33 protein-coding genes and 1 riboswitch (1 of these 34 running past the window's edge) are annotated in these 57671 nt (G+C 65.1%); of the genes, 20 read left to right on the forward strand and 13 right to left on the reverse strand.

Annotated features, from left to right (window positions below; translation table 11 throughout):
- The first annotated feature begins 83 nt into the window (after window positions 1–83).
- The 11 genes from KOL99_RS14230 (at window position 84) to KOL99_RS14280 (ending at window position 18277) form a co-directional block, all read left to right on the forward strand.
- Complete coding sequence (locus KOL99_RS14230) at window positions 84–3641, forward strand: fibronectin type III domain-containing protein (protein WP_216511146.1); 3558 nt, start codon at window positions 84–86, stop codon at window positions 3639–3641.
- A gap of 1 nt (window position 3642) precedes the next feature.
- Window positions 3643–4170 carry a hypothetical protein gene (locus KOL99_RS14235; RefSeq protein WP_216511147.1) on the forward strand — a complete coding sequence of 176 codons (528 nt, stop codon included), beginning with the start codon at window positions 3643–3645 and terminating at the stop codon, window positions 4168–4170.
- A 12-nt stretch (window positions 4171–4182) separates the two neighbouring features.
- Complete coding sequence (locus KOL99_RS14240; protein ID WP_216511148.1) at window positions 4183–4377, forward strand: hypothetical protein; 195 nt, start codon at window positions 4183–4185, stop codon at window positions 4375–4377.
- Between the two features lie 2 nt (window positions 4378–4379).
- A complete protein-coding gene (locus KOL99_RS14245) occupies window positions 4380–5378 on the forward strand; it encodes an archaeosortase/exosortase family protein (RefSeq protein ID WP_216511149.1) in 999 nt (332 codons plus the stop codon).
- A 359-nt stretch (window positions 5379–5737) separates the two neighbouring features.
- Window positions 5738–6151: a phosphate-starvation-inducible PsiE family protein gene (locus KOL99_RS14250; protein WP_216511150.1), complete on the forward strand. Its 414-nt coding sequence runs from the start codon at window positions 5738–5740 to the stop codon at window positions 6149–6151.
- A 207-nt stretch (window positions 6152–6358) separates the two neighbouring features.
- Window positions 6359–7189, forward strand: coding sequence for a hypothetical protein (locus KOL99_RS14255; RefSeq protein ID WP_216511151.1), 831 nt, complete (start codon window positions 6359–6361; stop codon window positions 7187–7189).
- Between the two features lie 307 nt (window positions 7190–7496).
- On the forward strand, window positions 7497–9572 hold the full coding sequence (locus KOL99_RS14260; protein ID WP_216511152.1) for a hybrid sensor histidine kinase/response regulator: 2076 nt from the start codon (window positions 7497–7499) through the stop codon (window positions 9570–9572).
- 419 nt (window positions 9573–9991) lie between these two features.
- The gene (locus tag KOL99_RS14265) at window positions 9992–12487 is read left to right on the forward strand and encodes an ATP-binding protein (protein ID WP_216511153.1); all 2496 of its coding nucleotides are present in this window, start codon (window positions 9992–9994) and stop codon (window positions 12485–12487) included.
- Window positions 12484–14679 carry a CHASE domain-containing protein gene (locus KOL99_RS14270; protein ID WP_216511154.1) on the forward strand — a complete coding sequence of 732 codons (2196 nt, stop codon included), beginning with the start codon at window positions 12484–12486 and terminating at the stop codon, window positions 14677–14679. The genes KOL99_RS14265 and KOL99_RS14270 overlap by 4 nt, the downstream gene beginning before the upstream one ends.
- A 36-nt stretch (window positions 14680–14715) precedes the next feature.
- Entirely contained in the window at window positions 14716–15981 is a 1266-nt protein-coding gene (locus tag KOL99_RS14275) for a sensor histidine kinase (protein ID WP_216511155.1), read from the forward strand.
- A gap of 16 nt (window positions 15982–15997) precedes the next feature.
- The gene (locus KOL99_RS14280; RefSeq protein ID WP_216511156.1) at window positions 15998–18277 is read left to right on the forward strand and encodes a response regulator; all 2280 of its coding nucleotides are present in this window, start codon (window positions 15998–16000) and stop codon (window positions 18275–18277) included.
- Window positions 18278–18380: 103 nt separating this feature from the next.
- Here KOL99_RS14280 and KOL99_RS14285 read toward each other — a convergent pair whose 3' ends face one another.
- On the reverse strand, window positions 18381–21248 hold the full coding sequence (locus tag KOL99_RS14285; RefSeq protein ID WP_216511157.1) for a hybrid sensor histidine kinase/response regulator: 2868 nt from the start codon (window positions 21246–21248) through the stop codon (window positions 18381–18383).
- A 176-nt stretch (window positions 21249–21424) separates the two neighbouring features.
- On the opposite strand from KOL99_RS14285, the gene KOL99_RS14290 reads away from it, so the two are divergent.
- Entirely contained in the window at window positions 21425–22921 is a 1497-nt protein-coding gene (locus KOL99_RS14290; RefSeq protein WP_216511158.1) for a hypothetical protein, read from the forward strand.
- Here the strand turns inward: KOL99_RS14290 and KOL99_RS14295 are convergent.
- From KOL99_RS14295 to KOL99_RS14350, 12 genes are all read right to left on the reverse strand, one after another.
- Window positions 22918–23508, reverse strand: coding sequence for a DUF4337 domain-containing protein (locus KOL99_RS14295; protein ID WP_216511159.1), 591 nt, complete (start codon window positions 23506–23508; stop codon window positions 22918–22920). The two genes, KOL99_RS14290 and KOL99_RS14295, sit on opposite strands and share 4 nt — an antisense overlap.
- 213 nt (window positions 23509–23721) lie before the next feature.
- On the reverse strand, window positions 23722–24381 hold the full coding sequence (locus KOL99_RS14300) for a hypothetical protein (RefSeq protein ID WP_216511160.1): 660 nt from the start codon (window positions 24379–24381) through the stop codon (window positions 23722–23724).
- A gap of 238 nt (window positions 24382–24619) precedes the next feature.
- A complete protein-coding gene (locus KOL99_RS14305; protein WP_216511161.1) occupies window positions 24620–25408 on the reverse strand; it encodes a PTS sugar transporter subunit IIA in 789 nt (262 codons plus the stop codon).
- Window positions 25408–28092, reverse strand: coding sequence for a magnesium-translocating P-type ATPase (gene mgtA, locus KOL99_RS14310; RefSeq protein ID WP_216511162.1), 2685 nt, complete (start codon window positions 28090–28092; stop codon window positions 25408–25410). Before mgtA ends, KOL99_RS14305 begins: the two co-directional genes overlap by 1 nt.
- A 462-nt stretch (window positions 28093–28554) precedes the next feature.
- Window positions 28555–28723, reverse strand: a riboswitch (M-box (ykoK) riboswitch).
- Window positions 28724–28919: 196 nt separating this feature from the next.
- Window positions 28920–29192: a hypothetical protein gene (locus tag KOL99_RS14315; protein WP_216511163.1), complete on the reverse strand. Its 273-nt coding sequence runs from the start codon at window positions 29190–29192 to the stop codon at window positions 28920–28922.
- Window positions 29193–29378: 186 nt separating this feature from the next.
- On the reverse strand, window positions 29379–31961 hold the full coding sequence (locus KOL99_RS14320) for a sigma 54-interacting transcriptional regulator (protein ID WP_216511164.1): 2583 nt from the start codon (window positions 31959–31961) through the stop codon (window positions 29379–29381).
- A gap of 203 nt (window positions 31962–32164) precedes the next feature.
- Complete coding sequence (locus KOL99_RS14325; RefSeq protein ID WP_216511165.1) at window positions 32165–33397, reverse strand: hypothetical protein; 1233 nt, start codon at window positions 33395–33397, stop codon at window positions 32165–32167.
- Entirely contained in the window at window positions 33394–34200 is an 807-nt protein-coding gene (locus tag KOL99_RS14330; protein WP_216511166.1) for an outer membrane lipoprotein-sorting protein, read from the reverse strand. Before KOL99_RS14330 ends, KOL99_RS14325 begins: the two co-directional genes overlap by 4 nt.
- Before the next feature lie 215 nt (window positions 34201–34415).
- Entirely contained in the window at window positions 34416–36968 is a 2553-nt protein-coding gene (locus KOL99_RS14335) for an ABC transporter permease (RefSeq protein ID WP_216511167.1), read from the reverse strand.
- Window positions 36965–37654: an ABC transporter ATP-binding protein gene (locus KOL99_RS14340; RefSeq protein ID WP_216511168.1), complete on the reverse strand. Its 690-nt coding sequence runs from the start codon at window positions 37652–37654 to the stop codon at window positions 36965–36967. The genes KOL99_RS14335 and KOL99_RS14340 overlap by 4 nt, the downstream gene beginning before the upstream one ends.
- Window positions 37655–37779: 125 nt before the next feature.
- Window positions 37780–39273, reverse strand: coding sequence for an ABC1 kinase family protein (locus KOL99_RS14345; RefSeq protein ID WP_216511169.1), 1494 nt, complete (start codon window positions 39271–39273; stop codon window positions 37780–37782).
- Entirely contained in the window at window positions 39263–39880 is a 618-nt protein-coding gene (locus tag KOL99_RS14350) for a TetR/AcrR family transcriptional regulator (RefSeq protein ID WP_216511170.1), read from the reverse strand. Before KOL99_RS14350 ends, KOL99_RS14345 begins: the two co-directional genes overlap by 11 nt.
- A 409-nt stretch (window positions 39881–40289) precedes the next feature.
- On the opposite strand from KOL99_RS14350, the gene KOL99_RS14355 reads away from it, so the two are divergent.
- From KOL99_RS14355 to KOL99_RS14390, 8 genes are all read left to right on the forward strand, one after another.
- Entirely contained in the window at window positions 40290–40673 is a 384-nt protein-coding gene (locus KOL99_RS14355) for a cytochrome c3 family protein (protein WP_236026252.1), read from the forward strand.
- A gap of 85 nt (window positions 40674–40758) precedes the next feature.
- Window positions 40759–44376, forward strand: a complete 3618-nt coding sequence (locus KOL99_RS14360; protein WP_216511172.1) for a translocation/assembly module TamB domain-containing protein — start codon at window positions 40759–40761, stop codon at window positions 44374–44376.
- A 76-nt stretch (window positions 44377–44452) separates the two neighbouring features.
- Complete coding sequence (locus KOL99_RS14365) at window positions 44453–45058, forward strand: DUF1318 domain-containing protein (protein WP_236026254.1); 606 nt, start codon at window positions 44453–44455, stop codon at window positions 45056–45058.
- Complete coding sequence (locus KOL99_RS14370; RefSeq protein ID WP_236026256.1) at window positions 45043–53307, forward strand: CHAT domain-containing protein; 8265 nt, start codon at window positions 45043–45045, stop codon at window positions 53305–53307. The genes KOL99_RS14365 and KOL99_RS14370 overlap by 16 nt, the downstream gene beginning before the upstream one ends.
- Window positions 53308–53358: 51 nt before the next feature.
- Window positions 53359–53868, forward strand: a complete 510-nt coding sequence (locus tag KOL99_RS14375; RefSeq protein WP_216511174.1) for an SH3 domain-containing protein — start codon at window positions 53359–53361, stop codon at window positions 53866–53868.
- A gap of 10 nt (window positions 53869–53878) precedes the next feature.
- Window positions 53879–54769: a M48 family metalloprotease gene (locus KOL99_RS14380; RefSeq protein ID WP_216511175.1), complete on the forward strand. Its 891-nt coding sequence runs from the start codon at window positions 53879–53881 to the stop codon at window positions 54767–54769.
- Between the two features lie 295 nt (window positions 54770–55064).
- Entirely contained in the window at window positions 55065–56060 is a 996-nt protein-coding gene (locus KOL99_RS14385) for an ABC transporter substrate-binding protein (RefSeq protein ID WP_328760454.1), read from the forward strand.
- Window positions 56044–57671 carry the 5' portion of a sensor histidine kinase gene (locus KOL99_RS14390; protein WP_216511177.1) on the forward strand. 310 nt of this gene lie beyond the right edge of the window, so the window shows 1628 of its 1938 coding nt (coding positions 1–1628); the start codon lies at window positions 56044–56046; its stop codon lies beyond the right edge, outside the window. The genes KOL99_RS14385 and KOL99_RS14390 overlap by 17 nt, the downstream gene beginning before the upstream one ends.

The raw sequence follows: 57671 nt of genomic DNA on the forward strand, positions 1-57671 counted from the left end.
CCAATACCACACAAAACATCACCATGCCGTTTGTTACTCTAAGTGGTAAGACTACTGACAACAACGGAGTGCCTGTATCTAACGTGAAAATAATTCAGGAGTGGGGCCATTACGTCAGTCAAAGCGTAGGTTATTATCTGACATGGAACGGCCAATTCGAGCCGGTTACCTCTGACGCACTGGGCAATTACAGCATAACTGTAGTGTCAACGTCTGCCGATTCCATGACAATTGTCCCACCAATAGGAAGCGGGTTTGCCCAAACGGTTGTCAACGGCCTAAACGTAACTAAGGACATCCTGCAGAGCATTATTCTCTCGATGCCGGACACCAGTGCCCCCATCATCCTCTCCGGTCCGACGGTCTCATCATACGGCGACACCACTGCCACCATCGAATGGCAAACCAATGAGCCTGCCAAAGGTGCATTGGTTTATGGCACCAGCAATCCTCCGACTGGTACATCTGTTCCGGAATCGGCATTTACAGCAACCCACTCTCAGTCGCTTACCGGCTTGAGTGCCAACACCACTTACTACGTCAAGATAACCGCCACCGATGCCGCCAACAACGGCCCGACCACAAGCTCGATCATAACTTTTACCACCAAGCCGACAGCGGACAAAACACCGCCAGAGATCCTGACGGGTCCGACTATGAGCAGTATCACCGATACATCGGCGGTGGTGGAATGGACTACCAACGAACCCTCCACCGGCTCGGTTGTATATGGCTTCTCGAGCGCACCCAACCTGACCGTACCCGATGCTACCCTTGCCACCAGTCATCGCGTTACACTAACGGGCCTTACGGCGGAGACGGTGTACTACGTAAAAGTTGCTGCGACCGATGCCTCCAATAACGGCCCCACATCCTCCTCGGTTATCTCGTTCTCGACTGTTGCAGCGCCAGACACCAAAGCTCCGGTGATCATCGAAGGCCCCATGGCCATTAATGTCAGTGATTCGGGCGCCACAATAGTCTGGAAGACCGATGAGCCTGCCACCACCGGTGTCTCCTGGAATGACGGCACCGTTTATGGTGTTCTGTCTGACAACAGCCTGACCACGAACCACTCCGTGACGATTACCGGACTTGCTGCTACGAAAACTTACAGCTATACCGTGTCATCCAAGGACGCCTTCAACAATGGGCCGACCCTGAGCACTGCCAAAACCTTCACCACATCGGCCACGCCCGATATGAAGCCGCCGGTCTTTATCCAGACGCCGATCGTAAAGAACACCACCCATGAATCGGCTGTGCTTTACTGGGAGACGGACGAGCCGTCAAGCTCCACCATACAGTACGGCACTACGGAATCATTCGGCACAGCAGACGCCAAGGCACAACTGCTTACCAAGCACAACCGCCCGCTGACCGGCCTGCTGCCCGGTACTACCTACTACTTCCGTGTACAGGCAACAGATGCCAGCGGCAATACCGCCACCAGTCAGACTTATACATTCACCACAGACATAAATCCGGATACCAAAGCACCGGTAATTACCCAGGCCGCATCGATAATCTACTCTACCGATACTGCCGCCACGGTCGCTTTTAAGACCGACAAACCTTGTGATACCGTTGTAAACTACGGCCCTAACGGCACCACAGGCAACCAGAAGTCCAACAGCGAAAAGGTCAATGACCACCAGGTTACCCTGTCCAATCTAACCCCCAACACATCCTACAGCGTGCAGGTCTCCTGCACCGACATGTCGGGCAACACGGTAGTGGCATCGGCGGGGACACCGTCCACCATGATGGCATTGAACTATGCCGCCTTCATCCTGAGTGATGCCGTCATCGGCGCTGCCGGGACCGGCTTCACCACGCCCTCGCTGCCTGATACCACGCCGCCTGTCATCACCGCCGTTCCCGCGGCTACAGCGATCACGTCCTCCATGGTGCGCATCGTCTGGTCCACCAACGAGATCGCCGACTCCCAGGTTTACTTTGGCGTGTCCGGCCAGAATCTGACCAACTTTGCTGGGGATATCGTCCAGGTGACCGGCCATTCGGTGGCTCTGACCAACCTGGCTCCTAATACCACCTATCAGTTCAAGGTGCAGACCACGGATCCGTCCAACAACACCACTGTCTCTTCGGTCTACAGCTTCACAACTGCCGCTTTGGCAGATACCACGCCTCCTGTTATCTCCGCCATTTCGGCAAGTGGCGTGAACTCCAGCCAGATCCATGTCGCCTGGACGACCAATGAACCCTCAACTACCGTGCTCAAGTACGGTACAACCCCTTTCACCCTCACGGCCCAGGTTTCGATCGCCGGAACAAGCACGGATCACTCCGTCACCCTCTATAACCTGATTCCCGGTACTACCTACTATGTGGCGCCGGTTTCTGCGGACGGCTCGGGCAACGCAACGCAAGGGGCGACTCAGTCGGTCACCCTGGCCGGGCAACAGCCAGTTTCCTACACGGTTACTGCAGCGGCGGGCGCAGGGGGGAGCGTCACCCCGGTCAGCCAGGCAGTCTATAGCGGCTACCAGCTCGCTCTCGCGGTGGCGCCGTCCCAGGGCTACATGGTCAATTCCATCACCGGTTGCGGGGGGACACTGGTCGGCAGCGTATATACCACTGCCGGGATTACCAGCAACTGCACCGTCTCCGCTTCATTCAAGATCGACCCGAACTTTACAGGAACCATCCTGGCCACCACCGCATATCCGCCTGCAGGCACGTATGCCGGCGGCACCCTGATGGTGAAGCTAAAGGTCAGCACCCCGTCCGCCGCCATCTACTACACTACCGACGGCAGCACCCCCTCCACGTCTTCCGCGGTCTACAGCGCGGCGATTCCTGTGGTCGGAAACAAGACGATCAAATTTTTCGCAAAAGACGGCACCACGCTGGAAACGGCCAAAAGTGCCGCCTACACCGTCACCGCCACGGGGCAACCGGGAGCGAGCTTCAGCGGCCTGAAGCCGGGCTCCAGCTTTACCGTCTACCGTGCAGAGGGAGGCAAAGCGCCGACGTCCATCTACAGCGGCACCCAGACGAGCTTCGCCGACAATGGTGTGCTGAAACCCAACACCATCTACACCTATACGGTAGCTTCCGACCAGGAGGGGGCTACGGAGCTGATCAGCGTCAAAACGCCGCTCTATAATGGCTGGAACATCATTGCGGTGCCTTACAACACCACCGGCATCGCTCCGACAAGCTTCTTCGCCAGCCCGGTCAGCTCCATCTACGAGTGGCTCCCCACCGGCGCTACGACGGAGAGCAGTACAACGCAGTTGGGCTCTTACAAAACGGTGACAGCCCTTGCCCCTGGCTTGGGGTATTTTGCCAAGGCATCCAGCAGCAGCACCCTACTCACCTACAGTGGCGCAGCTGGCCCAGCCAGCGTGACCGTGACCCTGAAGCCGGGCTGGACGATGATCGCCAATCCCAACGTCGCCAACAAAACCAACATCGGAACCACCTGGCTCATAGATGGCAGCCCTCTTTCCGACGCCATCAACACCAACAAGATCGGTGGCAGCATCTACTGGTGGAACGGCACGACCTACGACTCCTGGACCATCTTGGGCAACAACCCGCAAGTAGAGCCTTGGAAAGGTTACTGGATGATCAACCTGGAATCCGTCAACCACACCCTGACGATCCAGTAAGATGAGGCCGAACATCGTAAGAGCATTCGCAGTGATAGTTGCAACCTTGAGTCTTACCTGTGTGGCGGCCATGGGTTTTGAACCCATGACCGCCACCATCAGGGTCTCGAGCGGCGCCCTCTACGACTACGTTGTCATTGGAGAGCACCCTAAGGCAAATAACGGTTTCGACAACGCCTATGACACGATCTACCCCGGCAACTTGAATGCGGACATGGGCGAGCCGTACATCAGCATCGTCATTCCACAGCCGGAATGGAATCCTGCCCTGAGGGAGCTGAAGGGGGATGTTCGCTCCCCTGCCAAGGGCCAGAAGTGGCAATTGGTGATCAGTTCCAGCTTGGCCAAAGGCACCCCGCTTAAGCTGGAACTCCAGGCTGAAGGGACCTCTCTGCCCCCGGCGCTGAAGCTGATGTTGATAGAGGGGGAAGGTAGAAAGAAGACGGACCTGAGGCTAGGGGAGTATATCTTCCCTGCGCCGGGGGCGGGCAAAACAACCACACTTTTCATTACCGCTGAACAACCATAGAAGGAGCCAACTATGAAACGAAATCTTCACCGAATCGCCGAAAATCTTATCATGGCAGCCATCGCCCTCGGCAGCATTTGCACGGCAAGCTGGGCCGGCCCTCCTCCTCCGCCGAGCATCCCCTCCACTCCAGTAGGCAATGCCGAGATGAGTGCCGTAACCATGGTCGCGGTTGCCGCATACGGGTTCTGGAAGATGCGCAAGTAACCATGCCTTTATTGCGTAATTCCGATAACGAAGCCCTGCAGCCTGGCTCCGCCTTTGCTGTACTCTTCATGTTTTGTGTTATCTCTGTGACGGCTTTGATGGCATACATCCCTGCTTCCTGCCAGATCGCATTTCGTGACCTGACCATCCTGGTCACTAAGGCGCTTGGTACAGTGCTGGGCTTTGCCATGACCAGTAACGCCGATATTCTCACAGTAAACGGCTTCGCCATGCGGATAATCAACCAGTGCACCGCAGTCGACTATGTGGCGATTTTGGCTACGGCGATTCTCCTTTATACCCGCCACAGCCTCTCCTATCGATTGTTCGGTCTTGCCGTCGCGGTACCAGCGGTGGTATTCGCCAATGCCTGCCGTTTGCTCATCTCCGGCGTCGTTGGTACCTTCTCAAGGCGCGCATTTGATTTCGCTCACGACTATCTCTGGGTGATAGGCTTCGCCCTCATCGTATTTGCCCTGTGGACCCTATGGGTCAATGGCCGCTTCTTCGTCTCCAGGTCGGCGGCATGGCGCGTTGGGCTAACTGTCGTCAGTACCATAGGTGTCTATGGATTGATTTTGTTTTGTCATGATGTCTACGGCGACCTCATGGCACAGGCGAGTTCTTTTTTTTACAGGCTAATGAACGATGACCCTTTAGCATCGATTATCCGTGATGGGGACGTGATGGTCTACAGCCGTCCCGGGGCAAGTATCGTCCTGGAGTATATGTTGGAGCAGGTGAACATTGCTTTGTACGTCGGCCTGATGGTGCCGCTGCAGAAAAAGGGTGATTGGGAAATGCTGGGGATCACCATCATTGGCCTTCTTTGCGTTGTACTGTTGAACGCTATCTTTATAGCCCTGGGATGCCGTTTTGCTGTTACCTCAGGAGAAGCAGGTCTAATTAATTTTCAGGGCATAGGAAGTGTAGTACACATGGCACTGCCCATGACTATGTATTGGATATTGACGAGCGAAAGAAGAGAAGCGGCTGTGTGATAAAGAGGGACGTGACTACGTAGTCACTCCTTGAGAAAAAATAAATATCATCGGTATGTTAACGCCCGGAGTTCAAGATTGAAATCCTCGTGTCGGCGGTTCGATTCCGTCTCTGGGCACCATAAAGAAACAAGCCATCTACGTTAATTCGTAGGTGGCTTTTTTTGTTTCCAGATGCAGCTCTTGACTGAGATGGTTTTTACTGTTACGAGAAACTAAGATGTCTTCGGCTTATGAAGAACATACAGTCATAGCACTAGTGCATTGAGTATGGCTGCTGGTACTGGTTGTTTGCCGGTCTGTCGATCCATACTGACGTCGATGCGGGGAAGGTTCGTCGTGTTAGAGGAGGTGGCAGCATGTTGCGTGTGATCAAGCGTTTCGAGCGAGTAATCATCATGGTTCTCGTGGTCCTGATGTCGGTGGTGTTGCTGCTCAGCACCCTGGAACTCGCGTGGATCATCATCCAGGACATCATATCTCCACCCGTGTTGCTGCTCGACATCAACGAGTTGCTCGACATTTTCGGCCTCTTCATGCTGGTCCTGATAGGTATCGAACTTTTGGATACCATCGCCAAGACCTACATGGCCGAATCTGTCGATCATGCGCAGATAGTCATGTCCGTCGCAATTATTGCCATTGCCAGGAAAGTCATCATTCTCGATGTAAAGGAGCTGTCGGGTCTGGCCTTGGTGGGAATAGCCGCTATCCTTTTGGCCCTCACGGTCGGCTATTTCCTGATCAAAAAGAAGGATCCGGCAGAGGGATAGGAACGGTCCGCCAAGGGACCGCAGAAGCCGCCGTACCCGGCAGCCCTCCGAGCCGCCGTCGACGCTTTCCAAAAGAGCTCGGCGTGGCGGGTTTTCACCGGCGAGAATCTGGAGGCCCGTGCGCCGTTTAGGGGCGAGGGTGCGGAGTTGTTCGGGGGGGCTCGCCGACTGTTTCACGACGCGGGGCAAATGAGAGGGGAAAAGAGCATGGTATGGAACAGGTTCGCTTGCTGTCTGGTGGCTTTGTCCCTTTTCAGTGCGGTCGGAGTCGGCAGGGCGGCGGTCGCGCCGCTTACGCCGGCCAAGAAGGTGGAGCAGGGGAGTGAACCGGCGGCGAGCCGCGAAGAGTTCCACCTGGCCATGGCGAAGCTCCTGAAGGATGAGGGCTTCCTCGACAAGAACAACACCTTCAAGAAGGGAACGAAGATGCACCGGCTCTTCGAGTCCTACCTGCGGGAGACCTTGTCGGACCCGGTGGTAATCGACTTTTTCTACACTTCGCTGAAGGACAACGCCGACCACGTCACCGATTACGACGCCTTCGGCAAGGCCCTTGCTGGTGACTACGCGGTGCGCGGGCTGACGCGCCTCCCCGAGCATGACTTCCAGGAGCTGCTGCGCGTGATGAACGCGATGGCCGGCAAGCTCCCCGAACGCGACTGCGCGGGCATGCTGCGCCCCGGCAGCAACTTCGACTACCACTGGCTGGAGCTCCTCCCGCTGGAGGATGCCCAGCTGTACCTGCGTCTTACCAAGAAGGCGCTGGTCGCGGAGATCTCCCGGTCGCCGCGCCTGCCGGCCAACACCAAGGAGCAGACCGCGGTGGCCTACCAGGCCCTGTTCGCGGAAATGAAGAGGCGGCTGTCGCCGGAAAAGCTGGAGCAGTTCGGGAAGATATGGGGCCAACCCGAGGTCGCCGAGGACGCCGATCTTTGCTGGGGATACCGGGTGCTCCTCACCGGCATCCTCGATCTCCCCGCCGAACCCAGGCGGTGGATGCTGCGCGAGTACTCCAACCTTTTGCGCCCCCGGGAATAGGTCCCGTGAGGGGCCGGCGGGGGGGGGGGTACGGTTTCAAGGAAAGAGGATCGCCTGAAAAGGCTTTCCTCTTTTTTTGTTTGATCGCGCATGTTTTTCCATCGGGCGCATTGCTATGACGGCAAAGTTGAAGCAAAATACTGGACTAGAGAGTGATTTCCTGCACAGCAACTGACAGCGGCAGTTTGAGCGTGTGGATATGAAAAATCTAAATACAGAGCCTGATACAGCCTTAGGCTGGTCAGTCGATGTCCTCAAGCGCCACCTCTTTTCCGGTGTGCTGCTGCTGAACCTTGTCGTGGCGGGAATGATAACCTACGCCCTGGTACAAAGCAGGGAGGCGCACCGCGACCGGACCGCCATAACCACCCAGAACCTGGCCAAGGTCCTCGATGCCAACATCTCCGGCATCTTCTCCAAAATAGACGTCGCCTTGCTCGCGGTCTGCGACGAGTACGAGCGCCAGCTTAAAAACGGGGCGGTGACGCCGCAGGAACTGAACCAGTTCATCGTGCGCCAGCAAAAGAGGCTCCCCGAACTGGTTGCGCTGCGGGCCACAGACCCCGCCGGGTTGGCGGTGTACGGCCCGGAAGTGACGCCGGCCACCACCAAGAGCCTCGCCCACCGCGACTATTTCACCACGCAACGACAGAACCCGGGCCTGGGGCTGGTCATCTCCAAACCCCTGGTCGGGGGCATCTCCGGAAAGAGGATGGTCGTGCTGTCCAGGAGAGTAAACTTCCCGAACGGCTCCTTCGCCGGCCTTGTCTATGCCGGCATCACGCTCGACTACCTCTCGCAAAGCTTCGCCACCGTCAACGTCGGGAAGCGGGGATTGCTGTCGCTGGTCGCGGCGGACCGGACCCTGCTGGCACGATACCCGAAATTGAATCCACCGCTCGATGCGCCTGGGGTAAGGATCAACTCGCCGCAGTTCGAGGCTTTCCTCGCCGCACGTCAGGACGCGGGGACGTACCGGACCAAAAGCAGCATCGACGGGCGCGACCGTATCTACTCGTTCAGGAAGGTCTCGCTGTCGCAACCGCTCTACGTCTTCGTGGCGCTGGCCACCTCCGACTACCTCGCCAACTGGTACCGGGAGGTTTACGATGGCGTCTTTTTCATGCTCGTCTTCATGACCATCACCATCGCCCTCGCCATGGTTTTCAGCCGGCAGTGGGACCGGAGCCGGAAGGCGGAGCAGGCGCTGAAGACGTTGGAAGACGAGCGGCTGAAGATGGAGAAGCTGGAGTCCCTGGGGGTGCTGGCGGGCGGCATAGCTCACGATTTCAACAACATCCTGACCGGTATCCTCGGCAACCTCTCGTTCGCCAAGCTGCAGTTGGCGCCGGAGCACGGCGCGCAATCGCTGCTGGAGGCGGCGGAGAAAGCGGCGCTGCGCGCAGGCGACCTGGCCAAGCAGCTCCTTACCTTCGCCCGGGGGGGAGTGCCGGTACGGGAGGTCACCTCGGTAGCGCTCCTGGTCGATGAGGCCGTTTCCCTCACCCTGAGCGGTTCCAACGTCAAGGGGGTGGTCGAGATCCCGCAGACCCTGAGCGCGGTCCAGGCCGACGTGGGGCAGATGTGCCAGGCCTTCAGCAACATCATCATCAACGCGGCACAAGCCATGCCTGACGGCGGGGTCTTGAACATCACGGCCAACGAACTCGTTCTGGATGTCGGCAATCCCGCCAAGCTCCCCCCGGGACCGTACCTGCGCATCGACTTCACGGACCACGGCGAGGGGATACCGGAGGCTTCTCTCAAGAAGGTTTTCGACCCGTACTTCAGTACCAGGCCCAAGGGGAGGGGGCTGGGGCTCGCCTCGGCGTACTCCATCGTGACAAGGCACGGCGGAAGCCTCAGCGTCGCTTCCCGTGTCGGCGAGGGGAGCACCTTCACCATCCACCTGCCGTCACTGGGCAGGCCTCTCCAGCTGCGGGAACCGGAGGCTGCGGTGCCGGGGCTTGAGGACGGCACCCCGCTTTCCATACTGGTCATGGATGATGAGGAAGTCATACGGCAACTGGCCGAGGGGATGCTGCAGCATCTGGGGCACGAGGTCCGTACCTGTGCGGACGGCGCGGAGGCGGTGGAGCTTTACCGGGGGGCGCTGCGGGACGGGTCGCCGTACAACCTGGTTCTGGCCGATCTCACCATCCCGGGAGGGATGGGAGGGCGGGAGGCGGCCCAGCAGATCCTGGCGCTTGATCCTCAGGCACGCCTCGTGGTGATGAGCGGCTATTCCAACGACCCGGTCATGGCCGACTTCAAGGAGTACGGCTTCGTCAAGGCCCTCCCCAAGCCGTTCGGGGTCGAGGCGCTGGCCGCGCTCCTCGATTCGCTGGGAGCCGCCACCACGGAGGCAAGGGACAAACGCTGACTACGGGCAGCCGCTGGAACAGTCCCGTTTGGTCTCGCAGACGCCTTCTTCCCTGATATATCGATCAGGTAAGGTGGCATCGTTCAAGATGTTCGGGCAGGATGGGTGGCCGGACACTTTCTGCCATTGATCGTCTTCCTGATGGCGGATTCGAATGACACTTTTACTTTTCCCCTTAATTGTAAAAAATCAACTTTGATGTACTATCTAGGATGTGCCGCGGCATTACGGGGCGGAGTTTACTGTCATCGTGATTTCGCTGTGGGATACCGGCGCTGGTGTGACACATTGCACCCGGGAGATTACTTTTGGTTTGACTGAACATATATCCTCTACTGACAGTGGAGGGGTTGGCGCACTCTGGATAAACCCACAGAGAAACGGCAAGGTTTCTGAAGCGGCCGTTGCTAAGGACACGCATGACGGCTCCCCCCCCTGCCGATAAGCTGCCTCGTTGGAAGAATCCGTTCCTTTTCCTCACTCGCCCCCTTTGCGCCATCCCCCCCGGGTGGCTCGCCCTTTGCCTCCTGATGATCCTGACCTGCCTTAGAGCATCCGCGGACGCCTCCGAGAAGACGGTGACGCTCGGGGTCTACGAAAATCCTCCCAAGATCTTCACCTCCGATGCCGGCAGACCGGCCGGCATCTTCATTGACCTGATCGAGCACATAGCCAAAAAGGAAGGGTGGCGCATCCGCTACGTCTCCGGCACTTGGAGCGATTGCCTGGAGCGCCTGAAGAAAGGCGAGATCGACCTGATGCCGGACGTGGCCTACACGGCGGAGCGGGAAAAGATCTACACCTTCAACAAGGTTCCCATCCTGTCCGGCTGGTCCCAGGTCTACGCGCGCAAGGGGAGCGGCATTCAATCCATCCTGGATCTGAACGGCAAGCGGGTGGCGGGCCTTGAGAAGACCATCCAACTGGAGACGGTGGACCGCCTGGCCAGGAGTTTCGGCTTGAACGTGACCCTGGTCCCGGTCTCAAGCTACAAGACGGAGTTCCAGATGATCGCCTCGGGTAAGGTGGACGCCGGGGTCACCAACCGCTACTACGGGTTGATGTTCGCCAGGAAGTCGGGCCTCGAGGATACGCCGATCATGTTCGATCCGGCCCCCTACCTGTTCGCGGCGCAAAAGCCCAGTTCCGAGGAAACGCTGCGGTTGCTGGAAGCCATCGATCGCCACCTGACCGAGATGAAGAACGACCCCCAGTCCGCTTACTATGTGATCATGAAACGGTGGACTTCGGAAGAAGTCGACTGGAAACTGCCGCTGTGGCTGCAGATGCTGGGGCCGGTGCTGGGGATCGCCCTTGTGATGACCCTGGTGGGGGCGGTGGTCCTGAAGCACCAGGTCAAGGCGCGCACCAGGGAGCTGCAACTGGTCAACCAGGAGATGGAGCGGCGCATCGAGGAGCGGACCTGCTCGCTGCAGGAGGCGAACGTGAAGCTGCGCGCCACCATGGAGGAGCTGGCGGTCGCCAAGGAGGGCGCCGAGGCCGCCAACCGCGCCAAGTCGCTCTTTTTGGCCAACATGAGCCACGAGATCCGCACGCCGCTGAACGCGATCCTGGGGTTCAGCCAGATCGTGCTGCACGAACCCAAGCTGTCGCCGGAGAACCGCCACAACCTCGAGACGGTGAACCGTTCCGGCGAGCACCTGCTGGCCCTGATCAACGATGTCCTGGACATGGCCAAGATCGAGTCGGGACGGATGACCGTCGAGACGGCGCCTTTCGACTTGGCGGGGCTGCTCGGGGAAGAGACTGAGATGCTCACCCCGAAGGCGCGGGCCAAGGGACTGCAGCTGGTGCTCGAACTTGATCCGGGCCTGCGCCGGTACCTCCTCGGCGACGTCGGAAAGCTGCGCCAGATCGTTATCAACCTGCTCGGCAACGCCATCAAGTTCACCGATAAGGGGGGAGTGTCGCTGCGCGCGCGGACCCCCGAGCGGGAGGGGCAGGTGTGGCTCGAACTGGATGTCGAGGACAGCGGGCCGGGGCTCGCGCCGGAGGAGGTCCAGAACGTCTTCGGCGCCTTCGAGCAGGCGGAGGTGGGGAGGAGGACCGAGGGGGGGACTGGGCTCGGCCTCGCCATCAGCCGCCAGTTCGCCCACCTGATGGGGGGAAACCTGACCGTCACCAGCGTGCAGGGACATGGGGCCTGCTTCCACCTGGTCCTGCCCCTGGCCGAGGCGGAGCGCCCCGTGGTGCCGGCCGCACCGGGCGGTGTGCCCCGCATTGCGCGCCTTCAGGCGGGGCAGCAGGGATGGCGGGTGCTCGTGGTGGATGACCGCGACACCAACCGGGAGATCCTGGTGAAGATGCTGGGGCCGGTGGGGTTCGAGACCATCGAGAGTAAGGACGGGGCCGAGGCGGTGGAGGCTTTCAAGACCCAGGCGCCGCACCTGGTCCTCATGGACGTGGTGATGCCCGTGATGGACGGCCGAGAGGCAACCAGGCACATCCGGGCCCTGCCGGAGGGAAAGGAGGTCCCTATCATTGCGGTCTCGGCCAGCGTCTTCGAAGAACAGCTGCGCGAGGTGATGGAGGCGGGGGCCGACGACTTCCTGCGCAAGCCGTTTCGCGAGGAGGAGCTGCTGGAGAAGATCGCCCGCCTGCTCCCGGCCCGGTTCGTCTATGACGTCGCCGAAGCCGCGCCGCCGGCGCGGGAGCATGAGCTTCTGGAAGATGGGCTCGCGACGGCGCTGGGGGCGGCGCCCCCGCAGTTGCGCGAGGCGCTGCTCGCCGCGGCCAGGGAGCTGGACCGGGCGCTGCTCGTCGCGCTGCTGGCGGAACTGTCCGCCGTCGCCCCCGAGGCCGCCGCACGCCTGCGCGGCCATGCCGAGAGCTATCGCTTCGACCTGATCGAGGAGGCGCTGCTGCAACCTTCCGCGCCGGGAGAACCGGGTTGAGCCGGCGCCGGACGCACTGGAGCGTACCCGCGGTGGTGCTGTCGGGGCTGCTGGTCACCTTGGTGCTCTTCTTCCTGGTGCGGCGCTCGGAACTCGCTTCCTTCGATTCGCGCCTGGAACGTGACGTCGCCAACTGTGCCGACACCTTCGGCAACAAGGTCGATGACACCCGGCTGGTGCTCCTGGCCCTGCGCAACCACTTCGTCTCCAGCAAGGAGGTGAGCAGGGGCGAGTTCGCCTCCTTCACCGGTCCCTTTCTGAAGGAGCGCACCGAGATCAAGGCGCTGTCCTGGAATCCCGCCGTGGCGCGCACCCAGAGGGTGCCTTTCGAGGAGCGGGGGCGCAGGGAGGTGAACCCCGGTTTCGCCCTTACCGAGCGCGGCGCGAGCGGGGTGCGCGTCCCGGCAGGGGAGCGCCCTTTTTACTACCCGGTGTGGTACATCGAGCCGATGGCGGACAACGGCAAGGCCGTCGGCTTCGACGTGGGATCGGACCCGGTGCGGCTCGCCGCGCTGGAGCGGGCGCGTGACACCGGGCAACCGGTGTCGACGGAACGGATCAAGCTGGTGCAGGATCGCACCTCGACCCACAGCGTCCTCGTCTTTTACCCGGTCTATGCGGGGGGGCTCCCCCCCGGCGGGGTGGCGGAGCGCAGGGGGACGTTTCAGGGCGCGACCGTGGCCGTGCTCAACATCGAGAAGCTCCTGCAGGCGACCTTCGGCGACGCGACCCCGTCCGGCCTCGATTTCGACCTGCTCGACCTCTCCGCCCCACAACGCGAACAACTGCTCTACCGCTGGAGCGCGCGGCGCCCGGGGGGCGCGGCGTGGTACGCACCGCTGCTCCCCCCCTCCCGGACCCTGGTCAGGACCTTCGAGTTCGGCGGGCGCCGGTGGGGGATGAGGCTTGTCCCCAGCGCGGAGTACCTCGAACGCAACGCGCCGGTGGCCTATTGGCTGCTGCTGCCGGCGGGGGCGCTGCTCAGCATCTTCCTTGGGCTGTACTTCCGCGGGCTCTACGCGCAGCGCGAGGACCTGGAGCGGTTGGTCCTGGCCAGGACCGCGGAACTGCGCTCCAGCGAGGCGACCCTGCGGGAACTGAACGCCCATCTCGAGGAACGGGTCAAGGACAGGACCGGCAAGCTGGAGGCCGCCATCGAGGCGCTGTCGCAGGCCAAGGAGCGGGCCGAAGTGGGGAGCCGGGCGAAGAGCATCTTCCTGGCTCACATGAGCCACGAGATCCGCACGCCGCTGAACGCCATCCTCGGTTTCAGCCAGATCGCCCTGCACGATGCCACCCTCACCGCGGAGAGCCGCCACAACCTGGAGATCATCAACCGCTCCGGCGAACAGCTCCTGGCGCTGATCAACGACGTGATCGAGGTGGCCAGGATCGAGTCGGGGAGCGCCAGCGTGGAGCACGGCGTCTTTGAGCTTCCCGCGCTTTTGGAGGAGGTGGTGGCGGGTTTTCGCGACAAGGCGTGCGCGAAGGACCTGCAGCTGATGCACGAACCGGCGGGGGAACTGCCGCGCTACGCGGCGGGCGACGAGAAAAAGATCCGCCACGTGCTGGGCGACCTGATCGGCAACGCCATCAAGTTCACCCGGGAGGGAGGGGTCTCGGTGCGCAGCCGCACCGGCGCCCGCGACGGTCGGCAGTGGCTGGAGGTGGAGGTCGAAGACAGCGGGCCGGGCATCGCGCCCGAGGACCAGGAGCGGATCTTCAACGCCTTCGAACAGGGGCGGGTGGGGGAGGCGGACCTGGGAGGGACCGGGCTCGGCTTGACCATCAGCCGGCAGTACGCCCGTTTTCTGGGCGGCGATCTCACGGTGCGGAGCACACCCGGAACGGGCTCCTGTTTCCGCCTCATCCTTCCCTTGGACCAGGCCACCGCCCAGCAACTGGCGGCTGCCCTCGGGAGCCGGCCGGATGGCGGCAGCATGGAGCGACAGCCGGAACCGGCGTCGGCGGAACTGGACCAGGAGCTGGCGCGCTTGCCGCTGGAACTGTGCCAGCTTCTCGCCGCGGCTGCCCGGGCGCTGGACAAGAACTCGCTCCTTGAGCTGTTGCAGTCGGTGGCGCAAAGCGCCCCCGGGGTGGCCCGGAGGCTGCGGGGGCTGGCGGAGAGCTACCGTTTCGACCTGATCGAGGAGCTGGTCGCGCAGGCGGGAGCGGGAGAGCGGCAGGGGTGACACGGGGGACGCCCCGCCAAGCGACAGGGAGCGGAAATGACAAAGAGCAGAGCAAATATCCTGGTGGTCGACGACACCCCGGCCAACCTGCAGTTGCTGGAGTCGATCATCCAGGAGCGCGGCTACACCGTCCGGGCCGCCATCAACGGCCGGCTGGCCATCAAGGCGGCGCGGCTCCAGGTCCCCGACCTGGTCATGCTGGACATTAACATGCCCGAGATGAACGGCTTCGAGGTCTGCCGGGAACTGAAGGGCGACCCGCGGCTGGCCGGCATCCCGGTGATCTTCGTTTCGGCGGCGGTGGAAACCGCGGACAAATTGCGCGCCTTCGAGGAGGGTGGGGTGGACTACGTCACCAAGCCGTTCCAGCCGCTGGAGGTGCTGGCCCGGGTGGAGACCCACCTCGAACTGGCCCGCATGCGCGCCGAGCTCGAGCGGCAAAACGGGGTCCTGGCACAGACGCTGCGGGACCTGACCCGGGCGCAGGCGCACCTGGTGCAGTCCGAGAAGATGGCGGCGCTGGGGCTTCTGACCGCCGGCGTCGCCCACGAACTCAACAACCCCCTCAATTTCATCTCTGCCAGCGTGCAGGGGCTGCAAAAGACCGTGGCCCCGGTTGACGAGCTGATGGCGCTGTGCCAGGACCTCTCCGGGACGGCGCCCGACGAGGCGCTGCGGCGCATCCGGCACTGGAGCAGCCAAAACCACCCGGGCGAGTTGCGCCAGGACATGAACGAGCTGGTCAGTAACGCCTGCTACGGCGCCAACCGGGCCGCCGAGATCGTCGCCAGCCTGCGCATATTCTCCCGCCTGGACGAGGCAGACAGAAAGAGCGTCAACCTGCACGAGTGCCTGGATGCGGCGCTGCTGCTTTTGCACAACCGCTACAAGGACCACATCCGCATCGAACGCGACTACGGCGACCTCCCCCTGTGGCTGTGCCAGCCGGGACGGCTCAACCAGGTGTTCATGAACCTGTTGGGCAACGCCGTGGACGCCATCGACGCCAAGTCCGCTCCCGCGGGTGACGACGAGATCCGGATCAGCACCAGGATGCAGGAGCGCGACGGGCGCTGCTGCGCCGTGGTGGAGATCGCCGACACCGGCACCGGCCTGAGCGACGAGGTCAGACCGCACCTCTTCGAGCCTTTCTTCACCACCAAGGAGGTGGGGAAGGGCGTCGGCCTCGGGCTCGCCATCTCCCACGGCATCATCCGCGACCACCAGGGGAGCATCGAGGTGGAGAGCCGGGCCGGGCAGGGGACCCTGTTCCGGGTGGTGCTGCCGCAGTTTGAAGCCTAGGAAAGGAAGTGACGTCATGGAAGAGCCGCAAGCCGCCAAACCCAAACTCCTTTACGTCGACGACGAGCGCCCCAACCTGGTGGCGTTACGGGCGCTGCTGCGCGATACCTATGAGGTGTTGATAGCGGAGACGGCACATGAGGCGTTCCTGCTGCTCGAGGACCAGGACATCCCCCTGATCGTGTCCGACCAGCGCATGCCGGGTATGACCGGCACCCAGTTCCTGGAGAAGGTGGCCGAGGCCTATCCCCACAACGCCCGTATGATTCTGACCGGTTACGCGGACATCGAGGCCGTCATCGATGCCATCAACCGCAGCCAGATCTACTACTACTTCAAGAAGCCGTGGAACGAGACCGAGATCCGCCTTACCCTGGCCAACGCGCTGGAGTCGGTGCAGACGCGCCGCAAGCTGATCGACAGTGAGCGCCGCTTCCGCAGCACCTTCGAGCAGGCGGGGCTGGGCATCGCCCACCTCCAGCTGCACGGCGAGGTGCTGAGGGCGAACTGCCAGCTGCAGGATTTCCTGGGGAGAACGGAAGCGGAACTGCTGGGCCAGCCTTTTCGTTGCTGGTTCGCCGAGTTCGACGCCGAGGAACTGCTGCCGGCGCCGGGCCGGGTCGTGGTGCGGGAGGCCTCCGTTCCCACCCCCAGGGGGGCGCGCTGGAGTCGGCTCACCTCATCGGTCTCCCTGGACAGCAGGGGGGCTCCCGATTACCTGATCGCCCTGGTGGACGACCTGACCGATCGCCGCCATACCGAGGAACAGGTCCTCAAGCTGTCGCACGCCGTCGAACAGTGTCCGGTGTCCATCCGCATCACGGACCGGGACGGGGTGGTCGAGTTCGTCAACCCGAGGTTCATCGAGATGACGGGGTACGCGGCGCAGGACGTGGTCGGCAAGCCCGCGGACATCTTTCTCGCCGCGCAGCAGGACGCCGGCCAGGCGCAAAGCGAGCTCAGGGCCTGCCTCGCCGCCGGCACCCCCTGGGAGGGGGAGCTCATGAACCGGAGAAAGGACGGCGCGCCCTTCTGGGCCCGGATCACCGTCTCGCCCATCTGCAACAAAGGGGGGGAGGTGACCCACTACCTGATCCTGAAGGACGACATCACCGAGCGGCACAAGCTCGAGGAGCAGCTCCGGCAGTCGCAGAAGATGGAAGCCATCGGACAGCTCGCCGGCGGCGTCGCCCACGATTTCAACAACATCCTGATGGTGATCATGGGGTACGGCTCCATGCTCACCGCGGACGCTCTGCTCGCGCCCCAGCAAAAGGAGAAGGTGGAGCACATCCTCGAGTCGGCGGACAAGGGGGCACAGTTGACCGCGAGCCTGCTGGCCTTCTCCCGCAAACAGGTGATGAAGCTCGAAGTGGTGAATCTCAACGACGTGATCCTGCACGTGGAGAAGTTCCTGAACCGGGTCATCGGCGAGGACGTCCAGCTCAGGCCGCTGGTAAGCGTCACGCCCCTGCCCGTCAACGTCGACTGCGGCCAGATCGAGCAGGTGCTCATGAACCTGGCCACCAACGCCCGCGACGCCATGCCCAAGGGGGGCGTGCTGGCCATAGAGGCCACGCGCCAGGTGATCGAGGAGCGCCACCTGATGCCTCACGACGCGGTGGAGCCCGGGGTCTACGCGGTCATCTCGGTCTCCGACACCGGCCTGGGCATGGACGAGACCACCCGGTCCAGGCTCTTCGAGCCCTTTTTCACCACCAAGGAACAGGGGAAGGGGACCGGCCTCGGCATGTCCATCGTGTACGGCATCGTGAAGCAGCATAACGGTTTCATCAACGTCTACAGCGAGCCTGGCCTGGGCACCACCTTCAGGATCTACCTGCCGCTCATGGAGAGCGCGGAGTCGGCCGAGCAACAGCGGGGGAGCTACGATCCTCCCAAGGCCGGCTCCGAGACCATCCTGGTCGCCGAGGACGAGCCGGTCCTGCGCGAAATGCTGGAGAGCATCCTGGCCGAGTACGGCTACCAGGTGATCCTGGCCGAGGATGGCCTGGATGCGGTCGAGAAGTTTCGCGAGGCGGGCGGGGTGGACCTGGTGCTGATGGACATGATCATGCCGAGGATGAACGGCAGGGAGGCCTGCGACGCCATCAGGGCCATCGCCCCGGAGGTGAAGGTCGCCTTCACCAGCGGCTACACCCGCGACTTCGTTTACCTGCGCGATTCGGTAGATGCCGGGACCGAACTGATCATGAAGCCGGTGCAGCCGCTGGAGCTTTTGAGGCGGGTCAGGGACATCCTGGACAGGGAAGCGGCGCCGGGAGCACCCGGCTAGGGGTACCTGGTGGGAAAAGGCCTCCCCGGCGGCGGGGAGTCTCGAGGCTAATCCGGGCCTAGGGGAGGGGTGGAGCGGAGAGGAGCGGTGCGCCGCAGCGGCCTCAGGCCGCCATCATCTGCGCGATCTTCTCGTTCAACTTCCTCGCGTCCAGGGGTTTCGGAATGTAGTGCATCCCCTCCTCGACGATGCCGCGCTGCGCCACGATGTCGGCGGTGTAGCCCGACATGAAGAGCACCTTCACCTCCGGGCGGATCGCCCTGATCCGCTCCGCCATCTCCCGCCCGTTCATCCCCGGCATCACCACGTCGGTCAGCACAAGGTCGATACGCTCCCCCTTGCCGCAGATCTCGATCGCCTGCGCCGGACTCTGGGCCTGGATCACGGTGTACCCCATCTCCTCGAGCATCCTGGTCGTGGTCCACAAGAGCATCTCCTCGTCCTCCACCAGGAGCACCGTGCCGCTGCCGGTGGAGGGGATGGCGATGTCGATCTCTTCCGCATCGGCCTCGGCGTCCGGGAGCCGCGGCAGGTAGATGGTGAACACGGTGCCCTGCCCCGGCTCGCTGTAGACGGTGATGAAACCGTTGTTCTGGGAAACGATGCCGTACACGGTGGCGAGCCCGAGCCCGGTCCCCACGCCCAGCCCCTTGGTGGTGAAGAAGGGCTCGAAGATGTGCTCCCGGGTGTCCCGGTCCATGCCGATGCCGGTGTCGCTCACGGTCAGCTTCACGTAATCGCCCGGCGAACAGCCGGAGTGGTGTCGGCAGTAAGCGGCGTCGAGGCGGACGTTGGCGGTCTCGATGTTTAGGGTGCCGCCGTCGGGCATGGCGTCGCGCGAGTTGGCCGAAAGGTTCATGAGGATCTGGTCCACCTGGGACGGGTCGATCAGCACGGTCCAGATCGAGGTGGCGGGTTTGAAGGTGAGCCGGATGTCCTCGCCGATCAGGCGGCAGAGCATCTTCTCGGCATCGATGATCTGGCTGTTCAGGTTCACCGCCTTGGGGGAGACGATCTCCTTCCTGGAGAAGGCCAACAGCTGCCGGGTGATCTCGCTGGAGCGCTGCGCGGCCTTCAGGATGTGCTCGAGGTACTTTTGCACCTGGCTGTCCTCGGGGAGCCGGTGCCGGCATAGTTCGGCGGAGCCGATGATGACACCGAGCATGTTGTTGAAGTCGTGCGCCACCCCGCCGGCCAGGCGTCCCACCGATTCCATCTTCTGCGACTGCCGGAGCTGCTCCTCCAGCTTCTTGTGTTCGGTCACGTCGCGCCAGATGCAGTAGTACACGGGGTGATCCTGGATGTTGACGATCTGGGCGTTCACCTCGACGTTTCTCAACTCGCCGCTGCGGGTGCGCTGCAGCGTCTCGAAGCTCCCCCTGCCGTTGGCGAGGATCTCGGCGATGCGCCCGCGGGTCTCCTCCTGCGTTTCCCGCGCCTCCACGTCGAATACCGAGAGCTGCGCGAATTCTTCCCGGCTGTAGCCGAGCTGCCGGCAGGCGGCGCTGTTGAAGTTGATGAAGCCGGCCGTGGCCGGATCGATGATGACGATGCCGTCCGGGGACTGCTCCAGGAGGATCCGGTTGAACTGGGACTCCTCCTCGATCGCCTTTTCCATCTTCTTGCGTTCGGTGATGTCCGTGATGACGGCTATGCGGCAGGTCCTCCCCTTGTACACGGTGTCGTGGGAGGTGACCACGATGGGGAACTCGCTGCCGTCCTTGCGGCGGTGGTGCCATTCGCCGACGTAGGTGTGGCCGGAAAGGCGCGCGGCCACCTCGGTGATCCTGCGTTTCTCGCGCTCCGGGTAGAGGTCGGGCAGGTGCAGCGCGAGCACCTCGTCCATGGTGTAGCCGTAGGCGATCAGGAACGCCTCGTTGACGGCCACCATCTCCATGGTGCCCCGGTCGTAGACCAGCATCGGGGCAGGGTTGTGCTCGAACAGGTCGCGGTACCTCTGCTCGCTCGCCCGCAACTCGTCCCGGGCCTCCCGGTGCGCCTCTTCTTCCTTGACGATCACCATGGCCCTGGCCACGAACATGGAAACCGCCACCCCTCCCGCCAGCAGGATCAGCACTCCCAGCACCAGGCGGTTGCGGTACGCGGCGAGCGAGGCCAGGATTTCACGTTCCGACGAGGCCACGGCGATGGACCAGAAGGTGTTGCCCATGGTTATCGGGTGGTAGACGGCGAGCTGGCGGGCAGGCGGGGCGTGCGGGTCCCTTCCGGCCGGGGCGGTATAGGTCGCGGCGCCCGAGAGCCCCTGCAGCATCCGCCGGGCCATGGCGAGCAGGGAGGGATAGTTCTTGCCGTTGACGAAGATGCTCTGGCCGCTGTGTCCGGGGATCGGGGAGTACAGCTCGGTCCCGTCGCGACTGATTACCCAGGCGTGGCCGGTCTTGCCGATCCTGATCACGTCGAGGTAGCGCTTGGCGAGGTTCTGGAAATTGATGACGATGGCGATGCTCCCCTTGAAGCGGTTCCCCTCGTAGACCGGCACGTGCAGGGCGATGGCGTCGTATCCCTGCACCGCCCTGAACACGTCGCTCACCACCGGCTTGCGGGTGCGTAACAGTTCCTGCACGTGCTTCTGCGAGGCGATGTTCCTCCCCGCGGCACCGCGTTGCGGGATGCTGACCAGGACGATGCCCTGTTCGTCCACCCGGGTGAAGGAGCGGATCTGCTCCTTGTGGGCGTCGTAGAAGAACTCCATCTGCTGCCGCCCCGAGGCGTCCGCGTCCGCGATCGCTTTCATGCGCGCCATGGAACTGAGGATCCCGGTCCAGGTGCTGAAGTAATCCTGGATCCCCTGGGCCGCCTGCTTGGCGTGGATCATCTGCTCGTCGTGCAGCCTGGAGATGGCGGACTCCCTGGCCTGTTGATAGGCCAACAGGAAGACGAGTCCGCACAGGCAGGTGCAGATGACGACCAGCAATGCCAGTGCCGGTTTCTGTATCAGGCGTTGTTTCATCGCTTACGGCGTCCTTGCAACGATAAAGTGGAGGATGCTGCCATCATACGTATCGGCACGTTGAGTGAAAAGTTGAGGTGCCCGGAAAGGCACAGGGGGGGCGGCGGATCGTTGAAAAAGGCGACGTGGTCGCTACACTTTGTTGGCTGTTTTTCATAAAAGAGCGGAGGCGCGCCATGGAAAGCTACAAGGAAATTGTCGCTATAGTCCTCGCGGGAGCCACCGCTTTCTTCTACCTCCTCTGGTTCTTTCTCCCCCCCATCCGCCTGGTCTGGCGCTGCCTCTCCATCCAGGAAAACCTCCCGGTCTTGAACACCCTGAAGGCGTGCTATGACTCCGCCTGGCCCTTCCGCCCCGCCATGTTCAGAAGGCAGATGCGGCTTTGGCTCGAACTGAGACTCCTGCACCCCAAGCCGCGCCGGAAGCCGAGATGGTTTTTCGACCCCAGGACCAAGCGCTACCAGCTGCAGTACGACGACACCGGTTACCGTCAGGAGGTGGCCGAGTGGAAACGCGCCACCCGCGCCAAGTTCGGGGCGTTGAAGATAAAGGAGAAGGGGCCGGTGATCGAGGTGGTGGATGCCTTCCGCCTGAACGACGACAGCACCAAGGACGGCATCAAGCGGTACCTCCTCGCCGTGTCGCAGTTGAGACTCTCGCTGGACGAAGAGGCCTCCTTTCTCTGCAGCGTGAAGATCGAGCACGGCTTTTTGTTGCCGCTGAACCTCCTGGCGGGGCTCATGTCCCGCTTCGCCGACGACTGGGGCCCGATCATCTCATGTTACGACCGGATGGCCAGCCGGGCCTTCTCGGCGCCGCAGATGACCATCTTCAACCTGTGGCTTTTGTGGGGACCGAGCGTGCCGATCTGCTGCTGCGACCAGTGGGCCGGGCCGGTCACGCTGCAGTACGGCTTCGGGGACGAGAACAGCTCGGTGCGGGTCAGGGTGAGGGACGAGAGAAAAGAGCAACTGCTGGCGGACCTGCGCAAGGCGGTGGCGGGACGGAACAGCACCGCCCACCCCGCGTTGCACGCGAGCATCACCGGGAGGCTCTGGCCCCCGAGCAGCTTCTTCCAGGGTGAGATCTGCGGGGCGCAGCAGGAGCTTTTGAATCCGGACCGCGAGGCCTTCATCCTCGAGTACGAGGGGCACAGCGTGATCGGCAACCCGGCGAGTTCCCGGCTCTTCTACACCGGGTACGTCTGGGCGCTCTTCGTGGTGGGGAGGGAACAGAAGCCTTCCGGGGAGCAGGTGCGCCAGGAGCCGTGGCTGCACGTGATCCCCTTCTTCGAGCATGGCAACATCGTGGACGAGTCCTGCTACAACATGGCCAAGCTGCAGCTGGCGCTCAAGGTGATCAACTTCGTGAAGACCAGCGGCCACCTGGAGGCCGACCCGGGGCTCGCCCCCCTGAGGCTTTGGTACGTCTGCGCCCTGGACGACTCCGGGTGCGGCCGGGACATCGGGGTGCTCCCAAAGGGGAAGACCATTCGGAGGACCCTCGATGAACTGCTGTCGGAGAGCGAGCACCGGCCGCTCAAGAAGCGGATCATCACCGATGACCGCGGCTATTGCCAGTTCCTGTCGGGGTGCCACCTCTCCACGATGGTGTCCGAGCTGTTCGATACCATCGCGACCGAGGCGGGGCGCGCCGGGAGCCGGCGGGGTTAGGAGAGGGCCTTTACCAGGGCGGTCGGGTGCAGCGCCAGTCCGAACAGCCCGGCCACCCCCATCACGACGCCGAAAAAGGCGAACGCCAGCGCCAGGTAGAGGAGCTTCCTCTTTCCGGTGAGCGACGTGATCGCCAGCATGGCCAGCGACACCGCCAGGGTGGCGTCGGAGAGGTCGAACTGGTCGTCGCGGTAGTTGAGGTCGTCGTACTGCTTGCCGAAGGCGTTCGCCTTGTCGGCGAGCTTCGCTTCCTCCACCTTGTAGCGGGCGATGTTGTCGCCGTACTGCTTCTGCTGCGCCGCCAGGGGAGCCGAGACCTTCCCGGGCGCCATGGACTCCAGGGCCACCACCTGGTTCAGCCCAAGCTCCGCCAGGTGCTGTTTGAGTTTCTTGGCCTGGTACTCGTTCCAGGTGTCCACCTGGTCCGACTTCGCCTGCAGCATGGCCTGCACGATATTGTCGTCCTTCACCTTGCAGACTGCCATGAAGACCGAGATGAGCGCCACCGTGATGGCGACCCAGTTGTTGAGGGCGTTTCTGGCCTCGGACGTGTCGAGCCGATCCTGCAAGTCGTTCAGTTCTGACATCAGTTTCCTCTCCTTTTGGACCGCCGGGGATTGGCTCCGCAGGTGCCGGTCCCCCTTCGTGACGGGAAGAAGATATTTTAAAAGAGAATAACTTGCAATCAAATGACAAACGGATGACAAAGGCGTCATCTTGAAAGAGCCGCATCCAACGACAAAGGGGCAGCCGTGCTGAGACGGCTGCCCCTTTGTCATGAGTTGACGAACGTGAGACGCTTACGGTGCCGGGAACAGGGTGCCGGAAACCAAGGTGTCAGCGATCTGTGCGCCGGTCGGGTCGACCAGATAGGCCGAGTAGGAAACGCCGGTGATCTTGACCGAACCGGAGACCAGGGTGGCCCCGGTGGGGATGAGGGCCGGGTCAACGATCTCGTCCAGCGGCACGATGGAGTAGACGGCGTTCCAGTCGTAGCCGGTGATCTTGCCGTTGGGGTTGAGGCGGCCGTCCTTGGTGACGGTCGGGGCCTTGACGGCCTTCATGCCGGAGGCAGACAGCTTCTGTGTCGTCTTGACGGTGGTGTCGATATTGAAAGCCTTGTCCTCGGCAAACTCCTTGTTGGTGCAGGCGCCTTCGCCGATGATCTGAATCTCGCCGTTATGCTTCTTCTTGGCGCAGACCACGGTGCCGGTCTCGGTGACGATCTGGTACTCGAAGGAGTAGTCGAAGGAGTAGTCGACGACGACGGACTTGCCGCTCTGGATGGCGCCGTTGTTGACGGATCCGGTGAGGGTGACGTCGCCGCCGGTGGCGTCGCCGGGGTTGGTGTAGGTCGCGCTCGCCAATTTGAAATCGCCGGTTACGTCAGCGGATGCGCCGGTCACATTGCCGGCCAGGCACGCGAGCATTGCCAAGGCTGCTACAAATATCTTTTTCATTTCTGCCCTCCATAGGAATAAATGGCAAGTGGTGCCGAGAGATTGTCCTACGTATATGACAAAAATCGTGAATACTGAATATATATCCAGGTATAAACCGTCTATAACTTTGGATATATTCGCTCAATGAAGAGGCACGTCTGAGGACAATCAACCCCAAAAGGAACAAAAAGAAAACCCCGCTCGTGAAAGCGGGGTTTGTCGGTGAGCTGAGACGGCCAAGCCTGTGGCTCGACGTTTATTTTCCGGAAGTCCTGAGGGCGAGGCAGTCGACGAGAAGGCGCTCGCCGGTGAAGGAGGCCTCTTTCCGTTTGACGATGCGCCAGCCGCCGGTATTGAAGGCACTGTGCCCGGTCAACTCCTGGGCCAGCCCCGGGAACCCTTCCAACAGTTCGACGAGCGCCTGGTCGTGTCCGAGCACGACCGGCTTCAGCCCGTCGCCCACCAGGATGGTGATCGGCTCAACGACCAGGTTGGCCAGGTCGTAGGGGGCGGGCTCCACCGCGGCGGCCCTCCCCTGCAGGCGGATCATCCGGGCGCGCGAGTCGGGGCCGACGGTCCCCTTGGTGGTGCTGATCAGGTCGAGCAGGTGGTCGCGGATGTCGTTCAGGCTGTCGGCCGCGTTCAGCCGCTCGATCTCGGGGTAGATCTCCAGCGCCTTGGCAAGGAGGGAGACCTCGCGCAGGTAGTTGCTGCGCTGGTTCTCCGGGACCAGGTACATGGCGATCACCTTGACCGCCTTGCCGTCGGGTGAGCCGTAGTCGATCCCCTTGGGGCTCCAGCCGACGACGCAGATCAAGTCCTCCTCGAAGGGGACGCGGGCGTCCGGGCAGGCCCACCCCTTGCCCAGGGCGGTCTTGGCGGTCCCCTCCTTGGCGAGGATCAGGCCGGCGACGTCGGTGTCCGGCGGCAGCGACGGCACGGCCTCGAGGATGTGGGCCAGAAAGCGCAGCGCATCCTCCTTGTCGTAGTCGTCGGGTATCTCGAGGAGACGTCCTTCCTGTAGTGCGTCGAGCAAGCTATCCATCAGTCACCTCCAAAGCGGTTGAAGAACCAGGTCTTCACGAAGTGGGTCATTACGGAGTAGGTCAACAGGAAACCGATGATCCAGATCCAGTAGACCGGCGGCAGCGGCACCAGGTTGAGCGCCGCGGCGAAGGGGGAGTAGGGGAGCCAGACGCCGATGCCCATGATGCCCAGGGTGGTCAGGGTCATGGGGAGCGAGGCGCAGCTGCCGAAGAACGGGATGCGTCGGGTCCTGATGATGTGCACGATCAGGGTCTGGGTCAGAAGCGACTCCACGAACCACCCGGTCTGGAACAGCTTGGCGAAACCCTCCTGCTGCAGCGCGCTGACGCCCGGTGCGTTGTAGGCGGCGCAGCCGAAAACATACCACATAAGGGCGAAGGTCGCGTAGTCGAAGAGCGAGCTGATCGGGCCGACGCAGAACATGAAGCGCTTGATGTTCTCGATGTTCCACTTGAGCGGCTTGGCGATGAGTTCCGGGTCGACGCGGTCGGTCGGGATGCCGGTCTGCGAGAAATCGTAGAGCAGGTTGTTGGTCAGGATCTGCACCGGCTGCATGGGGAGGAAGGGGAGCAGGTAGCTCGCCCCCATCACGGAGAACATGTTGCCGAAGTTGGAGGAGGCTCCCATCCTGATGTACTTGACGATGTTGGCGAAGACGCGGCGCCCCTCCATGATCCCCTCCTCGAGGACCAGGAGGCTCTTCTCCAGGAGCACGATGTCGGCGGTCTCCTTGGCGACGTCGACCCCGGAGTCGACCGAGATGCCGACGTCGGCGGCCTTCAGTGCCGGGGCGTCGTTGATGCCGTCCCCAAGGAAACCGACCACGTGGCCGCTGGCGCGCAGGCTGCGCACGATCTGCTCCTTCTGCGCGGGGGAGAGCTTCACGAAGACGTCCACGTCCTGGACCACCTGGGCGAATTCATCCTCGCTGACACGGGAGAGCTCGGCGCCGGTCAGCATGCGGTCCGCCTTGAGGCCGACGTTGGTGCAGACCCTCTGGGTGACCAGGCCGTTGTCGCCGGTGAGCACCTTGACCCGCACCCCCGCTTCCTGCAAAAGGCCCAGCGCCTCGCTGGCCTGGGCCTTCGGGGGGTCGAAGAAGGCGATGAAGCCCAAAAGGATCATCTGCGACTCGTCCTTCACCTCGAACTGGGTCTTCTGGCGCGGGAATTCGCGGTAGGCGATGGCGAGTACGCGGAAGCCGTCGCGGTTGTGGCGCTCGACCTCCTCGAAGAGGTTGTCCCTGATCATGTCGAAGAGGGGGTAGACCTCCTCGCCGATCTGGTAGTGGCTGCAACACTCGTAGATCTCCTCCACCGCACCCTTGCAGATCAGCACGTGGTCGTCCTCGAAGTCCACCACCACCGACATGCGGCGGCGCTGGAAATCGAAGGGGAGCTCGTCCACCAGGCGGCAGAGCTGCACGTTCATGTCGGTGTGGTCGAGGATGGCGCGGTCGATCAGGTTGCGAAGCCCCGTCTGGTAGTGGCTGTTCAGGTAGGCGTAGGTGAGGACGTCCTCGCTGGTGCGGCCGGTCAGGTCGACGTACTTCTCCAGGACGACCTTGTCCTGGGTCAGGGTGCCGGTCTTGTCGGTGCACAGGATGTCGATGGCGCCGAAGTTCTGGATCGAGGGGAGCCGCTTGATGATCACCTTCTTGGCCGCCATGGTGAGGGCGCCCTTGGCGAGGTTCACCGTCACGATCATCGGGAGCATTTCCGGGGTGAGGCCGACGGCGATGGAGAGGCCGAAGAGGAGGGCGTCGACCCAGTTCCCCTTGGTCATGCCGACGATCATGAACACGGCGGCGGTCATCACCAGCATGAAGCGGATCATGAGCCAGGTGAAGGAGCGGGTCCCCTTGTCGAAGCTGGTCTCCTCCGGCTTCTCGGCGAGCGAGGCGGAGATGGAGCCGAACAGGGTGCGCACGCCCGTGTTGACCACGACGGCGCGGGCCGAGCCGCTGTTCACGCTGGAGCCTAAGTAGCAGGCGTTGGGGAGCTCCCAGGCGGAAAGGCCGGCCTCGTGCTCCTTGTCCACCAGCGCGCTCTTCTCCACCGGCATCGATTCGCCGGTGAGCGCCGACTGGCTGACGAAGAAGTCTTTCGCGGAGAGGAGCCTGACGTCGGCGGGGATGATGGAGCCCGCCATGAGGAGCACGATGTCGCCGGGGACCACGTCCGAGATCCTTATCTCGGTCTCCTCGCCGTCCCTCAGTACCAGGGTCCGCGACTGCACCCTTTTCCCCAGCGCCTCGACCGCCTGCCCGGAGCGGCGGTCCAGGATGAAGGAGAGCCCGACGCTCAGGATGATCATTGCGGTGACGATGGCGGCGGACTTGGTCTCGCCGACGGCGCCGGAGAGGATGGCGATCACCAGGAGTTGGATGACGAGCGGGCTCTTGCAGCGCTCCAGAAGGTCGGCCATGACGCCCAGGCGCTTGGCGTGGGCCAGTTCGTTGGCGCCGTATTCGTCGAGGCGCTTTTCGGCCTCCTCGGTCGTGAGCCCTTCCTTGGCCTTGGTGTCGAGCTCTTTAAGCGTGTCGCGCACCGACATGGAGCAGAGCTCGACCAGGCGGCGCTCGCTGGCGCCCTGGGTCGCGGTCTTATGCGCCGCTGCGCGCTGGGCGGGAGTCTGGTGCTTGGCCGAACGCCCGGTGGGTATATTTGAAATCATGAGCATCTTTCCTTCTCCTGTCACATCTGTGCTGCTGGTGGCCGCCTGCGCGCGGCGGACCACGGCCTTGCGCCGGCGAGCCAAGAAGGATGCCGGCAAACCGGTTACGCGAGGGTGCGGCTGGTCGGGGAGGGAACGCGCGCGCGGATGACGTCGCTGTTCGCACCACGGCCTGCACGCGGCCGGGCGGACGAACTGCCGCCGATGCGTGAACCGATCGTTGATTGCACTAATGAGGGAGTGTACGACAACACCCCGCTGCTTCTTAAGTCCCGTTCTTGGGCGGAAAGCGGGTCAAAGCAGGCAGGGAAGGAGGATGGCTTTGAAAGGGGGCTAGCGCCGCAGGAACGGGATGGGTAACGGATATTCGCTACTATGACTGTCCAATTTGTAGAACCACCACCTTTCTCATGTGACGTGAAGATACGAAAAAAGGCCACGGGAGAACCCGGGCCTGAACGTCTGCCTCTGATTCCCCACTCGTAGGTTTTCGGCAGAGCACAACGTAGGTCGCGGGGACCAGCTACCTTAAGTAAAGCCTTAATCCGGCAATACCTGGTCTACCCATTGGCGTCTTTCGACGTTTCCGGGCAGTAGCCTGTGTTTGTGCAAACGCCTCATCTTAACGAGGAATTCGGTGCTGCTATGCGTATGTGGCCGGAGCCGGGCGGGTTTGCAGCGGTACCCGCATGGTCTGACCAAAAATTTGTAACAGGTTTGGCTGCGGGTGGCAAGCAAAAAGTACCGGCGGTGGTGCCGACTTAGGACGACGAAGGCCACCGTGGTGAGCCGCGGTGGCCATCGCCTGCCGAAGACGTGTGTCGGATGAGATGTTAATGGCCGGGCTTGTTCAGATCCTCAAGGATGTCGTTGGCCTCTTTGAGTTTTTCGTGGAGTTTTTTCAACTCGTCGGCGGTGTAGACCCTGCCCCCCTTGTTGATCTCTGCCTGCAGTTTGGCGATCTTCTGCTGGATGCTGTCTACCTCGTTTTTGCAGTCCTTGGAGATGAGCAGGCACTCGTCCTTGCCGCCTGTGTCCGCGGCATAAGCCGGTACGCTACCCAGTGCCAGGAAACCTGCCATCACAACCAGAGCAATCCTTTTCATCATGCGCCTCCTGTTTGAAGTGAGATTTCCAGAATCGGTGGTAACAACCCCGCCGCCTGTGTCGAGGTTATGCCGGAACGTCGGGCACTCTATGACTTAGGCCGTGGGGTTGATACAGAGATTATCTCACATAATCACTCTGCAGGATAGCATGAGGTGGAAAATCGTCGCCTGAGGGTGGCTGCGCTAAAGGATCACCATGAAGACCGCGGCGGCGGCGAGGATGAGCAGGCGGTGCCCGAAGAGCGCCTGCCGGGGCAGGCCGTCCTGGCGCTGCAACTTGGCCAGGATCACCCAGGAGAAGAGGGCGGCCAGCAACAGCAGCGGGTAGATGAGCAGCCGAAGCGTTCCCAGTTCCGGGGTGAGCGCCGCCGCGTCGAGCACGTTTTCGAGCCCGAGCGCCTGGATGAGGAGCGGGACGATCTGCGCGCCCCCCTCGACCAACGCCCGGAAGAAGATCATGAACAGCCCGGCCACGGCCAACGGGAGATAGGCGAGCCCGCTGGTGGTGAAGACCGAGCGCCAGCCGGTGCCGCGCACGGAGGCGGAGGCGAGGCAGGCGAGCAGGGGGAAGCCGGCCGCGATGCCCAGCGCGAGCAGGTAATCCTGCACGCTCCAGATGGTGCGCGAGAAAATTTCCAGCTGGCGCCCCGCCACCAGTGGCGTCCCCTTGGCGGCGATGACGACGCCGATGAGCGTAGTGCTGAAGAGCGCCTCGCGGAAGCCGCGCCGGGCCCGGTTGAAGCCGCCCCAGGTGGGGTTTCTCAGGTCGAGCTGCATGGAGCGGTGCGGGCAGCTCCTGACGCAGTTCAGGCAGAGCACGCAGTGATCGGAGCTGTCGACGCCGGAGGGGTGCAGCCCCATGGGGCACCCCTTCTCCTTGATGCAGTCGTCGACGCGGCAGCGGCTCAGGCAGACATTGTGGTTACTGTGCATCTCAAGCGGCGAGATGCGCGACACGAGGCTCACGATCCGCCCCAGGGGGCACAAAAACTTGCACCACCCCCGGCGGCCGATGACCAGGTCCGCGCTCACGGTGGCGCAGAGTATCCCGGAGAGGAGCACCCCGGTGGCCCCCGCGTAGCTGAACATGCCGGTCGCCTGCTCCAGAAGGAGGATCACCACCAGCGCGGCGAAGGAGAGCGACGGCCCCCAGCGGCGCAGCCAGGGGGCGGGGTCGCGCACCACGCGGCTGGAGACCCCGAGGTACTCGCCGATCGCCTCCATGGGACAGAAGCTGCACCAGCCGCGGGCGAACAGGAAGGCGGTGAGCAAAAGCGCCGGCCAGCCGATGGTCCAGGCGGCCAGGTTGGCGGCGTTATGCTGGCGCGGTCCGAACAGCGCGTAGAGTGTCACGCCGAGAAAAAGCGGCACGGTAAGCCAGCGCAACAGGCGCGGGAAGCGCGGGTTCCTAGCCAGGTTCTCCACGGCCGGCAGCGTGAGCAGGTTGAAGCGGCCGTCCCCGAAGGGGTGCCCCTGCAGCGAGATGTGCTCGGGCTGGATCTCGTCATCGTTGCAGACCACCACCGCGCGCGAGACGACCTGGTACAGCTCGCTGGCGTTCAGGGGCCAGTCGTGGTCCACCAGGCGGTTCAGCGCGTCCTGGGAGAGGCGGCGTACCTGTTTGTGGTGCTTGGCGTTCAGGGACTTCAAAAGGCTCCGGGCGATGACCGGGATGTCCTTCTTGCGCTCCCTGAGCGGCACGAGCTCCAGGGTCTCGACGGAAAGCTTCTTGAAGAGCACCGCGTTGAACTTGCCGCTTTCCACCAGGGGGCGCAGCGGCTTGCCGCTGGTGGCGATGATGCGCACCTGGGCGCTTCTGAGCTTGGTCTCGCCGCGGCGGGTGAAATGGCCGGTCTCCATGAATTCGACCAGCTCCTCCTGCACGGCGCTGGAGAGACAGTCGATGTTCCTGAGGATGATGTCGCCACCGGCTGCGAGCTCGATCATGCCGCGCCTGACCCTGCGCGCGTACATGGCCCCCTCCGGCGCGTGCCCGAACAGGGCGGCCTCCTGGGCGAGCCCCAGGAGGAGCGAGTTCTGCTGAGCCGAGTCGCTGGCGGAGCATTCCTCGCCCATCACCGGGGGAGGGGAGGCGCAGTCGAGAAAGAGGATCGGACGGTCCCCGGTGCTGTGGAAATGGATCAGGCGGGCGGCAAGGTCCTTCCAGGTCCCCGGCTCGCCGAGGATGAGGACGTGGCTCCTGGTCCCGGAGAGGTGCTGCAGGCGCTGGTTGAGAAGACGCACCCACTGCGAGGTGCCGGGGAACTCGCCGAACTCGGGAAGAAGCTGCCAGCCGATGATGTTGGTGATCACCTCGCGGTGCTCGCTCTCCTCGCGCTGGTGGCGGTGCGCCCAGCTCCCCAACTGCGCGGCCAGGATGCGGCTCAAGTTGGCGTAGAGCAGCGGCATGCTCTCCAGCAGCTCCTCGAAGTGCTCCCGGGTGAGCCGGCCGGCCTGGACCTCGGTGATGGCGCGAACGTCGGCGGAACGTTTCTCGTCGGTGAGGATGGCCCGCTCGCCGATCACGTTGCCGATGCCAAGCTCGGTGAGGTTGAGGATCTGCCCGCAACGGTCCAGGAGTTCCACCCGGATCCTGCCGGAGAGGATCACGTAGAGCTCCTGCGCCGGTTCGCTCCTGGCGAGGATCACGTCGCCGGCGGCGAAATCGCGCAACTCCAGGCGCTGCGCGATGCGCTCCAGGTCGTGCTGGTTTAGGCCGTTGAAAAGGCGTATGCCCGAAATGGTCTCGGAACTGATTGAAGCCATCGTTCTCCCGGCTTCGGCAGGAGGTTACCCGGTGCGGTGGCCGTTGGGCCGGGGCGGCTGCCGAAGAGGTTTACGATGGTAGCGTAAAAGGCGGGGCGGTGTCTAAAGCGTATACCGCGCTTAGGGTTGCGGGCGCGTATACGTCAATGGGGCGGGCGGGGATCAGTGACGCACGAGGGAAGAGGTGCTGCGGGGGAGGGGGGTCACCAACTGCGGCGGACGGCCGCCACCACGCGCCGGGCCCCGTGCAGCGCGCCCAGAGGGCCCTTGTCCGGGCCGTAGGGGAGATCGCCCCCGACGGTGACCTTCCAGGTGTCGGTGACGTTGTAGCCGACCTCCGCCTTGACGAGGCCGTCGCCCCGTTCGAGGCCGCAGTCCCAGACCAGCTTCCAGGCGCCCCACTCCTCGGTCTGGTTCCAGGCCACGATCAGGGCGGGGAGGAGACCGCGGTCGAAGAGGAGCGTCGGATCGACCGGCGGGTCGATGGCGTTGCCGGCCAGGGTGATGAGGAGCGTCCCGTCCCCGAAACCGCGCTCGACGCTCAGGGTGCCGATCAGGGCATCGCCCAACTCGCGGTCCGACGAGAAGAGGGCGGCAGCCTCGCCGCGCACCACGTAGGGACCGGCCACCCGGGACACCTCGACGCCGACCCCGTGCTCGCGCGGATAGCGCCGTCCCACCGAGATCACCGGGACCGGCCCGCCCTGCAGGGCGGGGTCGAGAGAGAAGGCCAGGATGGGGGCGGGGCGCACCCCGCTTCTGGCCCAGACGCCGAGGTCCCAGTCGCCGTGGGTCGCCAGGAGGCGCAGGGCGGCGAAGCCGGGGAGCGGTGGCGCGTCCTCCACCTCCTGGAATCTGGTCCCGGCCGGGAGGGCGCCCGAGGCGATGGGGGCGTTGCGGCTGCCCAAGGGGGGGAGGCGCCAGGGTGTGGTCACCGGCACCAGCACCGCCTGGTAGCGCAGGTTCTCCTCCTGGCCGCTCAGGCGGACGGCCCAAAGCGGCAGCTTCTCGTCGGCGAAGGGGTCGGTAACGTCGCGGGGGAGGAAGGCGTCGGCGGGGGAGTAGCCGTCGGTCTTGCCCCAGCCGAGCTGGAAACGCCCGAACTCCAGGTCGTGCGACGGGGCGAGCGGGACGCGCAGCCAGAGCTCCGGGGCCGAGAGCGGCGCTCGCCGGAGCTTTCTGTCGGCCGGGTCGAAGACCAGCGGGCTCGTCTGCGGCGAGGTGAGCCACTCGGCGCGCAGGGAGGCGGTGAACTGGCTCTCGGCGAGGCGCTGTTCCCACTTGCCGTAGAGCGTGCCCCAGCCGGCGCCGTAGGGCTCGCCGGCGAAGCGCTCGCCGTAGGCGAAGCCCTTCAGCTCCGCGTAGCCGGAGAAACCTTCGGCCAACGCGGAGCAGGGGAGCAGCAGCAGTACTAGGAGCAGGAGGAACGGTCTCAATCGCCCCCCTCGCGGGTCAGGTTCTGCAGCGTGAAGCGGCTGGCGGGCTGGGGACGGTTGAAGGAGATCTGTTTCAGCGTCACCGTGGTGTGGCTCCCCTTCTTCAGGTCGGTCATCTCCATGCGCGCGGCGACGTAGTGCCCCTCGACGTTCTTGATGTCCGAGAGGATCAGGCGCTTGGCCGGCTCCTTCTCCCCCTTCCTGATCAGGTCCTCGCGCACCAGGTAGAGGATGTCCTTTCTCAGGTAGAGGATCAGCTTCTGGTAGATCGACTTGCTCCCCTTCTCCAGCGGGATCGCGGTGATGACCCAGCAGGGCTGGCCGTCGAGCGTTTCCTCCCCCTGCAGCGAGACCTTGTACTTCTCGTGGTCGAACTCCTCCATGTCCTCGTAGTTGAAGTCGGTGCCGACGAAGGAGGCGTCGCGGTCCTGCGGCGCGATGCGCCGTTCCCGTTTCATGGAGGGGAGGTAGAGCCACTGGTCCGGGTTGTCCGACCCCGGCCGCGGCAGGGAGAGAAAGCCCACCCCCTTCACCTCGGGAGGATCGGTGAAGCGGATCAGGTTTTTGGAGTCGCCCGCGTACCCCTGGCGGTAGCTGTTCCACCCCTTCTTGCGGACCTTCCCCTCCTTGTTGACCACGGTGAGGTCGCCTGAGTACTGCTGGGTCTTGGTGCGGTGCCGGCTCTCCGATTCCTTCAAGAGCGCGCGCGCGTCGGGGGCGGCGAAGGTGGGGGCGGAGTAAAGGGGGACGAGGAGCGCGGCTGCGACAGCGAGCAGCAGCGTCTTGGCGAGATTTCGGATCATTGGAAAATACCTCCGTTGGATAAATGTGCAGACGGCAGTACCCTTGGCCGTCCATCCCCCCTCCCTCCGGGAGAGGGACGGTCCGACTGTAGGGGCGAATGATTATTCGCCCAACTGCCGGTGGCCCGACCGCCGTCAATGGCGAGAGAGGCTGCGGTGCGACAAAGGGGGGCGAATGATTATTCGCCCCTACAGGTTTCCGATGCCCACGGGCATCATTCGTACTCAATCGCCTCGGTCACCTTGACCCCGGCGGCCTGGCGCGCGGGGATGCCGGCGGCGAGGAAGGAAACCAGGGGGAGCGCCACGATGAGCTCTCCCAGCACCTCCCACGGGTAATGGTGCGGCATGGCCCAGCCGGTGAAGGCCCTGGCCACCGGCCCCTCCATGAAGGAGGCGAAGAGGTTCCCTGCCGGAAGCGCCAGCATGAGCCCCACCATGGCGAGCACCAAGGCCTCCAGCACCACGCTGCGCGCGATCTGCCCGGGGAGCGCCCCGAGCGCCTTCAATATCCCGATCTCGCGGGTGCGCTCCGCCACCGAGATCAGCAGCGAGGTGACGATGCCGAGGAAGGCGACCCCGAGCGCCAGCAACACCGTGATGCGCATGACGGCGTAGAAGGCGTCGATCGCCTTGCCGATCTCGTCCTTGAACTCGCGCTGGGTCGAGATGAGCGCGGGATAGCGGCCGGAAAGCTTGGCGCGGATAGCGTCGCGCACGCGGCCGGGATCGGTCCCCGGCGTCACCGAGACGTCGTAGATGTCGACCCGGTCGTCCTGCCAGTGCCTCAGAAAGACCTTGCGGTCGAGGAAGACGGCCCCCTGGTCCGAGGAGTAGTCGCGGATCACGGCGGCGATGGGGAACTCCACCATCCCTCCCGGCGTGTTGAGCGGCACCTTGTCGCCGATGCCGAGGCCGAAGCGGTCGTGGAAGTTCTCGGTGACGGCGCACATCTCCTTGTTGAGCAATCCCTCCCGCATGGCATCCCGATTTCCCTGGGCGAAGTCGTAGCGCACCCGCTGCATCAGCGTGTCCATCTCCACGGAGCCGACCAGGATCTGCCGGCCGCGAAACTGGGGGCGGATGGCGCGGTAGCTCTCCACGGTGCGCACGCCGGGAAGCGCCAGGATCTCACCCTTCACCGCGCCGGGATAGAGGAAGTCGGGACGCGAGAAGTTGGCCGAGGCGCGCACGAAGAGGTCGCAGGTGAGGATGTCGTCCATCCAGCGCACGATGGTGAGCCTGGTGGACCCCATGTACCCCCCAAGCCCCAGCACGAAGGTGAGCGAGAGCGCCATGGCCATGATGGTGCCGGCGCTGCGGCGCGGGTTGCCCAGGAGCGAATCCGAGGAGAGCGGGCCTGCGGAGGGGAAGAGGCGGGTGAGCAGCGGGCCCAAGGCGACCAGGACGGCGCGGGAGAGCGGACCGATCAGGAGCACGAGGCCGACGCCGCCCAGAAGGAGCACCGAGAGCACCAGGGCGTTTCCCTTGACCACGCTGCTCAAGGCGAGCGCCACGGCGCCGGCCACCAGGGCGACCCCGGCGGCGATGCGCGGGCCGATCCGGCGCTGCACCCGGGCCTGGAACGAACCCTTGGCGAAGGCCTCGGTGGGGGAGATGCGCGAGGCGGAGAGGGCGGGCCCCCAGGCGCCGACCAGCGAGGCGATCAGTCCCAGCAGCATGGACTGCAGCACGATCGCCGGGGTGAGGTGGACCACGCCGGAGCCGGAGATGCCGTACACCATCTCGGTACTCTGCCCCATGCTCACCAACAGCGCCTGCGAGAAGGCGGTGCCGGTCAGGCAGCCGAGCGCGCCGCCAAGGAGGCCGATGATGAGCGCCTCGGCCAGGAACAGGACCTGCACCTGGCGCGGCGTGGCGCCCAGGGCGCGCAGCGTGCCGATGTCGCGGCGCCTGCGGTTCACCGAGACGTTGAAGGCGTTGAAGATGAGGAAGATGCCGATGGAGAGGGCGAAGGCGCTGGAGACGTTGAAGCCGGCGGTGAAGTTGGCCACCAGGCGCTCCATCTGCTCGCCGCGCCTGGCCGGGGTCTCGACGCGGTAGGCCGGGCCGAGCGCCTTTTGCAGCAGCTCGGTCCCCTGGGCCACGCTGACCCCGTCCTGGAGGCGCACGTCGATGCGGTCGAAGCGCCGTCCGCGGCCGAAGAGTTCCTGCGCGGCGTAGACGTCCACCACCATCAGGTTGCCGCCGAAGGCCTGGGCGAACCCCTTGGGGCTCATCAGGCCGCGCGCGGTCACCTTCCTGACGCCGCTGGGGACCTTGACGGCGAGGGAGGTGCCGGTGGCGAGCCCTGCGCGTTTGGCGAACTCGCGGGTGAAGAGGGCGGAGTCGGGCTGGGCCAGGAAGAGTAGCGGATCGTCCAGGTCGGCGTCGTCCCCTTCGAAGCCGTAGTCGCGCATCTCGCGGTCGCCCAAAAGATCGACGCCGATCACCATCAGGCTTCCCAGTTCCCCCTTTTCCGGGACCACGATCTGCTCGATCACCGGGGAGGTGGCCCGGATGCCGGGGAGGTTGCGGAGCCGTTCCTGCAGCGCCTCGGGGACGCCACCCTCCATGGTCACCTGGAGCTGCGCCTTGCCGGCGACCCGGTCCACCGTGGAACCGATGCCGACCACCAGCGCGTCCTGCGCCGTCTTGATGGAGCTGAAGGTGGTGACGCCGACCACCACCCCCAAGAGGGTGAGGATGGTCTTGGCCAGGTGGCGCCGCGCGTAGGAGAGGGAGAGGTGACGCAGCAGGAACCTCATCTGTCACCTCCCGGGACCGCGCCGTCGTCCTCGACCCGGCCGTCGCGCAGGCGAATGAGGCGGTCGCAGGCGGAGGCGGCCTCGCGGTCGTGGGTCACCATGACGATGGTGGTGCCGCGCCGGCCGTGGATGGAGCGGAGCAGGGCCAGGATCTCCTTGCCGCGGGCGCTGTCCAGGTTGCCGGTCGGCTCGTCGGCCAGAAGCAGCGGCGCGTCGGTGACCAGGGCGCGGGCGATGGCGACGCGCTGGCGCTCGCCACCGGAGAGCTCGTCGGGGAGGTGGTCGGCGCGGTTTTCCAGCCCCACCTCGGCCAGCACCCGCGCCACCCTCGCTTCCGTCTCCTTGGCGGGGACCCCGGCGAGTCGCAGCGGCAGCGCCACGTTCTGGCTCACCCGCAGCGTGGGCATCAGGTGGTAGGCCTGGAAGATGTAGGAGACGTGGGCGCGCCGGAACAGGGAGCGCTCCTTCTCGCTTTGCCGGGCGAGGTCGGTCCCGGCCACGAGCACCGCGCCGGAGCTCGGCACGTCCAGCCCTCCCATCAGGTTCAACAGCGTCGACTTGCCCGAGCCCGACGGCCCCATGATGGCCACCATCTCGCCGGGGGCGATGGAAAGGGTAATGCCGGCCAGCGCCGTCACCGTCGATTTACCGTCGTACGATTTCACCACGTCGCTCAGTTGCAGCACGGTTGGTTCCTCCTTGGCAGGGGCGAACGTCTTTCGTCCCTGCACGATGTTATGCCTGTTACTCCTCCCCCCGGAGGGGGGAGGTTGGGAGGGGGGCAGCACGCAGGTTGCTACGCTCCCCCTCCCTAACCCTCCCCCTCCGGGGGAGGGGAGGTTTCATTTCGAGCGGCCATCGTTGCGCTCATTTCTCCACCGTCCCTGCCGCTCTCCCGCCGGTAGATCTCCTGGAAATCGCAGCGCCCCTTCAAGCGGTACACGACGCCCCGCGCCCCCAGGACGAACCGGGTGGTCCAGATGTGCACCGGCATGCCGCGCATGAACCCCTTGCGCGTCACCTCGACCATGGCGTCCATGCCGCGACGGAAGAAATCCTCGTCGCCGAAGTCGAAGGTCCCCTCGGTGAGCCACGGCTCCAGCTGCCAGCGGATCACGCGGCCGATCAGCTCCAGGCGCTCCCGCCCCATCTCTTCCGCGGATTCGTACAGCGACGACTTGACGATGAGCCGCTCCATCTCCGCCTCGTCCCGGCGCAACAGCGCCTCCTCCACCTCGACCTGCAACTGCCACTCCTCGTCGGTCAATTGCCGGGTGCAGCCGAAGTCGACCAGCCCGAGCCGCCCGTCCGGCATGAAGATGTAATTGCCGGGATTGGGGTCGGCGAGAAGCCAGTGGGTGCGGTACAGCATGCGCATGGTGGCGACGGTCATCAGGTGGGTGTAGCGGTCACGCAGTTCCTGTGAGGGGGCGGAGTCGAGTAATTCTTCCAGGTGCACCCCCTCCAGGTGCTCCGTGGTCAGCACCCGGCGCGAGGAGAATTCCGGGTAGACGCGCGGGATGACGATACCCTCCTCCGGGACGAAGGAGTCGCGTACGGTTTGGGCGAAGCTCGCCTCGGCGAGGTAGTCGGTCTCCGCCAAAAGCACCCGTTCCACCTCGGCCAGCTTGGCGACGACGTTGCCCCAATCCTCCCCCAGCCGCATCGGCTGCATGAGCAGGCGCAGGTTCTTGAGATCCGCCTCGATGGTGCTGGCGATGCCGGGATACTGGATCTTCACCGCCACCAGTTCGCCGGAGTGGAGCCGGGCACGGTGCACCTGCCCCAGCGAGGCGGCGGCGAAGGCCTCCCTCTCGAAGCTCGCGAACAGCTCGTGGGGCTCCTTGCCGAACTCGTCCAGGAAGACCTCGCGCACCATGGCGTAGTGCATGGGGGGAGCCTCGAAGTGGAGCGCCGGGAGGAGGCGGGCGAACTCGTCGGGAAGGGCGTCCGGGAAGGTGGCCAGCATCTGACCGAGCTTCATGACCGCCCCGCGCAGGTAACCCATGGTGCCCAGGAGCTCGAGCGCCGCCTTCAGGTGGGTCTCGCTTTTGAGCCGCTCCCGCTCGTCGGCGTCGGCCCAGCGGCTGCGCAGCCAGTAGGCGAGGTAGGCGCAGGTGACCTTGGCCTGCAGCGACCCCAGGATCCAGAGCCGGGAGAACGAGGTGGTGGGAGGACGCCTGGCGGCGACGCTTTCGACCAGCTCGGCCAGGCGCCTTCGTGCCGCCTCTTCCTGGCGCGGCATCAGGTCGAGCAGCGCCGCCCGGTCCTCGATCCCCCTTTTGCGCCGGGTCTCAGCAGTCATGGTCGCCTCCCTGGGTGACGCCGGAGATCATCTGCACGAAGGTGCGGATGGCGTAGTCGATGAGGGCCCGGGAGGATTCCTGGTTCTCGGATTGATCGCCGGTCCAGGAGGCGAGGATGCCGAGGTAGAGCGACCAGTAGATGGTTGCGGCGACGTCTTCGGGAGTAGCGGCGAAGCCGTGGCGCAGCATGATCTGCCGCACGCACTCCAGGTGCTCCTGGCGCGCCGTTTCCCCCTCGGGGCAGACGCTCTTGCGCGGAAAGGGGCTCAGGGAGCGCTCCAGCACCGGACCCAGGAAGGGGCGCAGGGGGCGCAGGCGGCGCAGCTCCGTGCCGATCAGCAGGAACAGCTCCTCCTCCAGCGATTCGCTGCCGTCCAGGCGGGTCAGGAATTCCTCCCGTCCCCGCGCCAGCGCCTCGTTCACCATGGTCATCGCCATGGTCTCCTTGCTGGGGAAGTAGTTGAACATGGTGCCGGCGGCGACGCCGGCCGCGAGCGCGATGTCGCGGGTGGTGGTCTGGTCGAAGCCGCGCGCGGCGAAGAGCTCGGCGGCTTTATCCAGGATCCGGGCCCGGCACAACTGTTTCGCCTGCTCGCTGATGCGCATCGACTGCTCCCTTAAGAAAATGAACGCGCTCACTATAGCAGAAGCGCGGCGGCAGTCAATGTAAAAGTGAGCGTGCTCACAAAGCCGTCGTCCATGGTTCCCTCGGGAGGGGGTGGGGGACGGTGCCATTACTTCAAGCGGCGAGGGGGACTGGCACCTGCGGAGCCAGTCCCCTGTCAGTTTCCGTGCCGGGAGCAAGGGGTGCAGGACGGAAGGGAGCCAATGAATCGAATATAATTGCCGTTTCGTTGTCTGTCATAGCCCGTGTGCTATGCTTTTCGGGTAACCATGAATCTGGCAGTTGTTGTAGCAATGGTGATTAAAAACAGTCAGATACGGAGCTTGATGACCCCTTAAACATAGGTGACTTATGGTCGAGTCAGGGAAGGTGCATTTAAGGCTGCAAGCAATGACTGCTATCGCCTTGGGTGGCATGCTCTTCTTCGAGATGGGCGAAGCCAACGTCTACCATCAGACCAGCGCTAACCACATCCTGACCATGGCAGAATGCATGGCCTGCCACTCTGAAGACTCCACCCGACCGGTTTCCATCTGTCTCGATGATCACTGCCTGTATTCCAATGACCACCCGGTGCTGCGCCGGTATCCCCCTCCGGCGAAAGCGGACAAGTTCGCGCCGGTGTCGGACCTGCTGGCGGCCGGTTGCGTTCTGGAGGACGGCAAGATCACCTGCCTTTCCTGCCATAACCTGACCAAGCCGGCGCCGCACCTGGTCAGGGACGGCGACGAGCTCTGCTACATCTGCCACAGGTACCTGCGGTCCACCTACTGAGGGGCGATCCGGTTTGACTTTAAACGGCGGAGATGGTAACAAAAACTCTTCGTAATTTTCCTCCGCACCCCTGGGACATTGACTGATGCGCCGTCGCCTCCTTGCCTACATCAGTACCCTCCGCGTCAGACGCGTCCTCTTCGTCGGCTGCATCCTGGCGTTGTCCGCCCTGCTCCTGCTGGTGCTGCTGGTGGTGTCGATGCCGGCCATCCTTTCCACCGATCCCGCACAGTCCCTGCTGCGGCTGGGCATCTCCAGGGCACTGAAGAAGCCGGTTTCCTGGTCCGACCTCCAGGTCTCCTGGTCCGACGGCATCGCCCTTACCGGCCTTGTGTTGGGGGACGGTCCGCCGCCGCTGCTGCATGCGTCCCTGCAGCAACTGCACCTGGAGCCGGGCCTTTCCCGGGACAAGGCGACCAGGCGCTGGTGCGTGCGCATCGACCTCAAGGTGAAGAAGCTGGAGGCAGAGCTGGCGCCGGGTCCCCCGAAGCCCCCCGAGGCGAAGCCGGTCAAGGATCCGCTCACCCGTATCGCCGAAGGGGTACAGAAGTTCCAGTCCCTGGAGTGGCCGCTGCCGCTCGATCTGCGCCTCTCCGTCGACGCTTCCCCCATGAAGTTCTCCTACGCCGATCCCGTCTCCAAGCGCGAAGCGCTCTTGAGCGACTTCTCCTTCGGCCTCGCCGTACCGTCCCTGGGCAAACTCCCCATTCGCACTTCCGTTTCCGGCAAGGTCGCGGTGGACGCGGGCAAGCCGCAGCCGATCACCCTGAGCCTGGAGGTCGCCGACCTGGTCACCGCCGCCTACCGTATCAAGCCCGCGGCGGCCTCGCTGGCGGCACGTGCGGATCTTCCCGGAGTCGCCTTCAGCGCGGCCGGCGGGGTGACGCGACCGGAGGGGCTCAAGGCGAACCTGGCACTTTCCCTCCCGGAGCTCGCCCGACTCGCTGCCCCCTTCGCCAAGAAGCCACTTCCCGAGATCGCCGGGAAACTGGGGCTCGACCTCAAGGCCCAGGCCGACCGGGCGGGGGACCTGCGGGTGGCGCTCGCCCTGGACGGCGACGGACTGGCGGTGAGCCGGCTCCCGGGCAGGAAGGCCGGCCTCGCCCCGCTGGACCTGCACCTGCGCCAGAAGCTGGTCAGTAACCACGAGCGCCAGCAGGTGGCGTTCGACGAGGGGAGCCTGGCCAGCCCCGGACTCATCACCGCGTCCTGGCACGCGCTGGTCGATCGCCCCACCGAAAAGTCGCGCAGCGTGGCGGCGGAGCTGGGGCCGTTGCGCCTGGACCTGGGTCGGGCCCGGCAGGTGGCGGCGCCTTTCCTGCCCAAAAACCTTCCGGTGCGGGATTTACAGGGGACGGCATCCCTCGCCAGGCTGAGCGCGCGGCTCAAGGGGCCGGACAACGACGGGACCGTGCAGATCGAGAAGCTGGGGCTGGAGCTGCCGCGGCTGCAACTGGCGCTTGCGGGAGGCCCCCTGCAGGGGGAGGGGATGACCCTCTCCCTAGACAAGGGGATGATTCCCCTGAGAAAGATGAAGCCGGTGCGGGTAGCGGCCGACCTCTCCTGGTCCGGGCGCCGCGTTGACCTCGCGGGGAAGAAGCCGGTCCGTATCGACGGCATGAAGGGGGGCGTGAGCCTCGTCCTGACCGAGATCGACCTGAAGGGGAAACGCGCCCTGGTCGACGCCCGGCAGAAGCTGGAGCTGGAACGGGCCACCGTGGGGAGCGAACTGGCGCTGGAGCAGTTGCGGGAGGATCTGGAACTGAAGGCGCGCGCCTTTAGCGGCGGCGCCCTGGACCTGGCGCTCCCGGCGCTGCAGGTTTCCGCGAAGAGCGTGCAGGCCCATCAGCAGGGTAAAGACGTGACGCTGCACCCCTTCACCGCCCGCCTCGCCGCCGAAGGGGTGCACCTGCCGCCCAAGGGGCAGGGGAGCCCGACCGTGCAGCGCGCCACCTGCTCGCTCTCCGCGTCCGACGCGCTGGCCTTCGACGCCGAAGCGGCGCTGACCGGGCAGGGGCGCCAGCTTGCCGCCAGCAAGGGGAAGCTGCGCCTGGACTTGCGCCGCCTGATGCCAATCGCGCGCCCGTTCCTTCCCGCCGGCTTCGACGCCGCGGGGCTCGCCGCCGCCTCCTGGGATATCGCGGCGCCGCTGCCGGTGCCCCAACTCGCCAAAGAAGAGAACCCGCTGCGCAAGGCGAAGGGGAGCCTGGCGTTACTGGAGCGCGCTGACCTGGCGCTCACCCTGGACGACCTGGACCTGCGTCTCCCCAACGCCCAGGGGAGCTACCGGGTGCAGGGGCTTGCCACCGCGCCGCAACTGCGCCTCGCCCTGCCGCACCCCGGCGCGCCGCTCACCGTGGATGGCGCTTTCCGCTTCGCCTCGGTTAACGGCCTTTCCGGCACGGCCGGGACCCTGCCGCTGCAGGCCGGGACGCTGACCCTGCAGGGGGATTTGGCGGGGTGGAAGGAGTTGCGGCTCACCGAAGAATTGAAGGTCGCCTCGCTGGGGCTCTCGCAGATCGCCGACCTCACCGTGGGGCGCATCGACGCGCTCCTGGAGGATCACGGAGGCAAATTCGACGCCGCCACGCTTTTGAAGCGCCTCGACGCCACCATGTTCGCCCACCTGGAGGGGACCTTCCCGGCCGAGGCGAAGAAGGTGCTGGCGGGTTGGCAGTTGGCGGGGAACGTTTCCGCCGGCGCGCGCGTCGACCTCACCGCGGCGCGTGAACTGAGGGTGCGCGGCTACGGCAAGTGCCGCGACTTCGGGGTGGCGGACGGCAAGGGGGTGGCGGCCAGCGGGGTCCGGGCCGACCTGGTGCTCGACCGCAGCTACGCCCTGGCGCAGGCGCAGGGGAAGGGCGAGGAGTGGGTGCCGCTTTCGGCCGGGCTGGTGCGTCCGGCGCCGGTGACATCCTTGGGTGCGGCCAATTCCGATCTCGCCGCCCGCATCTACGAGGACCTGCGCGGGCTGATGGGGGCGCCGCGCAAGATAAGCGTCCAGCGTGCCTCCTTCAAGTCCGGCGCGGTCCCGCTCGAGGCGAACGCCTTGGAGGCGGATCTCCTCCTCGAACCCGAGGCGCTGGGGGTGAGCTTCTTCCAGGCCGAGGTGGGGGGAGGAACGGTGCGGGCACGGGGCATGATCGATCTCTCCCGCGAGGTCCCGGTACTCACCACCTACTGCAATTTCTCGAAGCTGGACCCGGTGCTTCTCTTCCCGGCGGCGGGGGGGCAGCGTCCCGGCGGGGAAGGTGAGCTGACCGGCGAATTGAGCCTGTCGGCGCCGCTTGCCACCGAGCAGCGCGCGCTCCTGGAGGGGATGCGCCTGAACCTCAACCTGCGCCGGTTCAGTTCGCGCATCCTGGACCGCGTCCTCTTCGCGCTCGATCCGTACCAGCGCAACGAGAAGATCGTGGCGCAGCGTAAATCGTTGCAGACCGCTGATTTGAAGGGGCTGCGGGTCAGCGCCGTCGACGGCGCCCTCGACTGCGAAGGGGAGCTGGCCGTCAAGGGGATCGACATCGCCATCCCGAGGATCGAGCGTCTGCGCCTCTCCGAGCTTCCCATCCAAAACGAGTTGAAGCGGCTCCTCGTCTCTATCGCCTCGTCCCGGACCCTCCTGGACCTGGTCCGTTCCGACACCCTGGTGATCGACGAAAAAGGCAAGCCGTCCCTGAAAAGGAGGAGCAATGCGGGAATCTAAAACGGGTTCTACGTTCTGCGTTCTACGTTCTACGTTTGAGTGGACGAAAGGACGTTCGAGGTTCAACGTTCAACGTTTGCAGCGCCGTCCATGGTCCATTCCCGCCGTCGCCATCGCGCTGCTGCTGGCGCTAAGCTCCGGCTGCACCCTGGCCAAGGTCGACGTCAACGTGGTGAGCGAGCGGACTTCGCTGGAAAATCAGGTGCTCGGCACCTACAACGCGCTCTCGGAGGACGTGCTCCTGGTGGCGTCGGTGCGCGGGGTGTCGCCCACGGGCAAGGTGGAAACGCCGCCCAAACATTCCCCGGAACAGCAGGAGGCGGCCCAGGCCCTGGAGAATATCGCGTTCCACGCCGACGATGTCGAGGCCCTGAAACGGCTGGGATGGGTGGGGGAAAACCTGGAGGGGACCCTGACCAGCTTCAGCCGCGAGGTCCCGGAAAAGGCCCCGGCCGACCTGAAGGCCTTCGCCGGTCGCTTCGGAGAGGGTGAGTTCCGCCAGGTAGTCAATGAAGTCAACCGCTCCCGCGAGATCCTGATGCTCAGGGTGGTGCAGACCAACGAGAACTTCACCGCCAAGGACCTCCCCGCCATCCGCAAGGTCTTCGCGCGGGTGAACCGCCAGAACAGCGCCCCCGGCACCAGGGTGCAGGAGGACGACGGGAAGTGGGTAACCCGATGAACGCCGCAACCAGGAAGATCACCCTGTTGCTGGCCGTGGCCGCGCTCCTCTCCGGGACGGCGCAGGCGGTGCCGCTGGGTGAGGAACTGCTGGCCCCGGCGGCGCCGCGCCCGGCCCCGCGCTCGCGCCCGGAGGTCGCGCCGACGCCGGCGGTCTACACCCCGCAGTCGGTGCTCTACGCGGCGCGCTCCCGGGACGGCAGGTGGACCGCGACGGTGGAGAAGGGGGACGCGGGGTACGAGCTCTGGCTGCACCCCGCCGGCAACGGCGCCGAACTGCCGCGCCTTCTCACCAAGGGGCCGGTGCGCATCTCCGCTCCCGCCTTCGACGCCACCGGGACCAGGCTCGCCTACGCCGACGAGCGCGACGACCTGAAGGGGGACATCTGGCTCATCGACCTGGCCAGGCCGGGCGCGGAACCGCGTCGGCTGACCGGCAACGACGCCGGTGAGGACGCCCCGGGCTTCGCCCCCGACGGCAGCGCCGTCTATTACCAGCGCCAGCTCCCCGGTGCCGAGCGGCGCGACCTAGTGCGCCTGGAGCTCGCCTCCGGCAAGGGAGAGGCGCTCCCCATCGGCATCGACGCGGCTTTCGCTGCGGTTTCTCCCGACGGCAACCGGATCGCCTTCGTCTCCCGCGACAAGGATCCCGGTGGCGACCTCTGGCTCTGGGACAAACAGGGCGGACGCCTGACCCAGTTGACCGCCGGCGCCGAGCGCGACCTCTACCCGGTCTGGCAGGACGCCGAGACCCTCCTCTTCACCCGCTTCGCGCCCCCAGCCGGGGATGCGGCCAACGGACCGGACGGTGGCGCCGTGTTCCGGCTGCGGTTAACGCGTGACGGAAGCCACGGCTTCCCGGCCGCCTTCCCGCTCACTTCAGGCCTTCTTTCCACCGCGGCCCCGATCCCTGCCGGCGAGCGCGTGCTCTTCGTGGCGGGTGCGGCGGCGGGGGGGCAGGTGCTGTCGCTGCCATCCTCCGGCGAGATCCCGGAACAGGCGGATGCCGCCGCCCAGTGGCAGGTCGCCCGGGTGATCCTGGAGCGCCAGCCGGCGGACCCGGCCACGGCGCGCCTTGCCTGCCTGCGCGTGCTGGCGCGGGAGGATGCCCCGACCCGGGAAGGGGCGCTGGCGTCCTTGGCTTTAGCCGGGCTCCTGGAGCAGGGGGGTGAGCGGGCCCAGGCGCAGGACCGCTACGCCGAGGCGGCGCTGCGCTACGCCGCCTTCCCGGAAGCGGCCCTGGCCGAGATCGCCCGGCTGCGCCTGGAGGCGGAGAGCCGCTGCGAAGAGGTGGTGGTCGCGGGACGCCGTAAGGGTGTCATCGCCGACGCGCAGGAGGATATGCTGCGGGCGGCGAAGGGGAAGGGGGCGGACGCGACGGCCCGGGCCCTGGTGGACGGCGCACGGCTCCAGGCCGAATACGGTTCCGGCGCCGAGGACCAGTTGGCCGCCATCGCCCGGTTCGAGAAGGCGCTCGCCGAAGCTGCCGCCGCTCCCGACATCCTGGCCGAGGCGGCCTACCGCCGCGCGCGGCTTTTGGCCCGCATCGAGGGCGGGGAGGGGTCGGTCGCGGCCCTGGTCGAGGTGGCCAAGAAGTACGACCGGCAGGAACAGTGGGCCGAGGCTGCCATCGCCGAGATCCTGGACCAGCTGACCGCGAAGAACGCCGACGCGCGCGAGCGGCTGGCGGCCCTGGCCGAGCAGTACCGCACGAGTCTACCGCGTCTCGCCATGGGGGCCTGGAACCGGGTCGGCGATCTCGCCTACCGCGGCGGCGACTGGGTCCGCGCCAAGGACGCCTACCGCACCGTGCTGGAGCAGTTCCCCGCCATCGCCACCCCGACCGCCGCGGCCCGCTTCGCGCTGGCCGAGATCCTCTACCGCGAGGAGCGCTACGGCGAGGCGACGGCGCTCTACGAGAAGGAGATGGGGGAGCACCCCGAGGACGCGCCGCTGTACCAGCTGGCCCGCGCCGCCTACCTGAGAAAGAGCCTCGCCGCCGGCGAAAGCCTGTACCGGCTGGGCGAGGTCTCCGCCGCCCGCGCCGCATTCCTCGATCTGATCCGCTACGAGGGGAGGAGCCTCGAGGCGCACCGCGGCTACATCAAGTCGGTCGCCGCGCAGGGGCAGGCCCCGGAACTGCTGGCGCTGTACCAGAAGATGCTGCACTCCTATCCGGACGATCCCGTCCTCCTCTACGGCGCCGGGCTCTGCCACACCTACCTCCCGGGGAAGGATGCCCTCAAGGAGGGGGACCGCCTGATCGCGCGCGCCGCCGAGCGGCTGCCGGGGTCCGAGTACCCCTTCCAGACCCGCGGTTACATCGCCGAGGTCCTGGAAACGGTGCATGGCGAGCAGGGCGGGCTGGAGCGGGCGCTGAACCTCTACCGCCGCGCCAAGCTTTTGAACCGTCCCCAGGAGAACCCGGAGAACAGCGCCAACCTCTCGCTCAACATCGGCAACATAGCCTATCTTTTGGGGCGCAACGCCACGGCCTGGAGTTTCTACAGCCAGCGCCTGGCCGCCAAGGTCCCCTTCGACAACGTCGACACCGAACTCCTCTTCGAGCAGCGCTACGGCGCGGTCGCCTTCCAGGTGGGAGAGAAACAGGCCGCCATCGACGGCTACGGCCGGGCGCTGAAGCTCGCCGAGTCCCGCCTCGATCCGGCCCGATCCCTGGAGCAGTTCGGCCGCCTGACCCGGCGGGTGAACGAACGTCTCTTCGCCGGCCAGAAGCTCTCCCCCCAGCAGGAGCAGCGGCTTGGCGAACAGCAGGCCATCAACGCGGAGCTGGAATTGCTCGGGGCGGACCGGGTCGAAGCCCCTCCCGCACCGGGGTGGCAGAAGTTCGACGCCGCCCTCAGGACCCTTCTGGCGCGGCAGCGCAAGCTGATCGCCGCGGCCTGCACCGGAGTGCCGCAGGGGGACAAGTTCCTCGTGGAGCTGAACGGGATGGCGGGCGCCGTGGAGCGCGAGCTCGACAACGTGCCGCGCCTGGTGGAGACCGGGGCGGAGCTTAATGATCGGCTCGGCCTTGCCAACTTCGACGCCGAACGCTTCCAGCCGGCCCTGGCGCACTTCGACCAGGCCTACCGGCTGAACCGGGCCCTCGGGCGCCACGCCAACCTGGCCGCCAACCGCCGCTCGGCGAGCATCGCCGCCTACCGCCAGGCCGAGACCGCCTCCGGCGCGGAGAAGAAAAGGCTCCTGTTGCTGTCCCGGGACGGTTTCACCGAGGTGCTGGCGCTTTTGGACCAGTACCCTCCCGAGAAGAAGAGCGCACCCAAGCGCGGCGGCGGATTGATCAACGTATCCGCCAACGTCGCCCTCAACAAGGGGGGCGCCACCGAGGCCGCGTACGGTTTCTCGGCGGAGCAGGAGCGGCGCCTGGCGCAAAGCTACTTGGCGCGCATCGCCACCGACCTCGGCGACAACGCGGCGGCCGAAAAGCTCTTCAAGGAACTGCTCGGGCGCTACCCGGAGCGGGTGGACCAGGTAGCCGAGGGGGATCTCTTCGGGGTGGGCCTTCTGAGCCACCGCGCCGCCCAGCTCGCCTACGCGCGCGGCGACCGCGCCGCGGCAGCCGCCGGTTTTAAAAAGGCGACCGCCATCGCGCTCAAAAACGGCAACGCCGTGGGTGCCATGTTGAACCTGGTCAACTGGGGGATGCTGCTGCCCCAGGATGCCGCGCCGGGCGAGGTGGCGGAGTTGCTGGAGTCGCAGGCGGCCTGCTCGGCGCTGGCCGACTCCTACCGCGCCGCCCTTCCCCCGGATGCCGTGGCCCGCTACGGCAACGATGCCGGCGCCATCCTGGCGCGGCTTGCCGCCGGGCGTGCCGACGAGGCCAGCAGGCAGGCGCTGTTGTACAAGGCGGTAGCCGCTTGGGACAAGGTGCTGAAAGCCGGCGCGGCAGTGGGGGGGGCGAATGATTATTCGCCCCTACAGGGACGGCACACCGTGGGGGCACGCCTGGCGGCGCGCCTGAACCGGGCGGCGACGCTTGCCCAACTGGGGCTTGCCGAGGCGGCCAACGCCGGCTACACCACCGCGCTCGCCGAGGCGCGCGCCGCCGGCAGCGACGCAATGGCCTGGCGCGCCCAGGCGGCCCTGGGCGACTACGACGGCGCCCTCAAAATCCTGGATCGGCTCCCTCCCACCGACTACGACCTGCGCCTCGGCGAACTCACGGAGCGCTTCTCGCCGCGCATCGAGGCGCTGACCGTCAAGGACCCGGAGCAGGGCTTCGCCCTGGTGGAGCGTCTCTCCGAAGTGGAGCGGGTGCAGATCCTGGGGCGGAGCCTCCTCGGCGTCGACGATGACGCCACCGTGGAACTCCTGGCCAAGGCCGCACCGCACCTGGCCGAGTTGGACCGGGTGCGCGCCGCGTTTGCCAAGGCCGCACCGGAGGATGCCGCTTATCTCAAGCTGCGCGCGCAGCAGGAAGAGGCGGTCCTGGACGCGCTCCTGGGCAAACAACGGGAACTCCTTCCCCCTTACTACGCCGTCGCCGGCCCCGGCGCGCTCCGCCTCGCCGCATCGTCGGCCGCACTTTCCAGCGGCAGCCCTGCGGAGCGCGACCGCTTCGCCGCCCTTCTTACCTCCTTCCGCAAGGAGTGCGCCTCCGGCAAGGGAGCGAAGCTGTGCCAGGCCCTGACGCCGCAGCCGGCCGAGGCGATCGATGTCATGGAACGCCTCGCCGGGCGTCCCGTGCTGCGCCTGGTCGCGCTCCCCGGCGACCGCTTCCTCGTCTTCGCCTTTGGCACGAAGGACGGTGTCAGCGCCCAGACCCTGCCGCGCGCGGCCGTCGCGGCGCGTTTGAACGACCCCGAGGAGGTCGCCATCTACGAACGCCCCGAGCAGTTCGCCTCGGCCAGGCCGCTCAGTTGGGGGGTGAGCGCCAGCCAGTTGCTGAAGAGCGTGGAGGGACGCCGCCCCCTGCGGACCCGGGTGCTCGACCCGGCTGGGCTGTGGCCCGCACAGGCGCCCTTTGCCAAGCTCCCGGCGGACTCTCTCCCGGCTCGCCTTCCCGATGCCCATACCCTCGCGCTTCCTGCCGCCGCTGGGCTTCTTCCTTCGGCTCCCAACCGTCCCGGTGCCGGGGGCGCGTACAGCGCCGCCTGGGAGGATGCCGCCGGCGTGCGCCACGACCTGGTGCAGCTTGCCGACGGCGACTCGGTGTCGCTGCTGCTGGCGCCCAGAGGGGGGACGGGACAGGCGTGGTACCTGGGGCAGTTGGCCTCGCTGATCGGGGTGCCGAGCCTCCTTTTGGGTGACCGCTCCGCCGATCTCGCCCCCTTCGCCAAGAGCTACGCCGACCGCTCGCTGGCCCAGGCGCGGCGGGAACTCCCCGGGGACTGGCTCTTGATCGGCGACTGGGGGGGCGACGCCGCCGAGAGCGCCACGCTCGCCAAGAAGCTCTTCAGCGACTACGTGAAAAAGGCGGTGCAGGCGCACAACGACGGGCGCTACGCGCAGGCCCTGGCCCTCTTCGACAACGCCCTGGTGGTTGCCGAGGCGACGCCGGAGCTGGCCAAGAACCGCGCCGCGCTGCACCGTCACGCCCGCGAGAGCGCCTTCGGCGCCGGCTTCACCGAGCGCGCCGTGAGCCATGCCGAGAGCCTCGTGCAGCGGCTGGCCAAGGAGAAACCGTATTCCGCCGAGCACGCCGACGCCCTGTTGCGGCTCGGGCTGTTACAGGGGCGCCTGGAGCACTTCCATGAGGCGACCGCCGCCCTCAAGGAGGGGATCTCCATCTTCGCCGACTTGGGTCTCGCCAAGGACCGGGCCGCCGCCCTCTCCGATTTCGGCGTGGTCATGGAAAATGCGGTCGATTACCCCGCCGCGCGCTCGCTCTTCGAGGAGGCGGCCGGGCTGCGCGCCCAGTTGAAGGACGAACTGAATCTCGCCGACCAGTACCGCAATCTCGGGCGCATCTTCGACCTGCGCCTGAACCAGTTCGCGGTCGCCGAAAGCTACTACCGGAAGGCCCAGGAGCTCTACGCGAAGAACGGCAGCGCGGCCCTTGAGGCCGAGACCATCCTCGAGCGCGGCCGCTGCCAGCGCCTCCTGGGGAACTTCCCCGCCGCCGATCTCCTCTACCGCGAGGCGCTTGCCAAGGTGGGCAACTCCGAACTGAAGACCCGGATGCGGATCGTCCTGGAGCAGGGGAACAACGCCTGGTTCCAGGGGCGCTACCAGGAGGCCTTCGACCTGCGCGAGCAGGTGGAAAAGGCGGCGCTCAAGGAGAACTGGGCCCTGGAGCAGGTGATGGCCAAGAACACCGGCGGCCTGATCTGGTGGACCCTGGGGGACAACAGCCGCGCCCTGGTGGAACTGAGGCAGGCCCTGGAGCTGGCCGGCAAACTGGAGGTCCGCCGCGACGAGAGCGCCACCACGCTGAACAATATCGGGCTGGTGCGGCGCGAGTCGGGCGACTACCAGGGGGCGCTGGAGAGCCTCGGTCAGGCGCTCGCCATCGACCGCGCCCTGGGCTCGCGCTGGGCCATCGCCTACGACCTGAGAAACCTGGGGCAGACCCGGCTCAAGATGGGTGACCCGGCCGGCGCGCTGAAACTCCTCACCGAGGCGGCGGGACTTGCCGACGCCATCGGCGACAAGGTGAACCAGGCCAAGATCCACCTGGCGCTGGGAGACGCCCGGGCCCGCAGTAACCAGGGCGCCCCGGCGGCGGAAAGCTACGGCAAAGCCTTGGAGCTCGCCGACGCCATGCTGCTCAGGGAGGTGCGCTGGCGCGCCCTGCTCGGTCTCGCTCGCTTGAAGGAAATAGGTGGCGACCGTGACGGCGCCGTCGCCTCGTACCGGCAGGCGCTGGAGACGGTGGAGGGACTGCGCGCCGAGATCAAGCTGGACCAGTTGAAGGACGGCTTCCTGGCCGACAAGATGGACGTCTACCAGGGGCTGGTCGGGCTCCTGGTGGAGCTCGGCCGCCACGACGAGGCCTTCGCCGTCGCCGAGCGCTCCCGCGCCAGGAACCTGATCGACATCCTGGGGCGGCAGCGGCTCTCGCTCGCCGGGGGCGCGGACCAGGACCTCTACGACCGCCAGGGGCGGCTCAGGGAGCAAATCCAGGAGCAGGAACAGCTCGCGCTGCAGGCGGCTACCCCCGCCGAGCGCGCCATGTACGCGGCCGCGCTGGACAAGCTGCGCGGGGAGTACCAGGACCTCCTGCTCGACATCGAAAGGCGCCGCCCCGAGCTCCTTTCGCTGGTGAAGGTGGCCCCGGTCACCGTTGGCGAGGTGGAGTCCCTGCTGGAGCCGGGGGTGACGCTGTTATCCTACTACCAGCTCCCGGACCGGCTCCTGTGCTGGCGCCTGGAGCGGCAGGGCTCGCGGCTCTTCGTGCTCAAGGTCTCGGCGCGCGAGGTCGCCGACAAGATCGCCACCTACCGGCGCATGCTGCAGAACCTGGAGCCGCTGGAACAGAACTCCCGGGAGCTGTACCGGATCCTCCTCGCCGAGCCGCTCACCGGCGTACCCGAGGGGCAGACCGTCGGCATCGTCCCGCACGGCAGCCTGCACTACCTCTCCTTCGCCACCCTCTACGACGGCAGGGACTACCTGGTGGACCGGCACACCCTGTTCCACCTCCCGGCCGCCTCGGTGTACCGTCACACCCTGGCCCGGCGCCAAGCCGCCAAGAACCTGCGCATACTGGCCATCGGCAACCCGGATCTGGGCAACGCCGCGCTGGATCTCCCCTTCGCCGAAAAGGAGGCCGGGACGCTGCGCTGGAACTACAGCGACGTGACCACCCTGACCCGGGAGCGGGCCACCGAGAGCTGGGTGCGTGAGAACATCGCCAGGTTCGGTATCATTCATCTCGCCTCGCACGGCGAGTTCGACACCGTCAACCCGCTCTTCTCCTCGATCCGGCTCGCCAAAGACGGCAAGAACGACGGCCGGCTGCAGGCCGAGGAGGTGTTCGGGCTGGACATCAAGGCGGACCTGGTCGTCCTCTCCGCCTGCCAGACCGGCCTGGGGGACGTGAAGAGCGGCGACGACGTGATCGGCATGAACCGCGCCTTCCTCTTCGCCGGGACCCATGCCCTGGTCTCCAGCCTCTGGCGCGTCTCCGACGTCTCCAGCGCCATACTGATGAAGCAGTTCTACCGGGACTACAGCCGAAGCGACAAGGCCCAGGCGCTGAGGCTCGCCATGCTGCACGTGAGAAACCGTTACCCGCACCCCGGTTACTGGGGGGCGTTCGTATTGACCGGCGATTACAAGTAAATTCGACAGCACGGCCGGAGCGAGATCCGGCCGATCCACGGAGGTGAATCCATGAAGAAGAGAGCTTTGGGCGGCGCGCTGCTGCTCCTGGCGCTGTGCGCGGGCCAGGTGCTTGGCGCCGAGAAACGCTGGGTGGTGAGCGAGGGGACCACCCTCAAGAAGGAACAGTCGGTGACTGCTGCGAACCTGGCGGACCTGCCGGTGGGCGCGGAACTGACGCTCGTGGAAGGCGAGGGGCGCTGGCTCAAGGTGCAGACCGCCGACGGCAAGGAGGGGTGGGTCTACGCCGGGCGCGTTTCCGACACCCAGCCCGTTGCCGAGGTGGGCGGGGGTGACGGCCTTCTCGGGGACAGCATGCAGAAGAGCCAGATCAACACCGCCAAGGCCGACAGCGCCCGCAGCGTGCGCGGCCTCTCCCCGGAGACCGCCGCCTACGCCAAGCAGCACGGCACGCCGGAGGCCCTGAAGAAGGAGCTGGACAAGATCCTGGCGCGCAAGGTTTCCAACAACGATGTCAAGGCCTTCCTCAAGGAAGGTAAAATCGGCGAGTACGCCCAGTAAGGAGGGAGCCATGAACAAACTACGTCTTTTACCGCTGGTGGCGCTCTTCTGCCTGGTCGCGGCACAGGCCCACGCCGGATGGCAGGACACCATCAACAACCTCATGAAACCGGATTCCAAGGAAGGAAAGATCCTCTCCGGGGCCACCCAGGTGCTCTCCTCGTCGCAGGAGATGACCTACCAGACCGAGTGCACCGTGGGCGAGAGCCTCGCCCTGGACAGCATGCAGCGCTTCGGCAAGCCGGTGCAGAACGAGGCGCTGCAGAAGTACGTGAACCTGGTGGGGAACGCGGTGGCCAGAAACAGCCGGCGCTCCACCATCCCGTACCGCTTCGTGGTGCTGGACAGCCCGGTGCAAAACGCCTTCGCCGCCCCCGGCGGCATCGTCTTCATCAGCCGGGGGCTCCTCGACGTCCTCGACAACGAGGCCGAGCTCGCCGGGGTCCTGGCCCACGAGGTGGGGCACGTGGCCGAGAAGCACGCGCTGAAAAGCATCCGGCGCGCCCAGTTCCTGCAGGGGGCCAGCGCCATCACCGCCGCCACCATGAAGGGGAGCAAGGGGCAGCAGTTCGAATCGATGGTCGGCGACCTGCAGAACACCCTCTTCGACAAGGGGCTCGACCAGGGGATGGAGTACGAGGCGGACCAGGCCGCGCTGGAGACCACCTACCGCACCGGCTACGACCCTGCCGCCTTGGTCAGCGTGCTGCAAAAGCTCAAGAAACAGGAGGCGACCGCGGCCAAAACCGGCTCCTGGTTCTCGACCCACCCGCCGCTGGACGAGCGGATCGCCAGGCTCTCGGCCCAGCTCGCCAAGTACCCGGCGGCAGGGTCGGCGAAGCTTCCCGCCAGGTTCGCGAAGTATGTGAAGCCTGCGAAGGGCGGTAAAACGACCAAGTGAGGTGACCGGCTGTCATAGTCCAGCGGACTGTGGCGGTAACTCTCAGAAAAGAAAAGGGGAGGCTCAAAGAGCCTCCCCTTTTCTTTTAGATTGGAAACTATGCCTGTGTTCATTTGACTACTGAGATCTCGTGCTAAAATTAATTGCACTTTGTTAGCTTCTCGTCATATATTTGTTCACAAAGTTGCGTGACTATGCCTGCAAGTGGTCGTTCGGAAAGAACAGGAGAGTCTGTGGCCGCTGTCGACAAACCGCGGAAGCCGCGCCGGACCCAAAGGAGTGGATGCTGAGAGCTGTGCTCGTACTGATACTGTGCCTGCTCGCTGGCGGGTGTCAAAGTCCCGTCCAGCACCAGACGGGGCCGCCCGTACCCCTGCGCCTCGCCTACTCCACCCAGCACGACTGCGCGCTGGTGCATATCGCCGTCGCCCGCGGCTTTTTCCGGGACGAGGGGCTTAAGGTAGAGGCACACAGCTTCGGCTACGGCAAAGAAGCGCTGCAGGCGGTGCTGGAAGGGAAGGCGGACCTGGCCACCGTCGCCCAGACGCCGGTCGCCTTTGCCGCCCTGCAGGGACAGAAACTTTCTGTGTTGGCTAGCATCTTCACCTCGAACAACAATCACGCCATCATTGCCGACCGTAAAAGCGGCGTCCTCCGCCCCGGCGATTTGAAGGGCCGGCGCATCGGGTTCACGCCGGGAACCACCACCCACATGTTCCTTTCGTCCTTCCTTATCGCCAACGGCATGAGCATCGAGGATGTGGTCCCGGTCCCCTTGACGCCGGAACTGATGCGGGATTCCCTCCTCTCCGGCCGGGTTGACGCGGTCTGCACCTGGAGCCCCAACGAGAGGCTCATCGCCAGGAGCCTTGCCGGTAGAGACGTCATCTTCGAGGACCCTTACATCTATACCGAGACCTTCGTTATTGCCGGGCAGACCACCTACGTGGCGGGCAACCAGGAGGCGGCGAGGCGGCTCCTGCGCGCCCTGGTTCACGCCGAGGAGTTCGCCTCCGCCCACCCTGGGGAGGCCCAGGCCATCGTTGCTTCCACCTCCAAGCTTCCCCCCCCCGTGCTCGAGGAGTGCTGGGGCAAGAGCGCGCGCAAGGTGAGCCTCGACCACGCGCTGCTGATAGCGTTGGAGGATGAGACGCGCTGGGCCGGTAAGCTTGGCCTGGCGCGTGAGGCAGGAATGCCCAACTATCTGGAGTACATCGACCCGCGCCCGCTCTTGTCGGTGAAGCCCGAGGCGGTCGAACAGCAGGTGCTCAAAAGTGACCTTCGCCCGTAGACTCAGGATAATCTCGCTGCTCTCCTTCACCCTGCTGGTGATCGTGGCGGCACTATTGGCCTGGTCCTCCAGGGAGTTGGCCGTCGCCGAGCGCAACCACGTCGTGGCTGACCAGATCCAGGCCGCCGTGTTCCACCGGGTCACCGTGCGCGACGAGTACTTCATCTTCGGGCTGGAACGGGCCAGGCAGCAATGGTTCGCCGTCAACGAGGCAGCCACGCATCTGCTGGCGCAGGGGCTGCCCCAGGCCGATGACCAGCGCGCCAGGCAGATCCTGGAACGGAGCCGGCTCTCCCTGGCTGATTCGGTGCAGATATCGAAGCGCCTGGTTGAACAGATGCGGCGGGTCCCTGCCGCCGACTCGGCCGTAGCCCATCACGACGAGTTCGCCAGCCGGCTTTACAGCCAGATCATGCTCAGGGACTCGGCCCTCCAGCAAGATGCGGTGAACCTGCAAACTCTGGCCCGTGATCGTTTTCAGCGCGCCAGCGACCGGATGATTTATCTCACCCTGCTGTTCGTCATCCTGATGGCGCTGGGCACCATCCTCAATTCGGCCTTCCTGACCGGGGTGCTGCATCGGCGGGTGGCGGCCATCAAACGGGGTGCGGACGTCATCGCCTCCGGGGACCTGAGCGGCGGCATCGAGGTCGAGGGCAACGACGAACTGTCGGAACTGGGCCGGGTCTTCAACAGCGTGACCCACAAGATCCGCGACTACACCCAGGCGCTTCACGACAGCGAGCAGCGCTACCGCATGCAGCTGCAGGAGTTGGCCAACATCTACACCCACACCCCGGTCGGGCTCTTCGCGGTGGACCGCGACCTCCGCTATTTGCGTATCAACGAGTACCTGGCGAGGCTCAACGGCAGGAGCATCTGCGAGCACGTGGGGCGCACGGTGGAGGAGGTCCTGGCACCGGGATTGGCCGCGCAACTGAAGGATGTCTGGCGCCCGGTCCTTGAGCGGGGGGAGTGCGTCCTGAACGTCGAACTGCAGGGGACTGCGGATCCCTCCGACCAGGCCCCGCGCCACTGGCTGGCGAGCTATCAGCCCCTTCTCTCCGAGGGGGGGAGCGTGGCCGGTCTCATGGGGGTGGTGCTGGAGATCACCGAACGCAAGCGGGCCGAGGAGATGATGGACGGCGTGCGCCAGCACCTCGAGGAGGAGGTGCAGCAGCGGACGGCCAAGCTGCAGCTCATCAACGAGCACCTGACCCAGGAGATCGAGATCCGGAAGAGGGTGGAGGTCGAGCTCCTGGCGCAGCAGCAGAAGCTCCAGGACATGGCGCTGGACCTCGCCATGGCCGAGGAGCGCGAGCGTGACCGCATCGCCAGCGAGCTGCACGACCAGGTCGGCCAGCGGCTGATCCTGGCCAAGATCAAGCTGGACTCGTTGGCGAGCAGCGCCCCCGCGGGAGAGTGCGAGGCCGAGGCGGTCGGAGCCTTGGTACAGCAGACCATACAGGACATCAGGTCGCTCACCTTCCAGCTCCGCCCGCCGCTGCTGGCGAGCGCCGGGCTCGAGGCGGCGCTGCGCTGGCTCGGCGAGGAGCTTGCCGCCGACTTCGGGTTGCAAACAGAGTTCGACGATGACGGCAAGGATAAGAC

Origin of the sequence: Geomonas azotofigens, assembly GCF_018919395.1 — a bacterium.
GTDB lineage: Bacteria > Desulfobacterota > Desulfuromonadia > Geobacterales > Geobacteraceae > Geomonas > Geomonas azotofigens.

Bases quoted from the DNA above. Each gene is read 5' to 3' on its own strand.
- KOL99_RS14235 (WP_216511147.1), top strand. From the start codon at position 3,643: ATGAGGCCGAACATCGTAAGAGCATTCGCAGTGATAGTTGCAACCTTG.
- KOL99_RS14240 (WP_216511148.1), top strand. From the start codon at position 4,183: ATGAAACGAAATCTTCACCGAATCGCCGAAAATCTTATCATGGCAGCC.
- KOL99_RS14245 (WP_216511149.1), top strand. From the start codon at position 4,380: ATGCCTTTATTGCGTAATTCCGATAACGAAGCCCTGCAGCCTGGCTCC.
- KOL99_RS14250 (WP_216511150.1), top strand. From the start codon at position 5,738: ATGTTGCGTGTGATCAAGCGTTTCGAGCGAGTAATCATCATGGTTCTC.
- KOL99_RS14255 (WP_216511151.1), top strand. From the start codon at position 6,359: ATGGTATGGAACAGGTTCGCTTGCTGTCTGGTGGCTTTGTCCCTTTTC.
- KOL99_RS14260 (WP_216511152.1), top strand. From the start codon at position 7,497: ATGATAACCTACGCCCTGGTACAAAGCAGGGAGGCGCACCGCGACCGG.
- KOL99_RS14265 (WP_216511153.1), top strand. From the start codon at position 9,992: ATGACGGCTCCCCCCCCTGCCGATAAGCTGCCTCGTTGGAAGAATCCG.
- KOL99_RS14275 (WP_216511155.1), top strand. From the start codon at position 14,716: ATGACAAAGAGCAGAGCAAATATCCTGGTGGTCGACGACACCCCGGCC.
- KOL99_RS14280 (WP_216511156.1), top strand. From the start codon at position 15,998: ATGGAAGAGCCGCAAGCCGCCAAACCCAAACTCCTTTACGTCGACGAC.
- KOL99_RS14285 (WP_216511157.1), bottom strand. From the start codon at position 21,248: ATGAAACAACGCCTGATACAGAAACCGGCACTGGCATTGCTGGTCGTC.
- KOL99_RS14290 (WP_216511158.1), top strand. From the start codon at position 21,425: ATGGAAAGCTACAAGGAAATTGTCGCTATAGTCCTCGCGGGAGCCACC.
- KOL99_RS14295 (WP_216511159.1), bottom strand. From the start codon at position 23,508: ATGTCAGAACTGAACGACTTGCAGGATCGGCTCGACACGTCCGAGGCC.
- KOL99_RS14300 (WP_216511160.1), bottom strand. From the start codon at position 24,381: ATGAAAAAGATATTTGTAGCAGCCTTGGCAATGCTCGCGTGCCTGGCC.
- KOL99_RS14305 (WP_216511161.1), bottom strand. From the start codon at position 25,408: ATGGATAGCTTGCTCGACGCACTACAGGAAGGACGTCTCCTCGAGATA.
- mgtA (WP_216511162.1), bottom strand. From the start codon at position 28,092: ATGCTCATGATTTCAAATATACCCACCGGGCGTTCGGCCAAGCACCAG.
- KOL99_RS14315 (WP_216511163.1), bottom strand. From the start codon at position 29,192: ATGAAAAGGATTGCTCTGGTTGTGATGGCAGGTTTCCTGGCACTGGGT.
- KOL99_RS14320 (WP_216511164.1), bottom strand. From the start codon at position 31,961: ATGGCTTCAATCAGTTCCGAGACCATTTCGGGCATACGCCTTTTCAAC.
- KOL99_RS14330 (WP_216511166.1), bottom strand. From the start codon at position 34,200: ATGATCCGAAATCTCGCCAAGACGCTGCTGCTCGCTGTCGCAGCCGCG.
- KOL99_RS14335 (WP_216511167.1), bottom strand. From the start codon at position 36,968: ATGAGGTTCCTGCTGCGTCACCTCTCCCTCTCCTACGCGCGGCGCCAC.
- KOL99_RS14345 (WP_216511169.1), bottom strand. From the start codon at position 39,273: ATGACTGCTGAGACCCGGCGCAAAAGGGGGATCGAGGACCGGGCGGCG.
- KOL99_RS14350 (WP_216511170.1), bottom strand. From the start codon at position 39,880: ATGCGCATCAGCGAGCAGGCGAAACAGTTGTGCCGGGCCCGGATCCTG.
- KOL99_RS14355 (WP_236026252.1), top strand. From the start codon at position 40,290: ATGACTGCTATCGCCTTGGGTGGCATGCTCTTCTTCGAGATGGGCGAA.
- KOL99_RS14360 (WP_216511172.1), top strand. From the start codon at position 40,759: ATGCGCCGTCGCCTCCTTGCCTACATCAGTACCCTCCGCGTCAGACGC.
- KOL99_RS14375 (WP_216511174.1), top strand. From the start codon at position 53,359: ATGAAGAAGAGAGCTTTGGGCGGCGCGCTGCTGCTCCTGGCGCTGTGC.
- KOL99_RS14380 (WP_216511175.1), top strand. From the start codon at position 53,879: ATGAACAAACTACGTCTTTTACCGCTGGTGGCGCTCTTCTGCCTGGTC.